Origin of the sequence: Streptomyces sp. NPDC060198 (genome assembly GCF_042728415.1) — a bacterium.
Classification (GTDB): domain Bacteria; phylum Actinomycetota; class Actinomycetes; order Streptomycetales; family Streptomycetaceae; genus Streptomyces.
Map to the genome: position 1 here is coordinate 57672 of NZ_JBHWZJ010000002.1, position 55806 is coordinate 113477.

At 72.0% G+C, this 55806-nt stretch carries 47 protein-coding genes and 3 pseudogenes (1 of these 50 cut by a window edge); 26 read left to right on the plus strand and 24 right to left on the minus strand.

The genetic code is table 11. The features are described from left to right. Nucleotides 1-14: pseudogene (locus ACFWEP_RS00605) on the minus strand (IS5 family transposase); it reaches 984 nt to the left of the window's first position. 192 nt (nucleotides 15-206) lie between these two features. Continuing rightward, complete coding sequence (locus ACFWEP_RS00610) at nucleotides 207-3977, minus strand: CHAT domain-containing protein (RefSeq protein ID WP_387363272.1); 3771 nt, start codon at nucleotides 3975-3977, stop codon at nucleotides 207-209. 610 nt (nucleotides 3978-4587) lie between these two features. Between ACFWEP_RS00610 and ACFWEP_RS00615 the strand changes: the two genes are divergently transcribed. Together ACFWEP_RS00615 and ACFWEP_RS00620 are read left to right on the plus strand one after the other, a co-directional pair. Beyond that, the gene (locus tag ACFWEP_RS00615) at nucleotides 4588-5499 is read left to right on the plus strand and encodes a hypothetical protein (protein WP_387363275.1); all 912 of its coding nucleotides are present in this window, start codon (nucleotides 4588-4590) and stop codon (nucleotides 5497-5499) included. 238 nt (nucleotides 5500-5737) lie between these two features. Then, the gene (locus ACFWEP_RS00620) at nucleotides 5738-6457 is read left to right on the plus strand and encodes a class I SAM-dependent methyltransferase (RefSeq protein WP_387363278.1); all 720 of its coding nucleotides are present in this window, start codon (nucleotides 5738-5740) and stop codon (nucleotides 6455-6457) included. Nucleotides 6458-6710: 253 nt separating this feature from the next. On the opposite strand, the gene ACFWEP_RS00625 is transcribed toward ACFWEP_RS00620, so the two are convergent. The 4 genes and pseudogenes from ACFWEP_RS00625 to ACFWEP_RS00640 form a co-directional block, all read right to left on the minus strand. After that, nucleotides 6711-7499 (minus strand): hypothetical protein, encoded by a 789-nt coding sequence (locus ACFWEP_RS00625; protein ID WP_387363281.1) that lies wholly within the window; start codon nucleotides 7497-7499, stop codon nucleotides 6711-6713. 488 nt (nucleotides 7500-7987) lie between these two features. Then, nucleotides 7988-9880, minus strand: coding sequence for an ABC transporter ATP-binding protein (locus ACFWEP_RS00630; RefSeq protein WP_387363284.1), 1893 nt, complete (start codon nucleotides 9878-9880; stop codon nucleotides 7988-7990). 438 nt (nucleotides 9881-10318) lie between these two features. After that, nucleotides 10319-10596: pseudogene (locus ACFWEP_RS00635) on the minus strand (SUMF1/EgtB/PvdO family nonheme iron enzyme). Nucleotides 10597-10681: 85 nt separating this feature from the next. Beyond that, on the minus strand, nucleotides 10682-11308 hold the full coding sequence (locus tag ACFWEP_RS00640) for a class I SAM-dependent methyltransferase (protein ID WP_387363287.1): 627 nt from the start codon (nucleotides 11306-11308) through the stop codon (nucleotides 10682-10684). 451 nt (nucleotides 11309-11759) lie between these two features. Between ACFWEP_RS00640 and ACFWEP_RS00645 the strand changes: the two genes are divergently transcribed. Next, nucleotides 11760-13121: a cation:proton antiporter gene (locus ACFWEP_RS00645; RefSeq protein WP_387363290.1), complete on the plus strand. Its 1362-nt coding sequence runs from the start codon at nucleotides 11760-11762 to the stop codon at nucleotides 13119-13121. Nucleotides 13122-13411: 290 nt separating this feature from the next. Here the strand turns inward: ACFWEP_RS00645 and ACFWEP_RS00650 are convergent, their stop codons facing one another. Then, nucleotides 13412-13909, minus strand: a complete 498-nt coding sequence (locus tag ACFWEP_RS00650; protein ID WP_387363293.1) for a hypothetical protein — start codon at nucleotides 13907-13909, stop codon at nucleotides 13412-13414. A gap of 126 nt (nucleotides 13910-14035) precedes the next feature. Here ACFWEP_RS00650 and ACFWEP_RS00655 point away from each other — a divergent pair, with 126 nt between their 5' ends. Both ACFWEP_RS00655 and ACFWEP_RS00660 read left to right on the plus strand, forming a co-directional pair. Then, nucleotides 14036-14242, plus strand: a complete 207-nt coding sequence (locus ACFWEP_RS00655) for a DUF6221 family protein (protein WP_387363409.1) — start codon at nucleotides 14036-14038, stop codon at nucleotides 14240-14242. 10 nt (nucleotides 14243-14252) lie between these two features. After that, nucleotides 14253-14720, plus strand: a complete 468-nt coding sequence (locus ACFWEP_RS00660; RefSeq protein WP_387363296.1) for a pyridoxamine 5'-phosphate oxidase family protein — start codon at nucleotides 14253-14255, stop codon at nucleotides 14718-14720. A gap of 33 nt (nucleotides 14721-14753) precedes the next feature. On the opposite strand, the gene ACFWEP_RS00665 is transcribed toward ACFWEP_RS00660, so the two are convergent. Further along, on the minus strand, nucleotides 14754-14939 hold the full coding sequence (locus ACFWEP_RS00665) for a DUF397 domain-containing protein (RefSeq protein ID WP_387363299.1): 186 nt from the start codon (nucleotides 14937-14939) through the stop codon (nucleotides 14754-14756). Further along, entirely contained in the window at nucleotides 14936-15826 is an 891-nt protein-coding gene (locus ACFWEP_RS00670; RefSeq protein WP_387363412.1) for a helix-turn-helix domain-containing protein, read from the minus strand. The genes ACFWEP_RS00665 and ACFWEP_RS00670 overlap by 4 nt, the downstream gene beginning before the upstream one ends. 590 nt (nucleotides 15827-16416) lie before the next feature. Between ACFWEP_RS00670 and ACFWEP_RS00675 the strand changes: the two genes are divergently transcribed. From ACFWEP_RS00675 to ACFWEP_RS00685, 3 genes and pseudogenes are all read left to right on the plus strand, one after another. Continuing rightward, entirely contained in the window at nucleotides 16417-17529 is a 1113-nt protein-coding gene (locus tag ACFWEP_RS00675; protein WP_387363302.1) for a MarR family transcriptional regulator, read from the plus strand. Between the two features lie 96 nt (nucleotides 17530-17625). Next, nucleotides 17626-17769, plus strand: a complete 144-nt coding sequence (locus tag ACFWEP_RS00680) for a transposase (protein ID WP_387363305.1) — start codon at nucleotides 17626-17628, stop codon at nucleotides 17767-17769. Further along, nucleotides 17748-17903: pseudogene (locus ACFWEP_RS00685) on the plus strand (transposase); the annotation flags it as partial. The gene ACFWEP_RS00680 and the pseudogene ACFWEP_RS00685, both read left to right, overlap by 22 nt. On the opposite strand, the gene ACFWEP_RS00690 reads toward ACFWEP_RS00685, so the two are convergent. Further along, complete coding sequence (locus ACFWEP_RS00690) at nucleotides 17900-18205, minus strand: hypothetical protein (protein ID WP_387363308.1); 306 nt, start codon at nucleotides 18203-18205, stop codon at nucleotides 17900-17902. The pseudogene ACFWEP_RS00685 and the gene ACFWEP_RS00690 overlap by 4 nt on opposite strands. Nucleotides 18206-18424: 219 nt before the next feature. Here ACFWEP_RS00690 and ACFWEP_RS00695 point away from each other — a divergent pair, with 219 nt between their 5' ends. The 3 genes from ACFWEP_RS00695 to ACFWEP_RS00705 are packed head-to-tail and all read left to right on the plus strand — an operon-like array spanning nucleotide 18425 to nucleotide 19773. After that, nucleotides 18425-18853: a DUF1648 domain-containing protein gene (locus ACFWEP_RS00695; protein WP_387363311.1), complete on the plus strand. Its 429-nt coding sequence runs from the start codon at nucleotides 18425-18427 to the stop codon at nucleotides 18851-18853. Nucleotides 18854-18866: 13 nt separating this feature from the next. Next, on the plus strand, nucleotides 18867-19409 hold the full coding sequence (locus tag ACFWEP_RS00700) for a hypothetical protein (RefSeq protein WP_387363314.1): 543 nt from the start codon (nucleotides 18867-18869) through the stop codon (nucleotides 19407-19409). Next, a complete protein-coding gene (locus tag ACFWEP_RS00705) occupies nucleotides 19393-19773 on the plus strand; it encodes a GntR family transcriptional regulator (RefSeq protein WP_387363415.1) in 381 nt (126 codons plus the stop codon). The genes ACFWEP_RS00700 and ACFWEP_RS00705 overlap by 17 nt, the downstream gene beginning before the upstream one ends. A gap of 162 nt (nucleotides 19774-19935) precedes the next feature. Here ACFWEP_RS00705 and ACFWEP_RS00710 read toward each other — a convergent pair whose 3' ends face one another. From ACFWEP_RS00710 to ACFWEP_RS00725, 4 genes are all read right to left on the minus strand, one after another. After that, nucleotides 19936-20916 (minus strand): sporulation-delaying protein SdpB family protein, encoded by a 981-nt coding sequence (locus ACFWEP_RS00710; protein ID WP_387363317.1) that lies wholly within the window; start codon nucleotides 20914-20916, stop codon nucleotides 19936-19938. Continuing rightward, nucleotides 20913-21509, minus strand: a complete 597-nt coding sequence (locus ACFWEP_RS00715; protein ID WP_387363320.1) for an SdpA family antimicrobial peptide system protein — start codon at nucleotides 21507-21509, stop codon at nucleotides 20913-20915. Before ACFWEP_RS00715 ends, ACFWEP_RS00710 begins: the two co-directional genes overlap by 4 nt. 79 nt (nucleotides 21510-21588) lie before the next feature. Next, nucleotides 21589-22242: a hypothetical protein gene (locus ACFWEP_RS00720; protein WP_387363322.1), complete on the minus strand. Its 654-nt coding sequence runs from the start codon at nucleotides 22240-22242 to the stop codon at nucleotides 21589-21591. A gap of 471 nt (nucleotides 22243-22713) precedes the next feature. Beyond that, the gene (locus tag ACFWEP_RS00725) at nucleotides 22714-23307 is read right to left on the minus strand and encodes a hypothetical protein (RefSeq protein WP_387363325.1); all 594 of its coding nucleotides are present in this window, start codon (nucleotides 23305-23307) and stop codon (nucleotides 22714-22716) included. Between the two features lie 148 nt (nucleotides 23308-23455). On the opposite strand from ACFWEP_RS00725, the gene ACFWEP_RS00730 reads away from it, so the two are divergent. The 10 genes from ACFWEP_RS00730 to ACFWEP_RS00775 all read left to right on the plus strand — a co-directional run bounded on the left by ACFWEP_RS00730 (nucleotide 23456) and on the right by ACFWEP_RS00775 (nucleotide 37068). Continuing rightward, nucleotides 23456-23956 carry an ATP-binding protein gene (locus tag ACFWEP_RS00730; protein WP_387363328.1) on the plus strand — a complete coding sequence of 167 codons (501 nt, stop codon included), beginning with the start codon at nucleotides 23456-23458 and terminating at the stop codon, nucleotides 23954-23956. Nucleotides 23957-24307: 351 nt separating this feature from the next. Beyond that, nucleotides 24308-24589, plus strand: coding sequence for a chorismate mutase family protein (locus tag ACFWEP_RS00735; RefSeq protein ID WP_387363331.1), 282 nt, complete (start codon nucleotides 24308-24310; stop codon nucleotides 24587-24589). Next, on the plus strand, nucleotides 24586-26724 hold the full coding sequence (gene pabB, locus ACFWEP_RS00740; protein WP_387363334.1) for an aminodeoxychorismate synthase component I: 2139 nt from the start codon (nucleotides 24586-24588) through the stop codon (nucleotides 26722-26724). Before ACFWEP_RS00735 ends, pabB begins: the two co-directional genes overlap by 4 nt. Continuing rightward, nucleotides 26721-27596, plus strand: a complete 876-nt coding sequence (locus ACFWEP_RS00745) for a prephenate dehydrogenase/arogenate dehydrogenase family protein (RefSeq protein ID WP_387363337.1) — start codon at nucleotides 26721-26723, stop codon at nucleotides 27594-27596. Before pabB ends, ACFWEP_RS00745 begins: the two co-directional genes overlap by 4 nt. A 180-nt stretch (nucleotides 27597-27776) precedes the next feature. Beyond that, nucleotides 27777-29456, plus strand: a complete 1680-nt coding sequence (locus tag ACFWEP_RS00750; RefSeq protein WP_387363340.1) for a class I adenylate-forming enzyme family protein — start codon at nucleotides 27777-27779, stop codon at nucleotides 29454-29456. Beyond that, nucleotides 29453-30109 carry a DsbA family protein gene (locus ACFWEP_RS00755; RefSeq protein ID WP_387363343.1) on the plus strand — a complete coding sequence of 219 codons (657 nt, stop codon included), beginning with the start codon at nucleotides 29453-29455 and terminating at the stop codon, nucleotides 30107-30109. The genes ACFWEP_RS00750 and ACFWEP_RS00755 overlap by 4 nt, the downstream gene beginning before the upstream one ends. Nucleotides 30110-30320: 211 nt before the next feature. Continuing rightward, nucleotides 30321-32933 carry an ATP-grasp domain-containing protein gene (locus ACFWEP_RS00760; RefSeq protein ID WP_387363346.1) on the plus strand — a complete coding sequence of 871 codons (2613 nt, stop codon included), beginning with the start codon at nucleotides 30321-30323 and terminating at the stop codon, nucleotides 32931-32933. After that, a complete protein-coding gene (locus ACFWEP_RS00765; protein ID WP_387363349.1) occupies nucleotides 32930-34312 on the plus strand; it encodes an MFS transporter in 1383 nt (460 codons plus the stop codon). The genes ACFWEP_RS00760 and ACFWEP_RS00765 overlap by 4 nt, the downstream gene beginning before the upstream one ends. Next, nucleotides 34309-35523: an ATP-grasp domain-containing protein gene (locus ACFWEP_RS00770; RefSeq protein ID WP_387363352.1), complete on the plus strand. Its 1215-nt coding sequence runs from the start codon at nucleotides 34309-34311 to the stop codon at nucleotides 35521-35523. The genes ACFWEP_RS00765 and ACFWEP_RS00770 overlap by 4 nt, the downstream gene beginning before the upstream one ends. 231 nt (nucleotides 35524-35754) lie before the next feature. Next, nucleotides 35755-37068 (plus strand): MFS transporter, encoded by a 1314-nt coding sequence (locus ACFWEP_RS00775; protein ID WP_387363355.1) that lies wholly within the window; start codon nucleotides 35755-35757, stop codon nucleotides 37066-37068. Nucleotides 37069-37083: 15 nt separating this feature from the next. On the opposite strand, the gene ACFWEP_RS00780 is transcribed toward ACFWEP_RS00775, so the two are convergent. Both ACFWEP_RS00780 and ACFWEP_RS00785 read right to left on the minus strand, forming a co-directional pair. Continuing rightward, the gene (locus ACFWEP_RS00780) at nucleotides 37084-38172 is read right to left on the minus strand and encodes a histidinol-phosphate transaminase (RefSeq protein ID WP_387363358.1); all 1089 of its coding nucleotides are present in this window, start codon (nucleotides 38170-38172) and stop codon (nucleotides 37084-37086) included. Between the two features lie 31 nt (nucleotides 38173-38203). Then, nucleotides 38204-39220, minus strand: coding sequence for a hypothetical protein (locus tag ACFWEP_RS00785; RefSeq protein WP_387363361.1), 1017 nt, complete (start codon nucleotides 39218-39220; stop codon nucleotides 38204-38206). 496 nt (nucleotides 39221-39716) lie between these two features. On the opposite strand from ACFWEP_RS00785, the gene ACFWEP_RS00790 reads away from it, so the two are divergent. From ACFWEP_RS00790 to ACFWEP_RS00805, 4 genes are all read left to right on the plus strand, one after another. Continuing rightward, on the plus strand, nucleotides 39717-41513 hold the full coding sequence (locus ACFWEP_RS00790) for an AMP-dependent synthetase (protein WP_387363364.1): 1797 nt from the start codon (nucleotides 39717-39719) through the stop codon (nucleotides 41511-41513). Between the two features lies 1 nt (nucleotide 41514). Continuing rightward, on the plus strand, nucleotides 41515-43473 hold the full coding sequence (locus tag ACFWEP_RS00795) for an FAD/NAD(P)-binding protein (protein WP_387363367.1): 1959 nt from the start codon (nucleotides 41515-41517) through the stop codon (nucleotides 43471-43473). Next, the gene (locus ACFWEP_RS00800; protein WP_387363370.1) at nucleotides 43470-44876 is read left to right on the plus strand and encodes a lyase family protein; all 1407 of its coding nucleotides are present in this window, start codon (nucleotides 43470-43472) and stop codon (nucleotides 44874-44876) included. Before ACFWEP_RS00795 ends, ACFWEP_RS00800 begins: the two co-directional genes overlap by 4 nt. Before the next feature lie 94 nt (nucleotides 44877-44970). Then, nucleotides 44971-45708, plus strand: a complete 738-nt coding sequence (locus ACFWEP_RS00805; protein ID WP_387363373.1) for an isocitrate lyase/phosphoenolpyruvate mutase family protein — start codon at nucleotides 44971-44973, stop codon at nucleotides 45706-45708. A 42-nt stretch (nucleotides 45709-45750) separates the two neighbouring features. Here ACFWEP_RS00805 and ACFWEP_RS00810 read toward each other — a convergent pair whose 3' ends face one another. The 4 genes from ACFWEP_RS00810 to ACFWEP_RS00825 form a co-directional block, all read right to left on the minus strand. Further along, the gene (locus ACFWEP_RS00810; protein WP_387363376.1) at nucleotides 45751-46722 is read right to left on the minus strand and encodes an aldo/keto reductase; all 972 of its coding nucleotides are present in this window, start codon (nucleotides 46720-46722) and stop codon (nucleotides 45751-45753) included. A gap of 87 nt (nucleotides 46723-46809) precedes the next feature. Beyond that, nucleotides 46810-47670: an SDR family oxidoreductase gene (locus ACFWEP_RS00815; protein ID WP_387363379.1), complete on the minus strand. Its 861-nt coding sequence runs from the start codon at nucleotides 47668-47670 to the stop codon at nucleotides 46810-46812. 203 nt (nucleotides 47671-47873) lie between these two features. Then, complete coding sequence (locus tag ACFWEP_RS00820; RefSeq protein WP_387363382.1) at nucleotides 47874-48926, minus strand: hypothetical protein; 1053 nt, start codon at nucleotides 48924-48926, stop codon at nucleotides 47874-47876. 510 nt (nucleotides 48927-49436) lie between these two features. Next, nucleotides 49437-49802, minus strand: a complete 366-nt coding sequence (locus ACFWEP_RS00825; protein WP_387363385.1) for a YybH family protein — start codon at nucleotides 49800-49802, stop codon at nucleotides 49437-49439. A 100-nt stretch (nucleotides 49803-49902) separates the two neighbouring features. Between ACFWEP_RS00825 and ACFWEP_RS00830 the strand changes: the two genes are divergently transcribed. Then, entirely contained in the window at nucleotides 49903-50820 is a 918-nt protein-coding gene (locus ACFWEP_RS00830) for a LysR family transcriptional regulator (RefSeq protein WP_387363388.1), read from the plus strand. 76 nt (nucleotides 50821-50896) lie between these two features. Here the strand turns inward: ACFWEP_RS00830 and ACFWEP_RS00835 are convergent, their stop codons facing one another. From ACFWEP_RS00835 to ACFWEP_RS00850, 4 genes are all read right to left on the minus strand, one after another. Further along, on the minus strand, nucleotides 50897-52462 hold the full coding sequence (locus ACFWEP_RS00835) for an MFS transporter (protein ID WP_387363391.1): 1566 nt from the start codon (nucleotides 52460-52462) through the stop codon (nucleotides 50897-50899). 75 nt (nucleotides 52463-52537) lie between these two features. Beyond that, nucleotides 52538-53944 carry an FAD-binding oxidoreductase gene (locus ACFWEP_RS00840; protein ID WP_387363394.1) on the minus strand — a complete coding sequence of 469 codons (1407 nt, stop codon included), beginning with the start codon at nucleotides 53942-53944 and terminating at the stop codon, nucleotides 52538-52540. A 131-nt stretch (nucleotides 53945-54075) separates the two neighbouring features. Continuing rightward, nucleotides 54076-54744, minus strand: a complete 669-nt coding sequence (locus ACFWEP_RS00845; protein ID WP_387363397.1) for a 4'-phosphopantetheinyl transferase superfamily protein — start codon at nucleotides 54742-54744, stop codon at nucleotides 54076-54078. Then, complete coding sequence (locus ACFWEP_RS00850; RefSeq protein WP_387363400.1) at nucleotides 54737-55588, minus strand: alpha/beta fold hydrolase; 852 nt, start codon at nucleotides 55586-55588, stop codon at nucleotides 54737-54739. Before ACFWEP_RS00850 ends, ACFWEP_RS00845 begins: the two co-directional genes overlap by 8 nt. Nucleotides 55589-55806 lie beyond the last annotated feature (218 nt).

Below are 55806 nucleotides of genomic sequence, written 5' to 3' on the forward strand. Positions count from 1 at the left end.
TGCACTCGCGTCACGTGCGACGGTCTACCGGACCAGAACGTGCCACGAAGGCACATCACGCAGATTGATCACGACTCGATACGCGCCATAGAGCCCGCCGCCGAGGACGAACCGAAGTCCCCGTCCGTGTCGGTACGCCGTGCCTGGGGAGGCCCTCTCCCGCAGTGCGGCGCCCACCCCGGCCGAGGCGGTGGCGGTGCCCCTCGTCAGGGTCCCGCGTGCACCTGGCACGCCCACAGGCTGGGCGTCCGGGGATAGGTGTCGCGCAGGGCGCGTACGGCGTGGTGCAGGGCCTCGGCCGTGCGGGCGACGTCGAGGATGCCGTCGCCCCTGTTCAGGGTGGAGTACACGCTGAGCGCGACGTCCGCCCCGATCGCGTCGTCGACGTGCCACAACGAGCCGACGACGTGGGGGAAGCCGGCGATCTGGAAAGCGCTGACGATGTGGACGGCCTCGTCGGCGAGTTCGGGGCTGGATCGCAGGGTGTCGCACGCCGACAGGTAGGCGAGCCGGACCGCCGGAAGTCGCAGTCGAGCCAGGTCCCGCACGGTCAGAGGGCGTTCGTCGTGGTCGTGCAGGACGAGCCGGCTGTCGGAGGCGTGTTCCAGGTCGCCCGAGGCGTGGCAGGCGAAGTGCGCGTAGGCGTGGTCGTGCAGCGCCGAGACGACCGCGGAGTGGGTGGCGGAGTCGTCGCGAAGCAGGGTGGCCCGGGGGATCAGGCGGGCCAGGTGTTGGGCCTCGCGGAGTGCGCCCGGGAGTGGGGCCTGCCCGGGGGCCCGCGCGACGCTGACGACGAGGGTCCCGGTGCCCGCCGGGCGGGTGGTGCGCAGACGGGCGTGGTGCAGGGCCCGCAGGGTCGGCGTGTACGAGGAGACCACCCGGTCCAGCGCCCCGGGAGCGGCGTCCGAGGGTGCCGCCGCGTGCAGCGGCAGAGTGCCGAGGAGACCCCCGGGCGACCACCACACCCGGGTGGCACCGGGGAGCCGGTCGAGGACCGGGCCGGTGACCGCCCGCCACAGCCAGGCGAGGGTGTCGCGAACGTCCTGCTGCGCGCGCTGCGACTGCTTGCGCGAGGTTCCGGGTCGGTCGATCCGGACCAGCGCGTTCTCGAAGGTGCGCCGCCGTTCGGCCGTCGTACGCGGGTCGAGGTCGGGGAGCGGTACGGCCTCGATGGTGTGCTCGGTGACGACCAGGGCGTCACTGCCGTACGGGGAGACGTTGACCAGGACCACCGGGCCCGCGGCGGCCGTGGTGCGCAGCTCGCCCTCGTCCCGGTCCCGCACCGGCCGCAGTAGCCCCAGCTCGGGGTGCTCGGCGCGGATCGTGGCGGTGAGATCCTGCCATGCGGTGGCCAGAAGCTGCCGCTCGTCGGCCCGGGTGTCGACGGGACCGGACGCTTCCTCCGGCAGGAACCCGTCGCTGCCCGTCGCCCTGTCGAGGGCCGCCCGAAGTTCCTCGAAGCGGTCGGCGAGGTCCGGGGCGGTCTCCCGGAGCCGGGTCAGATCGCTGTCCGCGTCGAAGGTGTGGGAGAGCATCACGCCCCTCGCCTGCTCGAGCAACCCGACCGCGAGTCCGGGCCGACCACAGCGCACCGCGCAGGCGGCGGCGGCGGAGCCCAGTCCGACGGTCCGACTCAGCAGGAACTCCTGATCGTCGCGGACGAGATGGCGGGGTGCGACCGAGTGCAGCAGGTCGACCGCCACGACGTAACCCTCCAGAGCGCCGGCCCAGTCACCCAGCTCCGCTCGCACTTCGCCCCAGGCCTGCGCGGCGCCCAGGCGTGGGGCAGGTGGGCACTGCTGTTCAAGAGCCGCCTGCCGGAAGTGCTCGGCGGCTTCGGCCAGTGCACCGTGTTCGGGGCGACGCCGGGGGCCCGTGAGCCGCAGGGCGTTGCCCAGATTCGTCAGGCGCCGGGTACGCGTGGGGTGGCCGGGGGCGGTTGCGCCGAGGGCCCGGCGTAAGAGCGCGACCACCTCCGCCCTGGCCTTCGACGACACAAGGGTGAGGGGGTTCAGAAGCCGGGCGTTCGCGGCCACCGTGAGGGCGCCTGCCAGGTGGGGGGAGTCCGGGGAAAGTGCTGCGACCACCGCGTCCGCCAACGCGCGGGCCTCACGCGCCTCGGCCGCTTCGTCCTGCCGCACGCCGTGCGAGATGCGGTGCAGCAGGGCCACGGCGAGGTTGAGGCGGCGCCGGGGCAGCATCGGGTCGCCCTCCGGGGTGAGAGCCAGTCCTTGTCTCAGGAGCCGTACCGCCTCGTCGAGCCTGTCGGCCGGCCCGGGGAGCCGTTCGAAGCCCGACACGAGACCGATCCCGAGCGAGCTCAACGTGCTTGCCCGGTGCGCGACGCTCGTGCCGGGGAGTTCGGCGGCCCGTCGCCGGCACTCCTGGACCTCCCGAAGGTCGGCGCCGTCCTCGGTCAGTTGGTGCCGCAGGCTCAGCGCGCCACTGAGGTTGAGCAGCCGCGGCCCCAGCGACCCGTGTCCTTCGCGGGTGAGTGCCACCGACTCACGGTGCGCTGTCACGGCCTCGTTCAACTCCGCCGGATCTCCCGATTGCTGATGGCAGGCGATCAGTACGAGGCCGAGATCGTCGAGTGCCGTGGGGCGGTCCGGGTGCCCGGTCGGCATGAGGGCCACGGCCAGCCGCAACCGGCGCAGAGCCTCGTCCAGATCGGCCCTGTTCGTCCTCGGGTCACGCAGATAGCGGTTGTAGAGGGCCATCGCGGGTGTGAGGAGCGGCAGTCGTGGACCTTCCGGTCCCTCCGCCGAGGAGAGGGGGCGTTCGATGAGGCTGAGCGCCGCGTCCAGATCCGCGTGGGAGCCGGTCGCGACGGACCGGGCGCGCAGGGCGTTGCTCAACGAGACGCGCAGGACTCCGGCCGACTCGGGACTCTCCGCTGCCCGCAGTGCCCCGGAGAACAAGGCGATCGCCTCGTCCAGATCCTCCGCACGACCGACGTGCTGCGCCCGGAGAACGAGCGCCGTGCCCAAATCGTGGTCCGCTTCGGCGGGCCGCTCCGGACGGGCGCCGACCACCCGGCGGCACAAGGCCACCGCCTGGTCGCACTCCTCGGGCGTCGCGCCCTCCACTCGGAGCATCAGGATCAGTCCCTTTGCCAGAGCGCCGAGACAGCTGGACAGGCGCGGGCTGCCGAGGGGAAGTTGGGCCAGTACGTCCCGCGCGATGCCCACCGACTCGTGCAGGTCCTCAGGATCGTACGAGTCCGTGTAGCGGTCCAGGAGCCGGCGGCCCAAGCCGTCGAGGGCGAGGAGCCGTTCGGGGGAATCGGCGGGGATTCTTCTGAGGGCACTGTGGACGAACCGGACCGGATCTCCGTCCGCCAGATCTCCGAAGGGCCAGGTCGCCCCCGCGACGGTGACCGTGTCGGTCGCCGCTCGGAGCCGTCCCTGGAACGCGGGGTCGTACTCCGGTGTCGCGAGGACGGCGAGACTGCCGAGTCCGACGGCGGTGGCAGCCCGGATCTCGGGCGAGGGGAGAGCCGCCGTCAGCAGGACGGCCAACTCGTGCAGATTGCGGACGCTTTCGGAGGCTCCCGGCGGGGAATGGTGCTGTCGTCCCTCCGCCGCGATCTTGAAGGCGGCGGCCGAGGCGGTCCACTCGTCGGGGCCGTCGGCATTCTCCGGGTCGGGGTGCGTGGCCGGATCGGCGGAGGCGTAGCCGGCCGCCAACCCGGCCGGCACCAAGTCCGGATCGCTTACCCACACCGGGAAGAGGAGGGTGCCGGCCATGCACCCGTGTACGACGCCGAGGTCCCCGGGGTCGGTGAACGCCCGGGCGGCACAGAGCCAACCGGCCGCGTGTCGGGCCTCCATGTCGGTCCTCGTGTCGCAGGTCCGCAGCAGACCCCGCAACTCGGCATCCGCGGCGGGGCCGAACACCGCATCCGTCCGCCCGTCCGCGGCCAGGTCCACGCGCGTGCGGACAGCCTGGAGGAACCAGTCCCGGTCGTATCTCACCTGTCGCTCCTCCGGCGCTCGCCGCGGGAAGTCGCCCGTCTTCGTCGTTCGATCCGTTCGTATCGCCACCGCTGTCCGGGCAGTCGGCAACGCGACTCCAACTCCGCACCCATCATGCACACTTGTCCCATGACCGGATCTGCCGACCTCCCTGAAGCCGGCCGGTGGGCCGCAGCAGCGCTGTGCGTACTGCTCGGCTCGCCCGGTGACCTGGCGCAGCCGGGCGTCCGGGAACCGGCCGAGCGGGCACGGGACCTGCTGCGATCGGGAGCGGACGCCGGTGTGGGCACGGAGACAGGCTCGGGACCGGACGGCCGTGCGGGCTCCGGCGCCGACGAAGCGGGCTCCGGCGCCGACGAACTCGCCGCCTGTTACGCCGCCCTGGACACGGCCCTGCGCCGGGCGGGAGATGCTAGGGGCCTGGTCAGCGGGGCCCGGAGCGCGAGGATCTCGGGCATCGCTCGTGACGTCAAGGTCGCGGTGTGCCCCGGGCCGGCCCACTGTACCCGGGTCGAACGGGCGCGCGACCTGCTCCCGGCTCCGGCCTGCGCCGTCAACGGCACCCGTATGAGCAGGCGCCGCCTCGGTCCCGGCCAGTGACCCCGCCGGCATGAACCCTCTCCTCGCCACACTGGGTGGCAAACTCGCCGAGCGCTGGCTCAACATGCTGGTTCTCCCCGGTGCTCTCTTCCTCGCCACCGCAGCCGTCGGCACCACCCTGGGCCACCGCCACTGGCACGACATCGAACGGCTGCGCACCGCACTGGACGATCTCGCGACCCGCCCCGCCCTCGACCGCGCCGGTACCGCCGCGCTTCTGGTCGCCCTCCTCCTGCTGGCCGCGAGCGCGGCCTCACTTGCCGCGCAGTTCCTCGCCGGCGCGATCGAGCGGTACTGGCTCCGGTTCGGGCGCGACCCGCTGTCCCGTGCCCTGACCGCCCGCCGTGCCCGCAAGTGGCGCGAGCTGGACACGCGGTACGAGGAGGCGTACGGCGACATCTCGGTGACCGAGGGCCGGCCGTGGGCTCCGCCGGAGGTGCTGGCGCGCATCGAGAACCTCGCCGAGGCCCGCGACCGGGTCGCGCTCCACACGCCCGCCCGCCCCACCTGGTACGGCGACCGTGTCGGGGCTGCCAGGGAACGTGTCCACACCGCCTACGGCGTGGACCTCGCCGCGGTCTGGCCACGGCTGTGGCTGATCCTTCCCGAGCAGGCTGTACGCCAGATCCACTCCGCCCGTGACTCCTTCGCGGCCGCCGCCCGCATCGGCGCCTGGGCCGTGGGCTACGCCCTGCTCGCCTGTTGGTGGTGGCCGGCCGCCCTGGTGGCCGTCTGCTGCGCGGCCGTCGCCCGTTCCCGCGCCCACGACGCCCTGGACCTGTTCGCCGAGCTCATCGAGGCCGCCGTCGACGTCCACGGCCGGGAGCTGGCCGAACGCGTCGGCCTGACCGGGGCAGGCTCGGTGGTGCTGGCCGACGAGGTGGGGGAACGGATGTCGGAGCTGTTCCGGAAGAGCGGGTGACCGGGGCCGTCCGAGCAGGGGCTGAACCGTCGGCGTATCGGCCCGGGCGGCTCTCCTGGCAGCGGCGCCGGTGGACAGGATGGTTGGGTAGCCATCAGGGACGCCGACCCGCGCAGCACCGGTCGGCCCGTACCTGATCCGTCCGCACTGATCCGTCCACACCTGATCCGTCCACACCTGATCCGTCCACACCTGATCCGTCCGCACCCGATCCGTCCGCACACCGCGAGGAGACTCCATGACCGTGTCCGACCGCTACCGCACCGCCTGGGAAGGCTTCTGGGAGGAGAGTTCCGGCGACCAGGGAGAGCCCTTCTGGGACGCGGATCCGGCCCTGACGGCGCGGCGCGACCTCGAACACCTCACCCCGTACGCCGACCACTCCCTTCCGGTCGCCGACCTCGGGTGCGGCAACGGCACCCAGACCCGCTTCCTCGCCACCCGCTTCACGCGTGCGGTCGGCGTCGACCTCTCCGCCGCTGCCGTCGCCCACGCGCGCCGGACCGACGCGAGCGGAGCCGCGACGTACGAGCAGCTCAACCTCGCCGACCCGAAGGAGACCGCCGCGCTGCACGAGCGCCTCGGCGACACCAACGTCTACATGCGGGCCGTCCTGCACCAGAGCGACCCCGAGGACCGCCCCGCGGTGGCCGCCTCCGTCGCCCGGTTGGTCGGCGCGCACGGCAGGGCCCTGGTCCTGGAGCCGACCGGTCGGGCCAAGGAGGTCATCGCCGCCGTCGCCGCCCAGCCCGGCGGCCCTTCCCTCAAACTGCGCCGTGTCAAGGAACACGACCTGCGCCCCGGCGAAGTCGCCGAGGGTGAAGTCGCCGCCCTGCTGCGGGCGGCGGGGCTCACTGTCCTGGGCGAAGGCGTCACCGCCCTCGCCATGAGCGAGACGCGCCCCGACGGCTCCAGGGTGGAACTCCCCGCCCGCTGGTTCGTCGCCGGCCGCCCCTGACCCGGAATCCGTACGGCGGACCCTCGGACGCGAAAGCCGTGCGGGCGGCATGGGGCGACAGGCCGATGCCGTGGAGGTAGTAGGAGCCGCCTGACGGCCCGACAGGTCTGCCGCGATCCGGGGGCGATCCCCGGGCGGGGTGCGGTGTCTCCCCGGCGCCTGGGAAACCGCCCGAGCGTGCCTTGTCGGTCGCGGCGTTGGCGTGTGCACCGAGATGCCCGTACCTCCGGCCGCCCAGGTGGTGAGGCCGTGGTCAGTGAGGCAGCGACTTGACGTTGATGACGGGGGGTCCGGCGGGGGGCATGACGGGCGCCAGGATGATGCGGCGCTCGTCATCGGCGTAGTCGAGCCGTGCGGCGTAGGAGAGGGGAGAGTGGCTTCCGTTGGAGTCCCGCAGCCCGCTCTGATCGGCCAGCTGTGTGGCGCGGGTCTTGAGGTGCTGGGCCCACACCCGGGGGTCCGTGAGGGAACCGGATGGGACGAGATAGCCCATGCCGGCGCCGACAAGCTGTTCGGCGAGGGCTGCGAGGGCGTCGCCGGCGCAGCCGTACCCACTCGTCGGCAGCCTCTCGGCGAAGAGGCCCACGGTCAGAACCCAGGCCAGGGCGAAGTCCTGCAAGTGTTCGCGCTCTTGGGCCCGGACGATCGCCTGGAATTCCGGGGTGATCTCCAGGCACAGTTGGTGCGGCGCGAGGTCGGGACCGGGTGCGGTCGCCCAGGTGATCGGCGGGGAACCGACGAGCAGGTACGCGCCGTCCGAGCCCCACGTGCCGTTCGCGCGGGTGACCATGCTCACCGGGGAGATGCCGACCTGGGCGATCTGAATGACGACGTCACTCAGGTCGAACTGATGGTTGGCGGCCACGAGCCCCCCGTCGACGAATTCGAGCGCGAAGGAGTCCGGCAGCCTGTAGCCGGTGACGCCGAAGACGAGCCGCCGTCCGTGGATGCCCAGCGACGAGAGGGGAACCCTCTGGACCGTCGGCGATTTGACGGTGTACTTCTGCATCAGGGCAAGTAGCGGGTTCGCTTGTTCTGTCATGCGGTGTCTCCCCCCTGACCCGGGGTCCCGCGCGAGGGGACACCGTCGGTCAGCTCCACTCCGTGAGGGCCGGTCGGCCGTGCTCCATCATCGGCCGCACACCCTCTCTCCATCGGCTCTTCGCGACAAGCGGATGGCCCCGGTTCCGCTTCGTGCCGTGTCATGGGCCGACGTTGCGGCGAGGCCGTTCGCGGGTTGTCCGGCATCGTGCCCGGACGGGGCAGACGGAGGCGGGCCTCCGGCCGGCGATGTATCGCCACCCGGATCGGTTTCCGCCCGGCCTTCCTGGTGCGCGGGCCTCTGCCCGGCTGCAAGGAGCGGTCGCTGTCGTGCGTGGCACGTGGATCTCCGAGTGAGTGAGGACTGCAGGCCCGGACGGCGGGTGGGGTGTGCGGGTCGCGACCGCACACCCCACCCGGCCGGAGAAGGCCAACCGGGCGTGGTGGCGCTCCCTTTCGGCCGGCGGGCGTCAGAGGCCCGTGGTCACGTCACCGGTCCTGGGAGAGTGCGAGGAGTTCGGCGAAGGTGCCCCCGGCGTGGACGAGGTCTTCGTAGCGGCCCTGTTCGGTGATGCGGCCCTCCTCCATGACGATGATGTGGTCGGCGATTTTCGTGTTCTCCAAACGGTGGGTGACCACGATGGTGATGCGGTCGGCGGCGATGGCCTTGATCCGCTCGAAGATCTGGTGCTCGCCGCGCGGGTCCATCTGGGAGGTGGGCTCGTCCAGGATCAGCAGTCCGGGTTGGCGGTACAGGGCCCTGGCGCAGGCCACGCGCTGCCACTGGCCGCCGGAGAGTTCGGAGCCGCCGAAGACCTCGCGGGAGAGCAGGGTGTCCAGTCCGGCGGGGAGGCCGTCGACCGCCTCGCGCAGGCCGGCCGCGTCGATGGCGGACCAGACGGGGGCGTCGTCGGCGGTACGGGGCTGGCCGAGGGTGACGTTCTCGCGGACCGGCATCGGCCACTGGGCGAAGATCTGCGGCACCAGACCGGTCCGCGCCCAGACCGTGGCGGGGTCCACCTCGGCCAGGTCGGCGCCGTTCCAGGTGACCCGGCCCTTGTCCGGCAGGTAGATGCCGGTGAGGAGGCGGGTGAGCGTGGACTTCCCCGAGCCGTTCGTTCCGACGATCGCGAGGATCTGGCCGCGTTCCAGGGTGAGGGAGACACCGTCGACGGCGGGCCGGTCCTTGCCGGGGTACTGGTAGACGACTTCCTCCAGTTCGATGCGCTCGGTCGCCCCGCCGTGCCTGCCGGGGCCGCGCTCGGGTGTACGGGCTGCCGCGTCGTCGAGGAAGGTCTGCATGTCGCCCAGGTAGAGGCTGGTGTGGAAGACGGCGGCGCCGTTGGTGACGACCTGGGAGAGCGAGGCGAGCGCGGTCTGTACGGCGAGGACGGCCGTGGCAGCGACCGCGAGTTCGATCCGCCCGGAGACCGCCAGCCACGCGAGGACGCCCCAGGCGGCGAGGAGGAAGGTACCGCCGACCGCGGCGGAGGCCAGGGCGATGCGCAGGGTCTGTGGGGCGGCGGCCAGGGTGCGTCGGTCGCAGCGGTCGGACAGGGCCCGGAACCAGTGGACGAGGTAGTCGGCCATCGAGTTCGCGCGGACCTCGTCGCCGTATTTCGAAGTGGTCGCCCACCAGCGCATCATGCCGCGCACGTTGCGGTCGGCGATGTTGGCGTAGTGGATCTCGTAGTCGACCCGGGCGGTCAGGACCGCCCCCACACCGGCCGGCAGTACGGCGAGCAGGAGCAGCGGAAGCATCAGCGGATTCAGCGCCGACAGCACGCTGCCCGCCGTGACCATGCGGATCAGCGCCGACAGGAACCGCTGGGCGTCGGTGACCATCACCTGGGTACGCATCACCCCCATCTCGGCCGCCTCGTACCGGTCCGAGAAGCCCTCCTCCGCGTACGCGGACGCTTCGACCCGGCACACCGCCTCGACCAGCGCGGTGTCCGTCTCCGTAGTCAGCCGCGGGGTGATCCTCCGTGCCGCGTACGTGGCCACGGCCGCCGCACCCCGGCCCAGCGCGGCGGCGAGCGCGACCACCACCAGGGCGGGAAAGGCTCCGTGCAGCCGGTCACCCGCCGAGCCTTCGCCCAGGACGGGGCGCATGGCGTGGGCGGTGGCCGTCAGCAGGACGGCCGCCGAGACGCCCGTGATCACCTGACAGCCGACCAGCAGCTGTACGGCCAGGCGGTCGGTCCGCCAGGACAGCCGGGCGATCCGGCCCAGGACGGACGGGATCTGCGCGCACATCCGCCGGAAGGAGACCTCGGCGAGGGGATTGACGGAGTACTGCCCGCTGTACGTGATCTCCGCAGGTGGCGGCGGAGGAGGGGGAGAGGCGGCCTGCTGCTCGTTGGCGGTGGTCGAGGTCAACGTGGTTCCCCTTGACGGTCGTCCGGCACGGTCGTGGGGATCAACGACCTGGTTGGGATATCGAACACACGTGTTTCGGTCGGTCCCGGAAGCCCGGGATGGAGCGGGCGGCGGCGTGTGCGTGATGCATCGACCCGCTGCCCGCAACAGGAGTGCCGTGCACGGGGGTTGGCCGAATCGCCGAGGATCGCGCTTGGCGCGGCGGGAGGGGGTGTCGGTCGGGTGGGGGTGTGCTTGCGGGGTGCTGGGGCGTACCGAGGGAGTGCTTCGAGGCGTCCGGCCGGGGGCGGCGTGAGGACGGTGAAGGTCGCCAGGTTCGACGGAGCGGACGCGCCCTGGTTCAGCTCCCGGATGCTGAAGGAGGGACGATCGAGATCGGCCGGGTTCGGGGGCCCCGGAGACGTCCGCCGGCATGCGATGCCGGCACGGTGTCCGGTTCTACGCGGCCGGTGCCGCCAGGCGGAAGCCCACTCCGATCGCTTCGAGATCCGGCTCGTAAGCGCCGTGTTGTCGGGCGCACCGGGCCAGGTCCCGGCCGTGGCGGAACGCGCCACCCCGGGTGAGGTGCCGGTCGAAGGCCCAGTCCTCGGTGCTCGGCACCCCGGCAGGCGCGCCGGGGTAGGGGCGTGGACGGTAGAGGTCCACTCGTCGGCGTTCCCCGCCATGTCCAGCACCCCGAAAGGGCCGGCGCCGCCGGGGAGTGATCCGACCGGCATCGTGGTGCCGATACCGAGGTCCACCAGACTTGGAACCAGGGCATCGGGGGCCGGTGGAACCGTGCGGCGCGGCTCCGGGAGCGATTCACGCGGCAGGGAGGGAGTGCACGCTGACCGCGTAGCCGCAGCCCGGCTCGTAGGGGTCGCCGCTCCATGTGGCGTAGCGCTGCCGCAGGACCAAGCCGGCCTGGACGCACCAGTCGTCGAACTCCGCAAGGGTCAACGGCGCTTCTGGCAACGGGAGATGTGCCGCGTCCAGGCCCATGCCGGTGACCAGCAGGCCGCCGGGGCGCAGCGCGGCAGTCAGCTGCCGGACGACGGCCGGCTCGGTGCCGGGGGCCAGCAGGGGGATGACGTTTCCGGCGGCGAGCGCCAGGTCGAAGCCCGGCTCAAGGCCGAGGGTGTCCAGTCGGGCCAGGTCGCCGAGGAGCCACTCCTGCGTGGGGGCCTCGCGCAGGGCGACGGCGAGCATCGAGGCGTCGACGTCCACGCCGGTGCAGTGATGGCCCATCTCGGCGAGCCGGATCGCGATCCGGCCGGTGCCGCACCCCGCGTCGAGTACCCGGGCACGCGGCTTCAACAGAGCGGCGCAGAAGTTCGCTTCACCGTGGACGTCGTGGCCGGTCTCGGCGAGCCGCGCGAAGCGCCGGGCGTACTCCTCGCCCGCTTGTCCGCCGGTCAGTTCCGCCCAGCGGTCGTCTTGCCCAGTCATGTTCGGTGCGCCTTCCGGTCGGCTCGTCCCGCAGGGGTGAGGCGGGTGTCCTGCCGGCATTTTCGCAGGTCGGCTCCTGGGAGCAGGTCGTGTGCCCCGGATAGGCGGGGCGTCTGCCCGCTGAGAACTCCTGACGAAACGGGTGTCGGGGAACGTTGCGGGACGGCCCGTGAGCCCGGTGGCCATGAGCCGGAGCGGTTCGTGAGCGGCAGCATTCGCCCGGGACGTCCGTGGAAGCGGAGTGGTCCGGTCTGTGCGCGATGACAGCCCGCCGTACGGGATGCACGGCCACGACTGGCCGGCGGGTTCGGACCGTTCCTCAAGCTCCCCACTTGCCGGGCAGCCGCGGTCTGTTCCGCCCTGAAACGCCCGCACCCGGGCCGTGATGGCTGCTCCATGCCGGGGTAGACGGCGTTGACCAGCCCGATCTACAGGACGGAGCGGCCGGAACGTGGCCATCACTACCACTGGTGCGGTGTACGGGTGCCTGGGCTTGGGGGCGCTCCTCGCGGCGGTGCTCCCCCGTCTGCTGTCGCGGCGGCCGGTCTCACCGCCCATGGTGTTCCTCGCGTCCGGGCTTCTCGTGTACGCGCTGCCGCTGCCCCTCCCCCTGCCGAGGGTGGACCCGACGGAGCATACGGCGTGGGCGGAGCACCTCACCGAACTCTGCGTGATCGCCTCCCTGATGGGCGCGGGTCTCGCCATCAATCGTCCGTTCGGACGGCGCTCCTGGCGCACCACCTGGCGTCTGCTCGGCGTGGCGATGCCACTCGCCATCGCTGCCACCGCGTTGGTGGCCTGGTGGCTGCTGGACTGGCCGCCGTACGTCGCGCTCCTGCTCGCGGCGGTGCTCGCGCCCACGGACCCGGTGCTCGCCTCCGAGGTGCGGGTGGGGGAGCCGTCGGACCACGAGTACGACGAGGACGAGGTGCGCTTCGCGCTGACGAGCGAGGCCGGCCTCAACGACGGGCTGGCCTTCCCGTTCGTCCTGGGCGCCCTCGCGCTCGCCGCGGCGGGCGGCGGCCTGTCGACCGGCTGGATCGTGCACTGGGCGTGGAGCGACGTACTTCTCAGGCTCGCGGTCGGGGTGGCGGTGGGAGTGGGAACGGGCCTGCTGCTGGGCCGTGTCCTCTTCCACGCCGCTGCCAGGCCGCTGAGGCTCGCGGAGCACGGCGAGGGCTTCGTCGCGCTGGCGGTGACCCTCACCTCCTACGGCATCGCCGAATCACTGCACGGTTACGGGTTCCTGGCCGTTTTCGCGGCGGCCTGCACGCTGCGCAGCCGGGAACGGGGCCATGAGTACCACCGGGTGCTGCACGAGTTCATCGAGCAGATGGAGCGGCTGCTGATGGCGGTGCTCCTCTTCGCGACGGGCGCCTTCATAGCGACGGGCGCCCTGGCCCATCTCACGTGGCAGGGTGCGGCGACGGGTTTGCTGCTGCACCTGCTGATACGGCCGCTGACCTCCTGGGCCGCCCTCCTGCGGGGCCCTGGCTCGCGGAAGGAACGGCTGGTCACCTCGTTCCTCGGCATCCGCGGCATCGGCTCGTTCTTCTATCTCGCCTACGCCTGCGGCCGGGGGGATTTCGGCGCCTGGGAGGACGAGTTGTGGGCGGTCGTGGTCTTCACCGTGCTCGTCTCCGTCGTACTCCACGGAGCTGCGGCCACTCCGATCACCGCGCACCTGGACCGGAAGAACGGTGAGGAGAGCGGCGAGGAGAGCGGTGAGGGGACCAGTGCCCCGAGCGCCGCCCCCGAGGCCCGGTGCGACCGCCTCGACAGGGACGACGACGCGCCCCGCGAACGAGTCTGAAGCACCCGCACACGTGGAAGTACGAGCGGCGCGCCCACGACGTCCACCCCTCAGCCGACTTGGCCGAGGGCAACGGTGCGGGATCCTGAAGCGAAGCCGTCGAAGGACTGCGGTTCTGCGCCGACGGATGCACCCATGCCTGGCACCAGTTGGCGGCCGGAACCGACCCGGGAGCGGCCACCGCGTGATCATCAGAGGTTCTGTGGACTTCTGAAGTTGGTGCTATGGCCGTGGGCCATAGCGTGGACCCGGCCCGCCGGCGGGCGATGTTCGACCAGGCCGACGACGACTCACCGGGTGCTCAGACATCCCTTACGGGTGGTGAGCCGTGCATCACGCTGCACCTCTTCCCCATAGTGGGCGGCGGTTGTGACGATCGCTTGAAAGTCGTGCAGCGACGTGACCGCGACGCGGGGCGTGGGCGTCCCCAAGGGCGGTTCGGCGAGCTCGCCGAGCACGATCGCGTTCGTGCCGTGGACATACCCGTGGACGAGCCAACCGTCGAGGGACTCGGCGGCCCCCAGCAGCGACGGATCATTCAGGGCGGCATCGGAGCGCAACACGGAAAGCGTCGCGGCCGGGTCAGCGTCGGGCTGGGCCAGACGCGGGTCCTCAAGTCTGGCCATGTTCTGCAGTGTCAGCATCATCGAGCCGAGGATGCAGGGCTCCGAGTCGCCCATGACGATCGAGTCCACGATGAGCTGGAAACGAAAGAAGCGCGCATCCCAGGGGTCACCTGCTGGGGTCAGGATCAGCCCGAATCGGCCGTCGTCGGTTGAGATGCGCATGCCTATGACCTCCCGTGGTGTTCCTCGGCTTTGATGCTAGAAGCTGCTGAGCGACTTCGCCGTAGCGGATGACGGTCTTCTCCGGTCGACTTCTGCCAGGTCGATCCCGCTGGCTTCCGTCCCACGATCGCTCAGCATGCAGCTCTGCACGACCCGGCCCGCGCTCTGCGTGAGATCGGGACCAAGCGGCGCACCCTGGCCCGTCACGCCCCGCCCCCTGGCCGAACCACGATCTACGCGACCTCGCCTCCCCCTGGCACTGCCCACCCGGACGAGCAGAGTGCCCTGCAAGGATGCAGGCGAGAAACGAGGCTCTCCCTGGAGATCATTTAGGGTCGGCACCATGGAGACCACGGGTACAGACCGGCGTCGGACGGCCGAGCGCGTGCGCGACACCCTGGCGCGGCTCGTCGCCGAGCGGGACGTGTGGGTGTCGACGGCTCACCCCGAACACGGGCCGCACCAGTTGCCACTGTGGTTCCTGTGGGACGGGCGAGCCGTGTGGATGTGCACCGGTGCGGACTCCGTGACCGCGCGCAACCTTCGTACGGAGCCGCGTGTACGCCTGTCACTGCCGGACACCTTCGACGTGGTGCTCCTTCAGGGGGAGGCGGAGTGCTTCCCCGACCTGGAGGTACCCGAAGGGGCGGCGAAGGCCTTCGCCGACAAGTTCGGGTGGGACCCGCGCGCGGAGGAGGGGCCCTACCTGTACGTACGCGTGGTCCCGAGCACCGTACGCGCCTGGCGGGGCGTGCCGGAGCTGCGCGGGCGAGTCGTCATGCGGGACGGGGAATGGGTTGCGGGGGCGTAGCCGACCCCCCACGGCTCGCGGCGGACGTTCGGGTCAGTTCTCTGCGGCGTACGAGGTGAAGTCCCGCCAAGCGGTGGGGGAGAGGGTGAGTTCGGGGCTCAGTGCGTCCTTGGAGTCCCGGACGTGGATTGACTGCGGCCCCTGAGCCACTTCGACGCAGTCGTCACCCTGCGAGCCGCTGTAACTGCTCTTGATCCAGGTCAGTTCGGACGTGCTCATAGCGTTCCTCGCAATCGCTTCAACAGGCGCAGGGAGTCCGCAGGGGGCAGAGCCTGTGACCGCAGTTTCGCATATCGCTGCTGGAGCAGGCTGATCTCTTTCGGGCTGGCGATCAGCCTTCCGTTCTGCTGCCCTTCGGAGTAGGCGAACCACTGGTTGTCCGGAGTCTCGGCCAGTCGCATCGGCCCGTCCAGGCCCGCGTGTGACGGCTGACGCAGCGGCATCAGCTGAAACTCCACGTTCCAGTTCCGTTCGATCAACTCCAGCAGTACGTCGAACTGTTCGCGCGTCACGGCTTCCCCGCCGGTCCACCGTTCCAGTACAGCCTGCTCGACGATGAAACTGAAGGCCGTGGGCGGCTTCCGGGTCACCGCCAGCAGCTCCTGCCGGGCGATCCGTGCGGAGATCCGCTCCTCCAGCTCGTTCACATCGGGCAGCGGCGGCACGTCCATCGACACCGCTCGCGCGTACGCCTCCGTCTGCAACAGGCCCGGCAGCACCCGGCACTCGTAGGTGTACAGGCTGATCGCCGTCATCTCCACACGTGCCCACTGCCGGAACCAACTCGCCAGTCCTGCCTGCCGCGACAGGTGCGGCGCGGCTTTGCGCAGTGCCCCGGTCCCTCCGAGAACCGGCTCCGCGCGTTCCACGAAGTCGCGGTCCGGCATCCGGCGGCCCTGTTCGATCGAGGCGACCGTGTGTTTGGAGAAGCCGACCCTGTCGGCGAACTCCTCGCGGGAGAGGCCGGCGTGCTCGCGCAGGGCCTGGAGGAACGCGCCGAACGTGCGCAGGCTGTCCGACACTCCTGGCTCGGCGCCCGTTCCCGAACCGCCCGGTCCTCCCGCGGCCAGTCCTCCCGACGCCGGTTCCGCAGCGCCGCCGTCCATGCTGTCGTAGCCCACCGTTGGCCACCTTTCGCGCGTACCCGCCCCGCCGTGCCGCACCCACGCGCCGCGTCGCCACCGAGCGTGCGCGTGTGACCTCACAGCGTACGGGTGGTGAGGGTGATGCGTGGTGGCGTTCGTGGGAAGCGGGCCTGGGGGAGTGCGGGGCCCGCCGTGTTCCGGGTTCGAAGCTTGGGTCTTGGGTCTTGGGTCTTGGGTCTTGGGTCTTGGGTCTCGGGGTTCTGGCTTCGGCTTTCGAGATTTGGGATTCGAGCGTCGATGTCGGGCCTCTCACTCGTACGAGGGATCTGCAGAGGTGCTCGGCCCGACGCTTGAGCTTCGGGATTCGGGGGCCGGGATGCGAGATCCGGGGTTCGAGCGGTGTTGTTCATCCGGGAGGTAGGTAGGGGGGTTTGAGGAAACCTCCCCTCCCTCCCACCCCCGTCACGGACAGCAAGTATGACTAATGGTGAGCGAGTTGCGGCGGAGAGTCACGCATGCTTACGGTGCCCTCAACGAATCGACCCCGACGCGGTGTTACAGCACCAGGCCGGGGTCTCACCAAAGATCGCACCCAAAAGAAAGACGATCTCGTGGCTACCCAGCACTTTAGTCCCGCCCTGCCCGCGCCCGCAGCTTCGCGGCCGTACCGCCGGGCCAACACCGGCTACGGCAAGCAGTCCGTCTCCGGCCAAGTCGCACCCGGACCCGGGGACTTCGCGTTCCTGCCGGAGCGTGAGCGGTACGTCGCCGCCTATGTCGACCACTTGCCCGACGGCGCGGCGATGGACATCAAGTCGCTGGCCAAGGACTTGCCCCTGTACGGGCAGATGGCCATCGGTACGGCCCTTCGGGCGCTCGGTGTGGCCGGGCACCTGCGGCGCGTGCGCAGGCGGACGGGGGGAGACGGCCCGTGCCGGTGGGTGACGCTGACCTTCTGGTCCCGCACCGCGCGGGACAGCGAGTGGTGGATCACCAGGCTCGAAGCGGAGTCCACCGAACCCGAGGAGTCACCCGCGCCCCCTGCCGAACCGTGTCCCGGGCCGGTGATTCCCCAGCAGCGCACTGCGGAGGGAGCCCCGGAACGGCCCGCGCTCCCGGACGCACCTCAGTCGGCCGATGTGCCTTCGGAAGCTGACGCCCCGGCCGAATCCGCTTCTCCGGCCGCCGATGCTCCTCCGGTTGCCGTCGCTTCACCGGCTGTCGCGGGCCCTTCGCCCGCCTACGTCGCCCTGGCCGAACTGGGCCACCGTGATCCTCGCTTGACGCTCTCCGCTGCGGACTGCGAGGTGCTGGAGCCGCTCGCTGCCGCCTGGTTCGCGCGGGGTGTCAGCGCCGGGTACCTGACGTCGGCGCTCACCGCCGGACTTCCCGAGCAGGTCGGCTCACCCGTCGGGCTGGTGCGCCGCCGCCTCACCGACAAGATGCCGCCCCGACTGTCCCCGACCCCCACCCCGCCACAGGTCCCGGCCCAGGGCGGCGCTCCCGGCGCCCGAGTGCGCGGGCTCCTGGTCGAGTGCACCGACTGCGGGCGCCCCGCCCGCGCCGAAGCACTCCCGGACGGCCTCTGCGCCCCCTGCCGCACCGCACACCAGGCCCCGCAGCCCGCCGCCCCGGACGCCGCCCCGGTGGTTGCCCCGGCCCAGGTCGAACGCGACGTCCCGGCCCTCGTCGCCGGTCTCCGCAATTTGATGCGCACCCCCTGAGCCCGCCCCGCCGCCCGCGCCTGGCCAACACAGCACGGCCTCCTGTTGCTTGTCGCGGTCGCCTAAGGGCTGTCCCGGAGGTGCGACGATCGCGCGGTGCCGGCCGCGATCATCTTCGTCGCTACTTCGGGCTGCACCTGGCGGCAAGTGCCACCGGTCTTCGGGGCCTCCTGGCAGACGATCCACCGTCGCTTCACCGACTGGTCCAGTGCCCGGGTCTGGGTCGGCACCGCTGGGTAGTCGAACGCACAGTGTCCTGGCTGAACGGCTGTCGCCGTCTGCACCGACGCTATGAGCGGAAGGCCGAGCACTTCCTCGCCTTCGTCGGCATCGCCTGCACCCTCATCTGCTACCGCAGAGCGGTGCAGGTCTAGGACTTGGCCCAATAGATCATGCGCTCGTGAGGCTGTCCGGTGGTCACGTCCGGTACACCTACCATGACGCGCGGCTCGATCAGCGGAATCTGTGGATGGAGAAGCGCCTCCAGGTCGCCAACGGCATCGTCAATGTCTTCGTCGATCTCGGCGGTATGGCGACGTACCCAGAAGGAGAGCAGCACTCTTTCCTCTTCGACCGCAATTGCTACCGCTACCACATCGGACGAGATCAGCCCTAGCAGAGCCTGCACCGCAGTGAGGGCGATGTCGTTGACGCGCTGAACCTCTGGGTCTGCCATGCAGATGGATCCTGCCCGATCACTACGCGATCGCACCAACAAAACGCTCACTAAGGCGCCTCGGCACCGCTGTCACGGGGCAACTACTCACTCGCTTCGGGGCGTTGCTCATGATGGATGATTGTTCTAGCCTGATGCAAACAATCCGAAAGGAGGGTCGCCTTGTCCTCGAACACCACGCCCGCGCGGGGCAGATCCCGTCTCCCTGCCTTACAACTCGTGGCGCTAGGTGCTCCGTTCGCCCTGGGCGCCGTTGTCTACGCGGTCGTCTTCGTCGTGAAGCACTCGACACTTCCGGATCCGGTCGGCATCCACTGGGACGCGTCGGGGTCCGCCGACGGTGTCACCTCCTCCCCGATGGGGCTGCTCGGTCTGGTCATGGGCGTCTTCGTCTTCGAGCTCGTCGGATTCGGTGCTTCCCTCTGGCAGGTGCGGTCGACCCCGGGCAGCCGTCTCGCACTGTCGGTACTGGCCTGGGCCACCGCCGCGTTCACCTGCGCGTTCTGCACCACGTCGCTCCTGGCCAGCGCGGGAGCGGCCGAGTACACCGACGCCACTTTCCCCACCCTGTCCCACTGGCTGGTCGCCGCGGGTGTGACCGTGGCGGGCGCGGGGGCGGGATTCCTCCTGTTCCGCAGAGAACGCTGAGCGAGGGAGCCCGGTGAAGCACGAGCGCGTCCCGGAGGAGATCGTCCTGTCAGCGGGTGAGCGGGTCGCCTGGGCGGGGGTGGCGGTATCCCGTTGGTCGTGGGTGTCCGGGGCGGTGGTCGCCGCGGTCGGCACCACGGGAGGCCTGACCGCCGCCGCGCCGTACGCGAGCAGTTTCTGGTGCCTCTGGGTCGTCGCGGCGATCCTGCTGAGTACCGCGGCGGTCCGGGTGAGCATCAACGACAGGGGCGTCACCGTGTCGTCCGTCGTCCTGCCGTTCGTCCGGAGGACGTTCACCGTCGCACGCATCGCCGGCGCTTCGGGGCGCTGGACGGACGCCCTGGCCGATCTGGGCGGCTGGGGTCCCTACCGCGTCATGCCCGGCCGGCACAGTGTCTCCTTGCGGACGGGCGACTCCCTCTGGCTCGACCTGGACGGTGGGCGGGAGTTCGTCGTGACCGTGGACGGTGCGGAGGAGGCCGCGGCCCTCGTCAACGCACTGATCACTCGCTCGGGACGGCACGCGGGGGGCGGCAGTGGTGCTGGTCAGGATTGATCCCGCCTCGTCCGTCCCCCTGTCCGACCAGATCGCCGCCTCAGTACGTCGGTCCATGGCTTCGGGGAACCTCCGGATCGGCGACCGACTGCCGTCGGCGCGCGCACTCGCGGCCTCCTTGAGCGTCAACGTCCATACGGTCCTCCGCGGATACCAAGCCCTGAAGACCGAAGGGCTGATCGAACTGCGCCCCGGGCGTGGAGCTGTCGTCACGGCCTTCGCGCCCGAGTCGCGGGCCTTGTTGATCGAACACTGCAGGCAAGCGGCTCGCCTCGCGCACCAGTGCGGCCTCAGCGACGAGGAGACACTCGCGGTCCTGCGCGCGTGCCTGGCGAACCCGTCATCCGGCACGCCGGTTTCCTGAGGGTTGTCCCGCAATTCCTGGCGGGTACGCGACGACAGCTACGGCACCTCCCCGCGTTGTCGGAACGTCCTGCTGCATCCAGTGCGCGGACGCTCCTCCGCCTTGCGATGCACCGCATCCGGCGCCGCGACCTGTCCGGTCCTGATCCGCCGGATTACACCCTCAGGGCGTGGCGTCAGCCGTCGCAATCCGGGGCCGTGCCGCGGTGCCGGCGAGGTCCTCGGTGGCCTCCGCTTCCTGTCGCTCCGAAACGCCGGGCGCGTCGACGTCCGCACTCCGGTCGTCCTTCCGGCGGTGCACGGAGGAGCCCGCCGGGAGGCACAGGACGACGATGCCTCCCGCCATGGCCAGGCTGAAACTCCACAGCCCCATCATCATGGCGATGGAGAGATGGAACATCACGCCTGCTGCCCCGACCCACAGCCTCGCCCGGGGGCGCAGCAGTAGACAGGCGGCCAGGGAGATCTCGATGAACAGTGGGGTCCAGGTCATGAGGGCAACACCCCAGGGCACGGAGACCAGTGCGCCGACCAGAGGCTCCAACCAGCCGGGAGCGCCGAAGGACGGGTTGTGGCTCCAGTACCACATCGCCGTGCCGTCGGCCCATTCCGCGTGCGGCAGTTTGGCGACCGACGCCTGGAAGTAGACCAAGGACATCTGGAGCCGGACGACCACCAACGACCCGGCGCCGACGAGCGCCCATGCCGGGCGTGCCGTGGCCGACGGGTCCTGCCAGTGCCATCGGCGCGGGTCACCGAGGGACGGCAGCACGAAGAGCAGGGCGAGAATCAACGAGATCTGGTCACCGCCGTCGCCGATCGCGATCCCGGTGACGACGCTGTAGTGCACATAGAGGTGCGGCAGGCAGGTCCAGCGTGGCCGCCAGCCGGAGGCGACGACCAACAGCACCGCGACGCATGCCCACATCAGCCACGTCAGGCCCGTGTAACTGTCCGGGGCGAGGCAGAACACGGACAGGCTTCCGGCGCCTTCGCACAACGGATAGTCACCGATGGTCGCGACCGGTCGGAACAGCGTCTCCGCGCTGGAGAACAGCAGGGTGCCCAGGGTGCCGAGGGCCACCAGGGTCCGGGCGAGACCGAAGACGTTCGTCCACGGAACGGCCACGCGTGTATCGCTCACCTGCACTCCACCTCCCACACGGCGGCACGGAGGGCGGTGTGCGTGCCGGACTGCAGATCCCGCCATGCCCAGGGAACCGGTTCCAGTTGGACGACGGCGACGCGACCGCACAGGGTGGGCTCGGGAGAAGCGTTCGTGGTGTGGACACCTGTCGGTACGGCCGCCAGGCACGCCTCGGCCCTACGGGCGTTGCCGCACTCCACCCAACGAGTACCGGGGGATCTCGTCAACAAGGCCACCTCGATTCCCTGGGAGCGGGAGGCCCGGTCGAAGCCGAAGGCGTTGGACGCCTTCGCGTGCGGAGCCAGAGCCGCGTGGTGCCAGCCGTTCCGGTCAAAGGCGAACGGGGCGTACTCCGTATCCCTGGCGGACTTGGTGAAGAAGGCCCAGCCCTGCGGGGCAACGGCCGTGAGTACGGGCTTGGCTTCCTCCTGCATCGGCAGACGCACGGCATTGGGGGGCAGCGCGGCCTGCGCGACGTACAACGCGAGCACCACCCAGCCGGCGACAAGGTACCTTGTCCAGGCACGTGGAACACGGATCCGCACGGTGGCCGGCCGGACGGTCAGGGGAATGCGGTCGGTAGGTTTCACAGCTGCTCTCCGCACCACGCCGCCCGGGACTCCGATCGGTTCGTCCCGGGCGGCGCCGCGCCATGTCGGTCCGGATCCGCTACACGGCCAGACGGCTGGTCAGGTCGGCGACCGCCTGCTCGGCGGCGATCGGGTCGGCTTCCGCGTCCTCAGGCGCGACACCGAACCAGAAGTTGACCTTCGTGAGGACGTTGGCCGCGACCACCACGTTCACCGCGGCGCCGAGGTTCACGGCCGCGACGGAGTTGACCGCAGCGACGGCGATCGCCACGAGACACCGTCCCTGGCCTGCGCCGGTGACCGGGACATCGCCCTCGTCCGTGCTCACCGCTCCGCGCAGAGCTTCACCCGCCGCGTTGAGCCCCGCCTCGACCCTCTGCGGAACCCCCGATCTCAGCTCTGTCGAGAAGGAGGCGAAGAAGTCCGCGTCCGTGGTGGCGATGGAGTCGAGCAACTGCTCGGTGGCAGCTCGGGCTTCGGGCGATTCGTTGTTCTGCAGCTCACCGCTCGGATCCGAGAAGTACGGAGACTCCTCCAGGGCGTCGCCGACCTCTCCTTGAAGGAAGAACAGCCCCGCGAAGAGGGCGCGTCCGTCCTCGGCCGATCCGACCGCACTCGACACCGCGATCGCCGAGACCGAGCTGGGTGCCGCACTCGCCTGCTGTGCGGTGAGCGCGGCTCCTCCGAGAGCGGCGATGGTCGCGAGGGTGGCTATGGCGCGTTGATACTTCACACGGACTCCTTGATTCGTCGAAAGATTGCGTGCGCGTACCGCTTTCGCCCATGTCTCTGCCGTGGCCGATGGCAGAAATGGGCGCGCAAAAGCGTGGCGGCGGGCTGCGTACACCCGTCACGACGCCCGTGGTGAATGCATTCAACCCGAGTGATCTTTGCCGTTCCTTGGCGTGTTCGTACACCTGTCTTTAAGCCAATCGTGTGGCTGGGAACGAGGGGCGAGCTGCCGTCGGCGGAAGGCAAATCCCGTGCCGGCAGGGTCCGTTCCGATCGGCGGTCCCGTCGCGGAAAGTCGATCAGGTCGGCAACCGCCACCCTCTTGCCCCCACCGGTGGCGATCTCCCTCATGTCGCCGACCCGGGCGAGGCCGGGATCCTCAGTCGTGAAGTCGCGCTTCACATGATCCGGGGCAGCGGACCGCGCGGAGCAGCCGGTCGAGTGACGCGCGAGGATGAGCGCCGAGCTCGGCTCAGTAGTCGGCGAAGTTCCAGAACATGCCCACCTCGGTGTCCGTGACGACGATGAGGCCGTAGTCCTCCGTGTAGGCGGTCAGTGGGCTGTACCCCCAGTCCGGCGTCGTGAAGTCGAGCCTGCCGGGCATGCGTTCGGGTCCGGGCCTGGTGACGTTGGTGTGGTACGAGGCCCCGTCCCCGTAGCGCGCGAGGACCGTCCCGACCATCGCCCGCAGCTCCTCCTCGCTCTCCGAGAAGCGGCTCAGGCTGGAGAGGCGGCAACCGTCGTCGGTGAGAGCGAGGAGCAGGTTCTCCGCGCTGATCCGGTCGATCTCGTGCAGCCGCGCCGCGACGTACTCCGGCGGGTGGGCGAGGAAGGGGTACACGGGGAACGCCTGGCGCTCCGGGGCTCCGGCGTCGTCGAGACCGGCCCAGCCACGGGGGTCCGGCACACGTGCCATCAGCGTGAGGACGTCGAGGACCCAGTCGGGGTGACGGCGCGGGCCCGTGGCGTCGTAGGGGTTCGCGTCCTCGTACAGGTGGCGTACCGCGGCTTCCCAGGACGTCTTGTCGGCTGTCGTACGGTCGACAGGCGTGCGGTCGGCGGACATGTGGTTCCGGCCCTTCTGCCGCGGCGGCGTCGCGCGGCTGCCGCGTACCGATCAGCCGCGTACCGACCATCCGGGGCGAGCGTACGCTGATCCGGCGTACGAGCGTCGCCGCTGGTGAGAGGGGGTGACGCGCCGCCATCGTGGGCGCATGACACCTTCGTCCGCTTCGTCCGCCTCCCCCTCCGCGACCGGCCGAGCGCTTCCTCCGGTGGACGGGTTCGTCCAGCGCTTCAGTTCCACCCCGCGTGGCGCTCGCCTCGCGCGCAGGCTCCTGCTGCACCAACTCGCCGCCTGGGGTGTGCCGTACGGCAGCGCGGATTCCGACACCGCCGGCCAGATCGTCGCCGAACTCGCCGCCAACGCCGTCACCCACGGCCGGGTACCCGGCCGGGACTTCGAGGTCACCGCCGAGATCCTCGACGGAACCCTGCACCTCGCGGTCTCCGACGCCCGGGGAGAGCTCCGGCCACCCGCACCGGGTGCGCCGCGCCCCGCGACGCCGCCGCTGGCGGAGAGCGGCCGGGGGATGCTCCTGGTGGACTCGCTCGCCGACCGGTGGGACGTCCTCGACCGGCCGCACATCGGCAAGACCGTCGTGGCCGAGCTGGACCTGCGGCCCGGACGGCGCGGACGGCGCGGACGGCGCTGACGGCCCGGACGGCCCGGACGGCCCGGACGGCCCGGACGGTCCGAACGGTCCGGACGCCCCGAACGCCCCGGACGGTCGGAGCGACCCGTACGCCCCCCCCCACAGTCCCAGCCGTTCTCCGCACGACCCGACTCCCTCGCGGCAGGCCGAGCCGCGCCGGGCCGTGCGGCAGGGCTCCGCCCCGCCGACCTGCTCCGGCTGACGTGTATGTCCCTTTATGGATCCCCCCAGTAAGTGCACTGCGTCGATCCGAGCTATCGGACGGCTGGCAGGCCCCGCACGGGCCCCGGCACAGTTCGGGCTGTGGACAAGGCGGAAGGGGAAACCGTGAGGCGTGAGCCGGGAACCGGTGTGACCATTGAGGGCCTCAGGGCCGAGCTCGACGCGATCGACGAGCGGTTCCTGGAAGAGCTGCGCGCCCGCATCGAGAAGTGTGTGGAGATCGGCTACTTCAAACGGGACAACGACGTCCCCATGATGCAGCCGCACCGCATCGGCATCGTCCAGGAGCGTGCCGCCCGCTTCGGCGCGCTTCACGGCATCGACCAGGACTTCCTGCGCCGGCTGTACGACCTGATCATCGAGGAGACGTGCCGCGTCGAGGACCTGGTGATCGGGGGGACGACGGCGTGAGGACCCTGCTGATCGACAACTACGACTCGTTCACCTACAACCTGTACCAGTTGCTCGGTGAGGTGAACGGCGATCCGCCGGTCGTCGTCAAGAACGGCGCCGACTGGGCCCGGATCCACATCGAGGACTTCGACGCCGTCGTCATCTCACCCGGCCCCGGACGCCCCGACCGCGAGCGCGACTTCGGGATCAGCGCCCGCGCGATCACCGAGAGCGGACTGCCCACCCTCGGTGTGTGCCTCGGTCACCAGGGCATCACCCACCTGTTCGGCGGCACGGTGGGGCTCGCGCCCGAACCCATGCACGGACGGGTCTCCCCGGTGAGCCACACCGGCGCCGACATCTTCGCCGGCATCCCCAGCCCCTACGACGTGGTGCGCTACCACTCCCTCGCCGCGACCCGGCTGCCCGACGAACTCGAGGCCATAGCCTGGTCCGACGACGGCGTCGTCATGGGCGTGCGCCACACCTCCCTGCCGATCTGGGGCGTGCAGTTCCACCCCGAGTCGATCAGCAGCGAGCACGGCCGTGACCTGCTGCGCAACTTCCGCCGCCTCGCTCTCGACTTCCACGCGACCCGACGGCCGAGCCCTCGCTACGAGGTGCACGTGCGGCGCCTGGAGATCCAGCCGGACACCGAGGCCGCCTACCGCGCCCTGTTCGCCGACGACGACCACGGCTTCTGGCTGGACAGCGGGATCGTCCTCGACGGGCTCTCCCGCTTCTCCTTCCTCGGCGACGGAAGCGGCCCCCTCGCCGAGCACGTCGCCCACCGGGTGGCGGACGGCCACGTCACGGTCCGCGCCCCCGGCCGGTCCGACGCCGAGGGCGAGATCGTCGCCCAGGGCTTCTTCGACTACCTCGACGAGCAGCTGAAGCTGCGCGCCGTCCCCGTCCCGGAGGGCGTGCCCTTCGAGTTCAACCTCGGTTACGTCGGTTACCTCGGCTACGAGCTGAAGGCCGAGACCGGCGGGCAGGCGGTGCACAAGTCCGTCACGCCCGACGCCGAGATGCTCTTCGCCGACCGCATGATGGCCGTGGACCACGCGGAGGGCACGACCTATCTGCTGGCGCTGTCGGCGGACGGGGACGATCTCGACGCCCTGCGCTGGCTGGAGCGCACCGAGGAGGCACTGCGGGGCCTGCCCCCGCACGACGGGACGGCGCGATCGCGGGAGGCAGGCCCGCTCCCCGCCATCGGCATGAACGACCCGGCCGCCGACGGCACGGTGCGCCTGCGCCACGACCGGGACGCCTACCTCGACCGGATTGCCGAGAGCCTGGAGCAGATCCGGCTGGGGGAGACGTACGAGGTCTGCCTGACCAACATGGTCGAGCTGGATGCCGTGATCGACCCGCTCACGACCTACGCGCGACTGCGCCGGATCAGCCCGGTGCCGTACGGCGCCCTGCTCGACTTCCCCGGAGCGGCGGTGCTCAGCGCCTCGCCCGAGCGGTTCCTGACGATCGGCACCGACCGGATCGCGGAATCCAAGCCGATCAAGGGCACCCGGCCGCGCGGCGCGACCCCCGCCGAGGACGAGGCACTCCGTCAGGACCTGCTCACCCAGGAGAAGGACCGGGCCGAGAACCTGATGATCGTGGACCTGATCCGCAACGACCTCAACGTCGTCTGCGAGGTCGGTTCGGTGCACGTGCCCAGCCTCTTCCACGTGGAGACCTACGCCCCCGTGCACCAGCTGGTCTCCACGATCCGCGGCACACTGCGCGCGGACGAGACGGCGGTCTCCTGCGTCCGCGCCGCCTTCCCCGGCGGCTCGATGACCGGCGCGCCCAAACTGCGCACCATGGAGATCATCGACCGGCTGGAGGAGGGGCCGCGGGGCGTCTACTCCGGCTGCCTGGGCTGGTTCTCCCTCAGCGGTGCGGCCGACCTGAGCATCGTCATCCGCACCCTGGTGGCCGCGGGTGACCGGCTCTCCTTCGGCGTCGGCGGTGCCATCGTGGCGCTGTCCGACCCCGAGGACGAGTTCGAGGAGACCGTCGTGAAGTCCCGCGCCGTCGTCACGGCGGTGCTCGGCACCATGACCGGTACCCGGGGCGTCGAAGAGACCGCGGAGCCGGAAGCTCCGGACACGGACGCCGCGAACGGCCCTTCCGGGAGCGGCTGGTGACCGGCGGCAGGGCCCTGGTGGCCGGAGGCGCCGGAGCCGTGGGCGCGCTCTTCGCCGAGCGGCTGCTTGGCTCGGGGTACGAGGTGACCGTGGCCGACCCGGCGGGGAGCGCGGGACCGCCCGGCGCACGCCGTACGGCCGGCGACATCACCGCGGTCGACGACGCGCTCGGCGCCGAACTGGCCGCCGCCGAACTGGTCGTGCTGGCCGTGCCGGAGACGGTCGCGCTCGCCGCCCTGCCGGGTCTCGCCCCCCACCTGCGCGTAGACGCGGTGCTGGTGGACACGCTGTCCGTGAAGCAGCCCGTCACCCGGGCCGTACGGACCCATGCACCCGGAATCCAGGCGGTCGGGCTCAACCCGATGTTCGCTCCCTCGCTGGGCTTCGAGGGCAGGCCGGTCGCCGCCGTCGTGGTCAACGGCGGAACGGGTGCCGAGAACGTGCTCCGGCTGGTCGCCGAGTGGGGCGCGTCCGTGGTCCGCGTGGACGCGACCGAGCACGACCGACTGGCCGGCGCCACCCAGGCGCTGACCCACGCCGCGGTCCTGGGATTCGGCCTCGCCCTGAGTGAACTCGGCCCGACCGCCGGGGAGCTGCGTCCCATCGCGCCGCCGCCCGCCAACACCCTGCTGGCGCTGCTCGCGCGGATCGTCTCCGGAACGCCGGAGGTGTACTGGGACGTCCAGCACGCCAACCCGGAGGCCGCCGCCGCCCGCAAGGCGCTGGCCGACGGCGTCCGCCGGGTCGCCGACGCGGTGGAGAGCGGCGAGCAGGCCGGCTTCGACGACCTCGTGGACGACCTGCGCGGATACCTCGGCGAGGATCTCGCCCCTCTCGCAGCGTCGTGCGCCCGCCTGTTCGCCCGGCTCTGAGGGGCGCCCCGCCGCCCCTCTGCACGCCGCACCCCGGCCACACCCCCGTTCGGCCACACCGCCCGCAGCGCCTCCCGGCCCGGCCGCCGCCCGTACCGCTCTCCGCCCGTGCCGCCCGCACCGCCCCGGCACCCGCACCGCCGACACCCGTCCCGCCGATCCACATCAGGAAGGTGCTCCATGAACACGTTCGCCCCGACCGTCCTCACGCCGGAACAGCGGTCCGCTCTCGCGGCCGACACCACCGTGGGCGGTGGAAACCTGCTGCGCGCCGCACTCGCCACCAACCCGGACCCCGAGGTGCCCTTCCTGCACTCGGCGCGCCCGATAGCGACCTCGGCGGGGGAGCTGAAGAACGACTTCAGCCTCACGGAGTTCGACGCGCTCGCGCAGAGCTGGTCGGCCTGGTACCTCGCCCAGGGAGTGGGGACCCGCGACCGGGTGGCGGTGTGGCTGGAGGACTCGCTCAGCTACTCGCTGCACTTCTACGCCCTCGCCCAGATCGGCGCCGTGGCCCTGCTGATCAACTCCAACGCCTCGCGGACCATCGTGGAGTCGCTGGTGGAGCAGACCACCCCCGTCGGTCTGTACGCCGACCGGAACCGGCTGGACCTGCTGGGCGACGGCGCCGAGGGCACCAGCCTGCTCTGGATCACCTCCGAGGAGGACCTGCCGGCCCCGCCCGCGGCCGAGCTTCCGGAGTCCGCGTACTGGCAGCACCACGACGACGACCCGGTCGCGCTGCTGCACTCCTCCGGCACCACCGGGCGACCCAAGCCCACCATCCACACCCACAAGTCGATCGTCTCCGGGCCCAAGTTCCGGCTCGTCGACCACACCGAGCACCCCGGCGCGCTGATGATGACCGCGCTGCCCCAGTCCCACCTGGGCTGTGTGGCCTACACCGTGTACGCGGTCCTCGGCGGCACGCCGATCGTGGCGCTCAACGACCGCAGCGGCGCCGCGCTCGCCGCGTCCGTCGGGACGTACCGGCCGACCTCGGTGATGTCCTTCGCGCACGCCTACGCCGAACTCGCCCACGCCGAAACGGAGCCCGGCGCGCTCGACTCCGTACAGGTGTGGGTGTCCATCGGGGACGCCGTGCACCAGGCGCACATCACCAGGGTGCTGTCGATGCGCAGCCCCGGTCTCCAGCCCGCCGCCTTCTTCGACCGGCTGGGAACCACCGAGCTCGGCTGGGGTGTCCTGCTCAAGGCGCGCACCCTGGACAGCGAGCGCAACGACCGCTGCGCCGGAAAGCCGGTCGGCGTCGCCGAGGTCACCGTCCTGCGCAAGGACGGCAGCCGGGCGGACGACGGCGAGGTCGGTTTCCTGGCGGCCAAGGGGCCCGCCATCACGCCGGGTTACTGGGGTGATTCCGACACCACCTACCGCTACCAGCTGTCGGGCTTCTGGCTTCCGGGCGACATGGCCTACCGTGACGCCGAGGGCGAGTTCTTCCTCGTGGACCGGGCCGCCGACGCCATCGAGACCGAACAGGGCACCGGATACTCCGTGTTCATGGAGGAAGTCGTCCTCAACGAAGTCCCGGAGGTCGGTGACGTCGCCGTCGTCGCAGGCCGCCGCGCGGGGACGACCGTCCCGGTCGCCGTCGTCACGGTCGCACGGGCGGTGGCCGACCCGGAGAAGTTGCTGGCCCGTGCCAACGAGGCGCTGAAGGCAACGGGACACCCCCCGCTCGGGCTGCTGGAGGTCGTCGACGACGAGACGGGCATCCCGGTGGGAGTCACCGGGAAGGTCCTCAAGCGGCAGCTCCGGGAGCAGTACGCCGATCTCGACAGCTACGTGAAGCAGGCACAGGGCCGCGCCCTGGCCGTGCAGGAGGAGCTCACCGCATGACTGGCACCACCGCAGCAGACACGCACCCCGAGGCGTCCGCCGACGCCGCCGGCATCGCCAAGGTCGATTTCTACTTCGACCCGGCCTGCCCCTTCGCCTGGATCACCTCCCGCTGGATCCTGGAGGTGGAGCAGCACCGCACCATCGACCTGAGGTTCCGCCTCATGAGCCTGTACGTGCTCAACGAGGAACGTGAACTTCCGGACTGGTACCGCACCCTGGTCGACAACTCGCTGGCGCTGAACCGGATCTGCGCCGCCGCGGCGCAGGCGCACGGCGAAGAGGTCCTCGGGCGCCTCTACACCGAGATGGGCACCCGCATCCACAACGGCGGCAACAAGGACTACCTGGCCGTCGCCGCGGAGGCCCTGGAGGCCTCCGGGCTGCCGGCCGGCCTGCTGGAGGCGGCCGACACCGAGGCGCACGACGCGTGGCTGCGCAAGAGCCACCACGAGGGCGCGGACGCCGTGGGCGACGACGTGGGCACGCCCACCATCCACATCGACGACGTCGCGTTCTTCGGCCCGGTCCTCCAGTCGATCCCCCGGGGCGAGGAGGCAGCGCGCCTCTTCGACGGCGCGCGGGCACTGGCCGCGTTCCCGGACTTCTTCGAACTGAAGAGGACCCGGTCCGGCAAGCTCCGCTTCGACTGAACCGCCCCTCCCGGGGACCGGCCCGCGACCACGTCGTGCGCGCGGCCGGCCCCCGGTGACTCCCCGTCCGTACCGGGGGCCGCACCGGCTCCCTACGGGCGGGGACGCCCGCGCGGCCCGCACCGCGGGCAGCGCACCCCGGTCCGTCACGGGCCGGCCACCCACCGCCGGGCGCCGCCCGCGGCGAGTCACCCAGCCGGGGGAGAAAGACATGGACGAGTCACTGCCGGTCCAAGAACGGCCGGAAGGCTTCGTGCTCGCGGGGTCGTTCCTGGTCGTGTGCCGTTCGCCCGCCTACCTGGCGGAACTGACCGGGCGCGGCCTGAAGATCCTGCTCGTGACGCCCGCCGGAGGCCGCGAGGAAGCGCTGGCGAAGGCGGCCGATCCGGACCATCCCGCCTCCGCCATCACCGAGTTCGCCTTCGTCGACGGTGATCCCGGGCGGGACAACTCCTACCTGCCCGCCGTGATCTCCGCCGCCCGCCGGTGGCGTGAGAAGTACCGCCTGGTGGGCGCCTGCGCGGTGGGGGAGACCCAGGTCGAACCGACCGGCCTGCTCGCCGACGCCCTCGGCGTGCCGACGCCCGGACTGCGGGCCACCCGGGCGTGCCGCAGCAAGTACCTCCAGCGCTGGTACCTGCCGGAGTTCAGCCCGGGCGTGCGGATCGTGCCCCCCGAGGAGCGGGACCGGCTCGACGCCTCGGCCCTGCGCTACCCGGCCGTCCTCAAGCCCACCGGCCGTCACTCCAGCTCCGGCGTGGAGACCGTCGAGAACCCGGCCCGGCTGACCGCGCTGCTGGCCGGGTACCCGGCCCACGAGACCCTCCTGATCGAGGACCGGATATCGGGCCAGGAGTACTCGGTGGAGTCCCTGGTCCAGGGCGGCCGTGCGGTGTTCGCGGGCGTGACCCGCAAGGACACCACCGACTCGCACACCAGCGGTTTCGTCGAGCTCTCGCACACCGTCCCCGGAGACCGTCCCGCGGACGAACAGGTACTGCTCGACGCCAACGCCCGGATGCTGGCGGCCCTGGACTTCAGGGACGGGGTCGCGCACGCCGAGTGGCGGATCGACGCCGACGGCCGCCCCGTTCTGATGGAGGTCGCCGCCAGGACTCCGGGCGACGGGCTGTGCGTCCTGTACGAACTGGCCACCGGGGCCTCGCTGGAACGCCAGATCATCCGTATCGCCCTGGGCGTGCCGGCCCACTACCCCGCGCCCCGGCGCACGGCCCGCCAGGTCTACCTGGAGCACACCCCGGGCGTGCTGCGGGACGTCACCGTGGACGGCTTCGGCGTCACCCCGACCTGGGTCGGCGAGCGGGGACTGTGGCCCCGCGTCGAACCCGGCGCCGCCGGTGACCCGCCGACCCTGCGCGCCGTACTCGTCCACCACGACCGGGGCACCGAGCTGGGTGAGTTGCGCAGTTCGGAGGACCGCGCGGTCTCCTTCCTCATCGACGCGGACGGCCCCGAGGCCCTCGACGCGCTGGAGGCCCGGGTCCGGGCCGCCGTCACCGTCCACACCGGTCCGGACGCCCGGCCCGACCCGGCCGGCGTCACCCACGTCCTGGTCGGCTACAGCCCCGTCATGCTGGGCAAGCTGGACGCGATGCTCCCGGCCGGTTCGGTGTGGGTGCTGGAGGAACCCGACGTCATCGCGGCCCGCGGGCTCGACGGCCTCGCCGACCGGCACGCCTGTGTGGCGGCCCTGCTGCCGGCGCCCACCCAGGACGAGACCCGGCCGGAGAGTCTCGCCCGCGCGGTGCCCCGTCCGCCGGGGGTCCGCGCGGTCGTCCCGGTGGTCGAGTACGCCGTCGCGACGGCCGCCGCGCTCGCCGAGGAGTGGGGCCTGCCGGGAGCGGGCTCCAAGGCGGCGCTGACCCTGCGCGACAAGGGCATGCTGCGCGCGGCCCTGGAGGGCACCGACATCGCCCAGCCCGCCTGGAGACAGGTCACCGGCCCCGCGGAGGTGGCGGAGTTCCGCGCCGCCCACCACGGGGAAGCCGTCCTCAAGCCCGCCAACCGCCAGGCCAGTCTGGGCGTGCGGCTGCTCGGGCCCGACGACGACGTCACCGAGGCGTGGGAGACGACCCGCGCCGCCGACGAGCCCGCCCTGCGCGCCCGGCACGCCGGTACCGCCCGCTACCTGGCCGAACAGCGCCTGCACGGACCGGAGGTGAGCGTCGAGGCGCTCGTCCACGGAGGCACCCTGGGACTCGTCAACATCACCGCCAAGACGGTGCAGTCCTCCCACCACCCCGTCGAGACCGGCCACACGGTGCCGGCCGCCCTGCCCGCGGGCACCGAGACGGCGCTGCGCCGCTCGCTCGGCCGCCTCGCGGAGACCATCGGCTTCGCCTCGGGCATCCTGCACTCCGAGTGGATCCTCGCCGAGCCGGACGGCCGCCCGCACCTGATCGAGTGCGCCGGCCGGATGCCCGGAGGCGGCATCACCGCCCTCATCGACCTGGCCTACGACACCGACATCCTGCGCTGCCTGCTGGACGTCCTGGAGGGCCGCGCCCCCGAGGTGCCGGCCCCGCGCCGAGGCGCGGCCGTGCGGTTCCTGACACCCCCGCCCGGTCGCGTCGAGTCGGTGACGGGCGCGGAGAGCGCCCTCGGCGCGCCCGGCGTGCGCGAGGTCCACCTCGGCATCGGGGCGGGCGCCGTGGTGCTGCCCGTGACCAGTTCCTGGGAGCGCAGCGGGTACGTCATCGCCGACGGCGCCGACCACGCCGAAGCGGCCCGCAACGCGGAGCACGCCGCCGCCCTGATCCGGGTGACCACGGTCGCCGTCCCGAACGCGGGGGAGGGGAGTTGAGCCGCTCCTTCTGGCGCGGGTACGTCCCCGCCACCCCCGAGGGCCGCTCCTTCGCGGTCATCTCCCTGGTCAACGCCGTCGGCACCGGGCTCTACCTGGCCGCGTCCGCCGTCTTCTTCGTCCGGTCCATCGGCCTGACGGCGGGGGAGGTCGGAGCAGGCCTCGCGATCTCCGGAGTGGTGGGCTTCCTCACCACCGTGCCGATCGGTGCGGCCGGGGACCGCTTCGGCGCCCGGCGCACCCTGATCGCCCTCCAACTGTGGCGGGCCGGCGGGTTCGCCGCGCTCTGCTTCGTCCACGACGTGGTGGGCTTCACCCTCGTCTCCTGCGCACTGGCCGCCGCCGAGGCCGCCACCCAGCCGATGACGCAGGCGGTGGCCTCCGCCACGGTGCGGGGCGCCGACCGCACCCGCACCATGGCGATCATCCGCACGGTGCGCAACGCCGGCTTCTCCCTGGGCGCCCTGCTCGCCGCACCCCTGCTGACGGCGGACACGGAGTGGACCTACCGGGGCATCGTCCTCGCCACCGCCTGCGCGTTCGTCACCTCGGCCCTGATGCTCACCCGGCTGCGGCTGGACGGCGCCGACGAAGTACACCGCAAGACGGGCCCGTTCACCGCCGTACGGCAGTTCCGCGACTGGCGGTACGGACTGCTGACCGGGCTCAACGGGGTGCTCAACCTGCACGTGACCATCCTGTCGGTGGGCATCCCGCTGTGGGCCCTGCAAGCGACCGGGATGCCCGCCGGGCTGCTGCCCGTCCTGGTACTCGTCAACACCGTGCTGGCGATCCTGCTCCAGGTGCCCGTGGCCCGGGGCGCCGAACGCGCGGGCGGCGCGGCGCGGGCCCTGCGCCTCGGCGGCGTGGCCATGACGCTGTGCTGCGCCGGACTCGCGGCGGCCGGACACGCCTCCTCCGCGTGGGCCGCCACCGGAATCCTCCTCGCGGCCTGCACGGCCCTGACGTTCGGTGAGATGTGGCAGGCCACCGGCGGCTGGGAGCTGAGTTACGCGCACGCGCCCGAGGACCGCAGAAGCGTCTACCTCGCGGTGTTCAGCCTCGGCGGTACAGGCCAGCGCATCGTGGGGCCCGCACTGGTCACCTCCGTGGTCATCGCCGCCGGGACCGCCGGGTGGCTCGCGCTCGCCGCCGTCTTCGCCCTGGCCGCCGTGCTGGTCGGCCCGGTGGTACGCACCCTCCCGCCGCCCACGCCGGAGGCGGACCCGCAGACGGGTCCACAGACGGTTCCGGCACACGCCGGCGCGGCCGGCGGCAGCGCCGACACGGCCGCGGTCCCCGGACCCACCCCGCCCGGGGAAGCCGCCGCCGCCGACCCGGGACCCACCGCCGACGCAGGAAGAGGTGACCGCACATGACGATGCCGGACGAGGCCGGGGCCACGCCCCCGGACCTGCTGCTGGTCGGGGTGGGCACGATGGGCCGCCCCTATCTCACGGCAGCCGCCCGGCTGGGCCTGCGGGTGCGGGCCATCGAGTCCGACGCCGCCTGGGACAGCCGCCCGACCCAACTGGCCGAGCGCTTCTACCGGGTCGGCGGGCACCACGAGGAGGCGTGGGCGCGGACCGTGGCCGAGGCGGTCGCCGACCGGCGCCCGGACGGGATCGTCGGTTTCGCCGAACCCCAGGTCATCGGGGCGGCGCTGGCACAGGAGCTGTCCGGCCTGCCCGGACCCTCGCTGCACGCCGCCGTGATCTCCCGCAACAAGGCTCTCCAGCGCGCCCTCTTCGGCGCACACGGGCTCCCGCAGCCGGAGTATCTGCACGTCGGCCGGATCGCCGAGGCCCGGGAGTGGATGACCGCGCGTCTGCCCGTCGTCGTCAAACCGCTCACCCTGGCCGGCAGCGAAGGGGTGGAGCTGGTCCGTGGGCCCGCCGACGTCGAGGAGATCCTCGTCCGGCGTGCCGCGGAGGGCCCCCTGCTCGTCGAGGAGGCGATCGAGGGGCCGGAGTACAGCTGGGAGGCCCTGGTCCGGGACGGCGAGGTGCTCTTCGAGAACGTCACCCGCAAGGAGACGACCCGACCTCCCTACTTCGTCGAACTCGCGCACTACTGCGGCCACGTGTTCGATGAACCGGCGGCCGGGCAGGTACACGCCGTGACCCGGGGCGTGCTGCGGGCCGTCGGCATGCGGACCGGACTCGTCCACCTGGAGTTCCGGATGGCGGACCGGGGCCCGGTGCTCATGGAGGTCGCCGTCCGCACCCCCGGCGACTACCTGCCCGACGCCATCGGGCTGAGCTACGGATTCGACCTGTACGAGGCGGTGGTGCGGCTGTCCCTCGGCCGGACCCCGCCGGAACTTCCCCATGAGCCGGTGTCCTGGGCCGCCACGGTCTTCCCCACGGCCCCGCCCGGCACCATCCGAGCGATCACCGGCGTCCGCGAGACCGAGGACCACCCGGCGGTGGTCCGGGTCCGGCTGCGCAAGGGCCCGGGCGACCGGGTGCTCCCGCTCACCGCCTCCGCGCACCGCATGGGCCACGTGCTGATCGACGCCCCCACCCCGGCCGAGCGCGAGGACGCGGTGAAGTTCGTGCGGGAGACCCTGCGGATCTCGGTGACCTGAGCCGACGGCGTACGGGGGCGGCATCCGGCCAACCCGGGGGGGCGACAACGCGTCGTTCAGCACGTCCCTTCGCCCCTGTACGTCCGGCTTCCACGGCATTTCGATCATCGCGGTGTTCATCCGAGGAAGCCGAGGAACGTGTCATTCCACGGGCCGGCGGCGCACACTCTCCCGGTTGCCGTGCGGGGCGTCCGCGCGGTGCACGAACTGGCCGGAGAGGAAGCGCATCGCATGAGCCGGATCATTCCCCCTCGGGGAGCGCCGAGGAAGCTGGCGCTGGCCCAGCTGACCAACTCGGTCGGCGACGGCGCGTACTACGTGACGTCGGCGCTCTTCTTCAGCCACGTCGTCGGACTCTCCCCGACCCGGATCGGTGCCGCGCTCACCCTGGGGTGGGCTCTCGGCGCGGTGATCGGGGTGCCCCTGGGCCACCTCGCCGACCGGCGCGGACCGCGCGGAGTCGCGGTGCTGATGTCGGCCACCACCGGAGTGGCCGTGGCCTCGTTCCTCTTCGTCCGCTCCTACCCCGCCTTCCTGGTGGCGGTGTGCGTGTACGCCTGCGCCCAGTGCGGCCTCGCGGCGGCCAGGCAGGCGCTCCTGGCCGCCATGGTCGAGCCCGAGCGGCGTACCGAGACACGCGCGCACCTCCAGTCGACGGTCAACGCCGGACTGGCGCTGGGCGCCGCACTCGGCGGAATCGCCCTCCAACTCGACACCGAGAACGCCTATCTGACGGCACTGGCACTGGACGCGCTCAGCTTCGTGCTGGCGGCCTGGATGCTGCGCCGGCTGCCGCTGCCGACGGGAGGGGCGAACGCGGAGCCGCCGGTCCGGGGCGAGCCGCGCATGGCGGTGCTGCGCGACCGGCCGTACGCGGTGGTCACCCTGCTCAACACGGTCATGCTCCTCTACATGCCGCTGCTCAGCGTGGCGTTGCCCCTGTGGGTCGTCCAGCGCACCGAGGCCCCGGGCTGGACCGTCTCGGCGCTCCTGGTCCTCAACACCGTGAGCGTGGTCCTCTTCCAGGTGCGCGTCGCGGGCCGGGTGTCCGGCCTGCGGTCGGCGTCCAGGGCGGTCCGGCAGGCGGGCTTCCTGCTCCTGCTGGCCTGCGCGGTCTTCGCCTGCTCGTCCCTGGGCTCCTCGGCGTGGTCGGCCGTCGCCCTGCTGCTGGCGGCGGCCTGCGTCCAGGTGCTCGGGGAGATGCTGCTCGGCGCGGGTTCCTGGGAGATCGGCTTCGGACTGGCCCCGGCCGACAAGCAGGGGCAGTACCAGGGCTTCTACGGCGCGGGCACCGCGGTCGCCCGGCTCGTGGGACCGCTGCTGCTCACCGCGCTGATCCTCTCCTGGGGTACGCCCGGGTGGGTGCTTCTGGGCGGTCTGTTCGTGGCCGCCGGTTCGGCGATGGGACCCGCCGTACGCCGGGCCGCAGCCGGACGAACCCCGGCCGGTGCGTCGTTCGACCCGGGCACCCGGTCGCCCTCGGCCAGGCAGGAAGGCCCGCGGCGTCCGTCACCGGACACCGCGGGCGGCCACCCGGGGAACTGAGCGCCGGGGCGGCGCCTACGAGGCGGTGGTGGCCGCGAACTCCTCGGCCACCCGCAGCACGAGGTCGTTCGCCGAGGGCTCGCCGACCGTCACCCTGGCGCCCTCGGGAAACGCGCGCACCACCGCCCCCGCGACGGCGCAGGCTTCCGCGAAGGCGGCGGTGCGCTCGCCGAGCGGCAGCCAGACGAAGTTGGCCTGGCTCGCGGCAGCCGGCGCCACCAGCCCCAGCGCGCACAGCCCGCGCGTGAGCCGGTCGCGTTCCGCCACGATCAGGCCGACCCGCTCGCGCAACTGCTCCTCCACCCGCAGGGAGACCACCGCGGCCTGCTGTGCGAGGGTGCTGACGCCGAACGGAACCGCCGCATCGCGGACACGGGCCGCGATCTCCTCGTGCGCGACCGCGTATCCGACGCGCAGCCCGGCCAGCCCGTGCGCCTTGGAGAACGTCCGCAGGACCACCACGTCAGGGCGGTCGTGGCTCAGACCGAGGCCGTCCGGGACCGCGGGATCGGTGACGAACTCGCGGTACGCCTCGTCGAGCAGGACCACCACGCCGGCCGGTACCGCGTCCAGGAACGCCTTCAGCTCCGCGCCGCCGACCGCGGTCCCGGTGGGGTTGTTCGGATTGCAGACGATCACCACCCTGGTGCGGTCCGTCACGGCGTCCGCCATTGCCGCCAGGTCGTGGCGCTCGTCGCGCAGGGGAACCCGGACCGAGGTGCCCCCGCACACCTCGGTCAGGTGGGGGTACGCCTCGAAGGACGGCCAGGCGTACACCACTTCCCCGCCGTCGCGGAGCAGGGCCTGCAGGAGATGCTGCGTCACCCCGACGGATCCCGCGCCGGTCGCGATCCGCTCGGCGGGAACCCCCAGCCGCTCGGCGAGCGCCCCGGCCAGCTCCGTCGCACCGCGATCGGGATACCGGTTGACCGTGCCGAGGAAATCCCGCAGGTATTCCTGGACGGCGGGGAGAGGCGGGTAGGGATTCTCGTTCGCGGCCAGAGCGTGCGGGGCCTGAATCCGCGCGTCCGGCGGATTCGGTGAAGTCGGCAGGGCCTGTTGAGTCGTCAGAGCCTCTGATGTCGGCGGGGCCTGTGGGGTCATGGACGGTTCCTCTTCCGAATTCCCGATGTCTTCACGGCGCGCTCAGCCGAACCGTCGCGTTGCCGGGGCCTTTGGCCGGATGCGCCGGCACACCCGGAAGGTGCGCCGGGCGCACGACGTGCGACGCATGACGCTGTTCTTGTTCGCGTCGCCCCACCAGATATCCCAATTGCAGTCGGTGCAGGGCGCCGTGTTCTTCCTTGAGTCGTGCCACATGGGCCTGCAGAGAACGCAGGCTCAACCCGAGGCGGCGGGTGATCTCCCGATCCGAACGTCCCTCCAGCAGTAGTTTCAGAATGCTCGTTCGCATGTCCGGGACCACTTCCGTGGCTGCTTCGGCGGCACGCACCGGGATGAAGGGAAAGGGCTCGGCCCGGTCCCACTGCCTGGCGAAGACGTCCGCCAGGAATGCCACCACGGCCGGCTCCCGGACGAGCACCGCCGTCGTGCGGTCACGGTTCCCCGGGATGAAGGCCACGGCCCGGTCGATCATGATGAGCCGGTCGAAGAACTCCGGCAGGGTCCGGACCTGCGCCCCCAGCGCCGTCACCGCCCTGACGTACTTCTTCGTCGGTTCGTCGAACCGGGTGCTGTGCTGGTACAGCGTCCGCATGGCCACGCCGGACGCCAGCCGGTGGCGCACCGAGTCCAGCGCCCCGCGCAGGACGGCCTCCGGGCGGGATCCGTCCGGCTGGGCGGTGAGGATCTCCTGGCGGGCGCCGTCCAGTTCATTCTGGATGGACCGGTTGATCTCCGGAAGGCCGTTCAGGTAGTGGAAAGCGGAATCATCCTTGTCACTTTCCATGACCCGGTCCGCCACGTCCGGAGCCGTACGGGACGGGGGCGTCCAATCGGCACGCTCGGCGACGGCACGCGACAGGCCGCTCAATGCCTCGGCCACGTCACGCATCGTGGCGCGATAGTCGGACGCACCGCCCGGAATCGTTTCCGGGTTCCGCTCGATCCCGGCCCGAATCGGTTCGGCGGCGGTGTGCACGTTTTTGGTTCGCCCTTTCACGGTGTCCGTTTTCTGTCGAGCTGCATTCATTTGAATCCCTCGTTTCACGGCATTGCACCGACCCGAAGCATGTGAGGTCTTCTCAGTTCTGTCCGAGGCCGCGACGGTTGATCCGTGGAGCTGCCGTACGGGCGCTGCCACGCGACGGAATTTCCGCAGGCGCGGCATTCTTTCAGCATCTCTCCCGGAGAGGGAAAACAGTGGACGGGAAATGCTCATACACGGTTCACTCCGGCCGGTACCTCCCCGGGCGGGCGGCGGGCACCGGCCCGGCCACGCACCCGGGCAACGACGACGTCGGCTGGAACCGGCGAGGGCGCTCCGGCCACCGGCCGGCCGCCCCCCTCGCTTGACCCGACGTCACCGCGACGACGTTCCGGCACCCGCCGCGAGCCCGGCCGGACGCCCCACCGCCCTGGTCCCCGTCCGCGGGACACACCTCTCAGCACCGGCCGGAGATCTTCGATGCGCCCCAGCCAGGATCCGAGCCAGCCGCGCTCGCGGAACCGACCCCGGGAACCACGCCGTGCGGGCCGTTGAGGCCGTCCTGCACCGCTGCGCCGAAGACCCGGACCGGCCCCTGGTGGAGGTGGCGGGTGCGACCGGCCGGCCGGCCGTGTCGCACCCCTACCGCGAGATCACCCGGGCCGCCCGGGGCCTCGGCGACCGCCTCGCGGCCGGCCGGGGCGGCGCAGGGCACCGGGCTCTGCGGATCGGCGTGTTCTGCGGGGACACCCCGGAGTTCGCGGTGACCGAACTCGCCCTGCTCGCCCTGCGCGCGACCGGCTGCCCGGTGCCGCCCGGCGCGTCCGCACGGACCGCCGCCGCCCTGCTCGCCGGGGTGGACGCCGTGGTGGCGGACGCACCGGGCCGCGCCCGACTGGACGCGTGGGGAGACTCGCGCGTGGTGCCCCCCGGCTGCCCGGTGACCGCCCTCGACACGGCGGAGCTCGCCGCGTCCGCGACGGGGCCGTACCGGGTGGCCGCCGATCCCCGGGACTGGATCTGCAAGATCCTCGCCGCCCCCGGGGCGGACGGACCGGGCAGCGGGGCCAGGGCGGGCGTCCGCGGCCACGCGGTGGCCACGCTCCTCGACTCGCTGCGCGCCGAGGTACCACCCGCCACCTTCAGCCGGTGTGCCGTCACCCTGCCGCTGTCGGCACCGGTCCAGACCGTGGCGGCCGTCCCGCTCACGGTCCTCGACCGCGGCTGCCTGGTCCTGCCGCCCGGACCCGGATCGACCGCGCCGCTCTGGACCGCCTCCGCGCGGCCCACGGCCCTCGCCGTCACCCCCGCGCTGGCGGTGGCGTTCGTGTGCGCCGCCCGTGTCGCCCGACGCGAGGGACGTCCGGTCGCCTCCGCCCTCTTCGGTACCGACCAGGTCCCGCTGCTGTGGTGCGGCGCCGAAGTGCCGGACAGCCTGATACGCGAACTCGACAGTCTCCGACTGCCCGTCCACGCGGGTTTGGTGCTGCCGGAGAACGCCTGCCTGGTCAGCTGGAACACCCCCGCCGCCCGGCGGGCCGGCACCGTCGGCCGCCCACTGGCGCACGTGCGTGCCGGTCTCGGCACCGACGGCGAACTCCTGCTCTCCGGGACGGAGGAGACGGCGGACCCGATTCCCGGGAAGGGCGACCCCGGCCGGGCCGTCGTCGACGGCTGGCTGCACACCGGCCTCCGGGCCGCCATCGACGCGGACGGCTTCATCCACCTCGTCGGCCCCGCACGCCCGGAAGCACCCGGCGAACCCGCCGGGCCGGAGATCGGCCGGCTGCTGTACTCGCTGGTGCGCTCCATGCGCCCGCAGTCCGTCGTCGGGTTCGGCGGCGGCATCGCCGACGCGCTGGACCAACTCGCGGCAGGGGCACGCGCCAACGGCACCGGACAGGTCACGGGCTTCCTGCCCGACCCCCGGCGCGCCGCTGCCGCCCGGGCCAGGCTGACCGCGCTGGCGCTCACCCGGTGGGCCGCCGTCCGCGAGGCGGGCGTCCACGGACTGGGCCTGCCCCCGGCGGACGGACCTGCGGCGGTGGACCTCGCGCTGCTGGACTGCCGTGCCGATCTCGCCCTGCCCGCGCTCACCGTGCTGGAGCCCAGACTGCGGCCGGGGTCCATCGTCATCGCCGTCGGCAGCGCCGCCACCGGCCCTTACCTCGACCGGGTCCGGGACGGCGAGGAGTACCTCTCGATCGCCCTGCCCGTCGGGCCGGGGCTGGAGGTCTCCACCCGTCTCACCCCGGGCCCCGGCCCCGATTCCTTCCACGGCGGCACCCGACCCGGCGTCGGGCCCGCCGCCCCCACACGACAGCCGAGCGGAGAGTGACATGACCGGCAGACGTTCGGAGATCGGCCTCGTGGGGGCAGGCCCCCGCGGGCTCTCCGTCCTGGAACGCTTGTTCGCACAGGAGCGGAAGTCCCCCCGGCGGGACCGGCTCACCGTCCACGTGATCGATCCGTCCCCGCCCGGCCCCGGCCGGGTCTGGCGGACGGCCCAGTCGCCGCACCTGCTGATGAACACCGTGGCCTCACAGGTCACCCTGTTCACCGACAGCAGCGTGCGGGTCGAAGGGCCGGTCGAGGACGGCCCGAGCCTTCACGAGTGGGCACGGGAACTGGCCCGCCAAGGCGCGTCCGCCGTACCCCCGCCCGAGGCGGGAACCCTCGCCGAGGCGCGCGGGCTCGGCCCCGACTCCTACCCCACCCGCGCCTTCTACGGCCACTACCTGCGGTGGGTGTACCACCGGCTCGTCGCGACCGCGCCCTCCCACGTCGCCGTCCGCGCGCACGCGGCACGGGCCGTCGCCCTCCGCGAGCCGTCCGGACCGGACGGCCCGCAGACCCTGGTGCTGGACGACGGCACCGAACTCGCCGGCCTGGAGGCCGTGGTACTGGCCCAGGGCCACCTGCCCGTACTCCCGACCGAACCGGAAAGCCGGCTCGCCGACTTCGCCTCCCGGCACGGCCTGGTCCACCTGCTCCCGGGCAACCCCGCCGACGTGGACCTCGACCGCGTCGAGGCGGGCCGCCCGGTGCTGCTGCGCGGGCTCGGGCTGAACTTCTTCGACCACATGGCGCTGCTCACCACCGGTCGCGGCGGGCGCTTCGTCCGCACCGGTGACCGGCTCGTCTACCACGCCTCCGGCCGCGAACCCCGCCTCTACGCCGGCTCCCGGCGGGGGGTGCCGTACCACGCCCGTGGCGAGAACGAGAAGGGTTCCCACGGGCGGTACGAGCCGCTGCTGCTGACGCCCCGCGTGGTGGAGGAGCTGAGGGAACGGGCGCGCGCCGGCGACTGGCTGTACTTCGGCACGGATCTGTGGCCGCTCATCGACGCCGAGGTCAGAGGCGTCTACTACGCCGCTCTGCTCACCGCGCGTGGCCGGGACACCGCGTCCTTCGCACGTGCCTGGGCGGCGGCTCCCGAAGACACCGCGCGCGAGGCGCTCCTGACCGCCGAGGGTATCGAGGCCGCCGAACGCTGGGACTGGGAGCGGATCGCGCGTCCCTACGGCGACCGCGTCTTTCCCACCGCCGCCGCCTACCGCGAGTGGCTGCTGCCCCATCTGCGCCGCGACGTGGCCGAGGCACGCGCGGGCAACGTCACCGGGCCCCTCAAGGCGGCCCTGGACGTGCTGCGCGACCTGCGCAACGAGCTCCGCCTGGTCGTCGACCACGGGGGGCTGGAAGGCAACTCCCACCGCGACGACCTGTACGGCTGGTACACCCCGCTGAACGCCTTCCTGTCCATCGGGCCGCCCGCCTCACGCATCGAGGAACTCTGCGCGCTGATCGAAGGCGGAATCGTGGAGATCCTGCCGCCCGGGCTGAAGATCGCCGCCGTCGAGGACGGGCCGCACGGACCCGCGTTCGTGGCCTCCACCCGGGAGGCGGCCGACATCGCACCCCCGTGCACGGTCCTCATCGAGGCGCGGCTGCCCGAACCGGACCTCCTCCGCACCGCCGACCCGCTGCTGCGGCAGCTGCTCGACACCGGCCAGTGCCGCCCGTACCGGGTCGCGGGCACCTGCGGTACCCACCACGAGACGGGCGGACTCACCGTCACCGAGCGGCCCTACCGGGTCGTCGACGCGGACGGCCGACCCCACCCGCGCCGCTTCGCCTACGGTGTCCCCACCGAGTCCGTGCACTGGGTCACCGCCGCCGGGATACGACCGGGCGTCGGCTCGGTCACGCTGGAGGACTCCGACGCCATCGCCCGGGCAGTACTGGCGCTCCCGCGCATCGGCACGGGGGACCCCACACCCGAGGAGGCCCTCGCATGACCCTGCCCGAACCGTCGCTGGACTGCGGTCTGCTGTCGCCCGTGCGGGCCGGGACCCCGGTGGAGGCGGCGACCGGCGACACCGCGTGGCTGCGCGCCATGCTGGACGCCGAGGCCGCACTCGCGCGGGCGCAGGCCAGGCTCGGTGCCGTACCCGCCTTCGCCGCCGAGGCCATCACCCGGGCCGCGGCCAAGGGGCTCTCCGACCCGAGGGCCCTGGCCCTCGCGGCCCGGGAGACCGCCAACCCGGTGGTCGGACTCGTCCGCGCGTTCACCGCCACCGTCGCGACTCTCGACCCCGCCGCCGCCGAATACGTGCACCGGGGGTCGACCAGCCAGGACATCATGGACACCGGTGCCATGCTGGTCGCCGACCGGGCGCTCGGGATCGTCGTCGGCGATCTGCGCGCCACCGCCGACGCCCTCGCCGCGCTCGCCGAGCGCCACCGCGACACCGTCATGGCGGGCCGCACCCTCGCCCTCCAGGCCGTCCCCACCACCTTCGGACTCAAGGCGGCCGGCTGGCGCTCCCTCGTCCTGGACGGTGTCGAACAGCTCGACCGTGTAAGGGCGCACGGGCTGCCGGTCGCCCTCGGCGGAGCCGCCGGCACCCTGGCCGGCTACCTGGAGTACGCGCGCGTCGACGGGGTCACCGACGGCGCGGACGGCGGAGCCGACTACGCCGACCGGCTGGTGACGGCGTTCGCCGAGGAGACCGGACTGGCCCGCCCGACGCTGCCCTGGCACGCCCTGCGCACTCCGGTGGCGGCCCTGGGCACCGCACTCGCCCACGCCTGCGCCGGACTCGGCAAGATGGCCACGGACGTCCAGGTGCTGTCCCGTACGGAGATCGGCGAGGTCGCCGAGCCGGCACCCGCCGGGCGGGGCGCCTCGTCCGCCATGCCGCACAAGCGCAATCCCGTGCTCGCCACCCTGATCCGCTCGGCAGCCCTCCAAGTGCCCCTGCTCGCGGCAGGGCTGACGCAGTGCCTGGCGGTCACCGAGGACGAACGCTCCGCCGGAGCCTGGCAGGCCGAGTGGACGCTGCTGCGCGAATCCCTGCGGCTCACCGGCGGCGCCGCCCACACCGCGGTCGAACTCGCCGGAGGACTGACCGCCCACGCGGACCGCATGCGGACCAACCTCGACCTGACCTCCGGCCAGATCGTCTCCGAGCGGTTCGCCGCGGTCCTCACTCCCCGGCTGGGCCGGGTACGGGCGCGGGACCTGCTGACCCGCGCCGCCGGACACGCCGCCAGGGAAGGAGTGCCGCTCACCGAGGCGCTGGCGCTGCTGCCCGAGGCGGCCGGCGTACTGGGGCCCGAGGAGGCGGCGGCGCTGGCCGATCCCGCCGGCTACACCGGCGTCGCCGGGGCGCTGGTGGACCGCGCCCTGAAAAGATGAGCCGCCGCCGCACAGCCGTGCCCGCGCGGCTCGCGAGGGCCGGCGGCTCCACCCCGGAAGAATCCCCGCGCAGACGAACCACGGAGGAACGACGATGACGTCCCGCACCCCGGCCGAGACCTTCCGCGCCCTGCACGACCGGCCCGACCGGGCCGACCCGCTGGTGCTTCCCAACGTGTGGGACGCGGTGAGCGCCCGCGCCTTCGCGGCGGCCGGGTTCCCCGCCCTCGCGACCACCAGCTCCGCGGTCGCCGCGGTGCTGGGCCACGACGACGGCGGACACACCCCGGCCGACGAGATGTTCGCCGCCGTCACGCGCATCATCCGCTCGGTGGACGTCCCGGTCACCGTGGACATCGAGTCCGGCTACGGGCTGCCGCCCGCCGAGATCGCGGAGCGGCTGCTCGCCGCGGGAGCGGTCGGCTGCAACCTGGAGGACACCGACCACGCCGCCGGGAAGCTCCGCGACGCCCACGAACAGGCCGCTTTCCTCGCCGAGTTCACCGAAGCGGCGGACGGACGGCTGGTGCTGAACGCGCGGATCGACACCTTCCTGCACGGGGACCGTGACACGGGCGCGGCGGTCGAGCGGGCCCGCCTCTACGTCGAGGCCGGCGCGCACGTCGTCTATCCGATCCTGGCACCCGCCGAGCTGCTCCCCGAACTCGCCGGCGCGGTCGCCGTCCCGCTGAACGCCCTCCACCGGCCGGGCGGCCCCACTCCCGCCGAACTCGGAAGGCTCGGGGCCGCGCGTGTCACGTTCGGCGGAGGACTCCACGACCGGGCGACGGCCGCGCTGGCCGACATCGTCCACTCGATCGCTCGTCCCTGACCCCGCCGCCGGGCGCGGTACGGACGAGGGTGTGGTCCCGGCTCACCACGCGTAGGCCTCCGGCGCGGGCCGGTGCCCGGGGAAGATCTCGTCGAGCCGGGTCAGCGCCTTGGGCTCCAGCCGCACCTCCAGCGCCGCGACCGCGTCGTGCAGTTGGTCGAGGGTGCGGGGGCCCACCACGGGCGCGGTGACCGCGGGTTGTGCCAGCAGCCAGGCGAGCGCGACGTGACCCGGCTCCCGGCCCAGCTCGGCGGCGAAGTCCTCGTACTCCTGGATCTGTGAACGCCGGGTCTCCAGCGCGGCGGCGGCGCGGTTGGCCGTGCGCCGGACACCGTCGCGCTCCTGGCGCAGAACCCCGCCCAGCAGCCCGCTGTGCAGGGGCGACCAGGGCATCAGCCCGATGCCGTAGTGCTGGGCGGCGGGCAGCACTTCGAGCTCGACGGTGCGCTCCAGCAGGTTGTAGACGGACTGCTCGCTGACCGGACCGAGCAGACCCCGCGCACGGGCGGACTCCTGGGCCGCCGCGAGGTGCCAGCCGGCGAAGTTGCTGGAACCGAGGTAGGTGATCTTCCCCTGGGTCACCAGGACGTCCATCGCCTGCCAGATCTCCTCCCAGCGGACCGACCGGTCGACGTGGTGCATCTGGTAGAGGTCGATGTGGTCGGTGCGCAGCCGCCGCAGGCTCGCTTCCACGGCCCGGCGGATGTGCAGCGCGGACAGCCCGCCGTCATGGGGCAGATCGTTCGTGCCCGAGTAGACCTTGGTGGCGAGTACGGTCCGCTCGCGCCGGCCGCCGCCCTGGGCCAGCCAGTCGCCGATGATGGTCTCCGTGCGGCCCGGCTGCTCCGGCCAGCCGTACAGATCGGCCGTGTCGACGATGTTGATGCCGAGGTCGAGGGCGGTGTCGAGGATGCGATGGGCCTCAGCCTCCTCGGTGTGCACGCCGAAGTTCATGGTGCCGAGGACGAGCCGGGAGATCTTGAGGCCGCTTCGGCCGAGCTGGGTGTACTCCATGGTGAGCCTCCATCAAGCCGGCCGGCGGTGCGGAGCGATGCCCGACCACCGGCTTCAGGTGGTCGGGCGGGGTGTGCCGAGCGGCGCTCACGCACCGGCGAAGTCGGCGGCGTGGTCCTCGGCCCACCGCGTGAACGTGCGCGCGGGCCGCCCGGTGATCTCGGTGACGGTCGGCAGTACCGGGAGCGCGGTGGAGGGGTCCTTCTCGGTCTCGGCCCACTCGCGCAGCAGGTCCCCGGCGATCCCCGGCCGCAGGAAGCGTTCCGCGTCGGCCCGCCACTGTTCAGGGGGTATCCGTTCCACGCGCAGGGGGCGCCCGACGGCCTTGCCGATCGCCGCCACCTGTTCGGCCTGCGTGACGAGCGCCGGGCCGGTGAGCGTATGACGGGCGCCGTGGTGCCCGTCGTCCAGGAGGGTGCGCACCACCGCGGCGGCGATGTCCGCCTCGTGGATCACGGGGCAGACCGCGTCCGGGTGGGGGAGTCCGACCACGCCCCGGTCGCGGAGAGCCGAGGCCCACCACAGGGCGTTGGTCGCGAACGGCGCGGGGCGCAGCACGGTCCACTCGGCCGGTCCGTTCGTGGCCAGGGCGTCTTCCGCCTCCCGGTAGCGCGGGAGGACCCACGAACCGAGGTCGCGCTCGGTGTGCCCGGCTGCCCAAGCCCCGGTGAACAGGACGACTCTGCGCACTCCCGCGCGCTCGGCCGCTCCGGCGAACGCGCCGATGGCGGGGAGAACCGGGAAGAGGAACGCCCTCTCCACGCCGTCCAGCGCCGCGGAGAGGCTGTCCGACGACGTCAGGTCTCCCTCGATCACCGTCAGCCCCGGGCGTGGTTCGACCTGCTCAGGGCGGCGCGTCAGTACGCGTACGTCCTTTTCGGTGGCGAGCAATTCCCGAACGATGTGACGGCCGGTTTTCCCGGTCGCCCCGGTCACCAGAATCGACATGGCGGAAGCATAGAAAGATCCACACGTTTTTTCGAGGGAGTCCATTTTTCCCGTGGACCCTCCGACGTGCGGGATCCTTTTTGGCCGGGCCCTTCGGGCCGCACCACCCTCTTCTCCGCACGGTTCCGCGCGCCGGCGGCACGAGGGGTGACGGAAGGGGCCGCTGCCGGGCCCGGTAGCCCGGCAGCGGTGTCGGGGCGGTGTCAGGCGGCGGAGTCCATGGGGGCGGGGGGCCGGGCCTCCTCGACGGTGCGGGCCCGTTCCTCCAGCTGCTGAGCGGCGTGCCGCCAGGCAGCGGCGCACTCGCGGGCGGCCGAGGCGACCTGCCCGACCCAGTGCGGCGGTATCTGGTCCACCAGTTCGCCCCACCGGTTGGTGGCCACCGCGTTGGTGTCCAGCAGCCGCAGCAGGAAACGGCCGTGATCGGTGAGGCGCACCGACGGGTCCCGCTTCAGCGTGTGGAGCGTCTCTGCCATCGCGAAGGAGGTGACGGCGGCCTCGTGGTCGCACGGGTCCTGCGCGGCGCGGGCGCTGACGCCGCGACGGGCCGGAAGCAGCGGACTGGTTCCCTTCTGTACCCTCTTGCGCACATCGCGGGCGGTTGCCAGCGACAGGCCGCTCTCCTTGGCGATCTCCCGGAGACTGGCTTCGGGATGGGACAGGGCGTACTCGCCGGCGAGCCTGCGCCGTTCCGCGGTGTCCAGGACGCGGGACTTGCCGTCCCGCCCGATGCGGACGTTCAACTGGAGAAGCGCGTCACCCGAACGCCTGCGGATGGCGCCGACCGTCTTCGGGGAGAGCCCGGCGACGGTGGCGATCATCCGGTCGGACCACTCCGGATGCGACCGCATGATGCGCAGTGCCGCGGCGTTGCGGTCGGAACGGGTCAGCGGCAGGCCGTGGTTGGCGTTGCGGTTGACAGCGAGCAGGAAAGCTTCGGCGGCGGTGCCGTCGAAGTACTGCACGTCGATGTGTGTCCGGCCGTTGATCCTGGCCGCCCGAATCCGGTGTATGCCGTCGACTACCCGTGACGTCGCGCGGTGGACGATGATCGGGGGCAACGGCGAGACGCACTGGGCGAGTTGCTGGACGTGTTCCTCGCTCTCACCCGCGAGGCGGGGCGAGTCGTCGGTCACCAGCGCGTCGAGTGCCACGCTGGTGACGGGAAGACTGTCTGCCTGGGCGTCCCATAGTTCGGCCGACTCACAGGTGGGGGGCACCGGTGGGGCGGCCTCCCTGGATTCGGTCAGAGCCATTCTCATTCTCCTTTTTCAACGGTCCGTTGTACTGGGGTGAACAGGCTGGGAGGGACGCGCAGGCCGGAAGACGGTACGGAGTCATGAGCCTCGGTACCGTCCGACCCGATGTGGGTTCGTGGGGGGTGCCGCCTATCCGCTCTGCCCGGGTGCGTGGTTGCACCGACAGAGCGAGGGCACGCCGAACCCCGGCCGCCCGGGAGGTGCAGAGGCGATGCCACTGCGAAGGGCGGGCGTGCCGGGGCGAGGTGGAGCGATCCGCGGACCGGGGCATGACGCATGACGGATTCGCGGTATGCGTGTCATGTGTCGATCAGCCCCCGTCTGGCTTTCGATCCTTTGCGCACGATATCCGTCCATGATGCTCCGTCAAGACCCGCTCTCGGCCGGATCACCGGCTCGACGGAAGCGGCGCCGGAGGCAGCACCGATACCAGACACGTCGTCAAGGGTCTTTTCCGGAAGGCCTGTTGACGGACCACGATCGCGAATGTCCGAAAGTGGACGTTCGTCAGCTCGTGGGTGGCCGGAACTCCGGCTGGTCGATGATGCGCTGCCAGCTTCCGTCGGCCTGGCGGCGGACCACCTGTGCGCGGGCCCCCGAACCGTCCTTCGGAGGCGTGGCCGTCAGCGCGATGTCGCCGAAGACGAGGGTCGGAAGGGGCTCCTCCTCCTCGAAGTGGGGCGCGTGGGAGAGCACCTTCTCCCACAGCTCGCGAATGGCTTCCCGGCCCACCGTCGTGCTCCCGGGCGGGTACGCCATCACCGCCTCCTCCTCGTACAGTGCGGCCAGGCCGGCGGCGTCTCCGGCGTTGGCGCGTTCCACGAAGAGACGGGTGATGTCCTCCGGCTTGAGAGCCTTTTCGTTCTCGGGCACGATCTTCCTTTCGGGTGGCCGAATTCCGGCTCCTCCATGTTCCAACGTGGCTGGGATCACGTCCAATCAATCGTCTGGATCGCCTCTATAATCAGGGGTTATGGAGCTCAGGCAGCTGAAATATTTTCTGGCCGTGGCCGAAGAATCCAACTTCACGAGAGCGGCCGAGCGCGTGCACGTCAGCCAGCCCGGGATCAGTGCCCAGATCCGGCAGCTGGAGAACGATCTGGGCACCACGCTCATCGACCGGTCGGGCCGCAGCGCCGGGCTGACCGCCGTGGGCGAAGTGGCCTTCGACCACGCACGCGCGGTGCTCGCGGCCGTGGAGGCACTGCGGCACGCGGTCGACGAGATGAACGGGCTGGTCCGCGGCCGGCTGGTCGTGGGCATGGTGACGGCGTGCACGGTCACCCCGCTGTTCGAAGCGCTGTCCAGCTTCCACCTGGCCCACCCCGGAGTCGAGATCAGCCTGATGGAGGACGACTCCGTGAAGCTGGTCGAGTACGTCCGTGAGGGCACGGTCGACCTGGCCCTGATCGGGGCCGCGGGCCGGGCGCCGGAGGACCTGGACGGCCAGCAGGTGATCAGCGAGGCGATCGTCGCGGCGGTCCCGCAGGGACACCCACTCGCGGCGGAGAGCGGTGTGACGCTCGCCGAGCTGAGCGCCTACCCGGTCATCTGCCTCCCCAAGGGCACCGGCATCCGGGCCGTGCTGGACCAGGCCTCGGCCGCCCGGGGGCTGACCCCCACCGTGGCCCTGCAGGCGAGCGCGCCAGGAGCGGTGGTCCATCTGGCCGAACGCGGCCTGGGAGTGGCGGTACTGTCCGAATCCATGGTCGCCCAGCACCCGCAGCTGACGACCGTCCCCATCACCGACGCCGACATCGCGGCGGTGCTGGCGCTGATCTCCGCGCCCACGAAGAGCCCGGCGCTGCGGGAACTGCTCGTGCACTGCCGGGAATCCTTCGGAGCGCCCGAGCCCAAGGCGCTGGTACGGGCCGGCAAGGCAGCCGGATGACGACGCCCGGCCCGTACCCCTCCGCGTGGAGGAGCACGGGCCGACGTCACGCCGTGCGTACCGGCGCGCGCGGAGGTCAGCCCTCCGCGGCGACCGCCGACGGGGCGGTGGTGTCGGGTGCCGGAGCCTTGGGGGCCTGCGCGGCCTGGAAGTCCTTGGCACGGATCAGTACCAGCGACAACAGGCCACCCAGCAGGGCGAGGCCGGCCGAGATGGTCAGCAGGGTGTTCAGACCGTCGACGTAACCCTCCACGGCGAGCCGCTCCACGGTCTCCCGCTGGGCCGGCGGCACCAGGGCTGCCGCCTGCTCGATCTCCCCTCCGCGTACCAGCGCGGCGAGGCGGTCGCCCTGGCCGGCGACGCCCTCCACACCCGCCAGACCGTCGCGGAGGCGGTCGCCGATGATCACGGCGAAGGTGGACCCGAGAATGGCGACACCGGCGCTCACGCCGAGCTGCCGGAAGGTGCCGCTGACGCCCGACGCCATCCCGGAGCGGGAGAAGTCCACGACGCCCACGGCGGTGGAGGCGAGCGGCGGGTTCACCAGGCCCGCACCGATCCCGCCCAGCACCAGGCCGGGGATGAAGTGCTCCCAGCCGGTGTTCTCGTCGATCCGGCTCATCAGCAGCAGGGCGACGCCGACGAGGATCAGGCCGACGCCGATCAGGATGCGGGCCGGGATCTTCGCGCTGACGCGGCCCGCGATCAGCGAGGCCACCAGCATCGACAGGGACGCGGCCAGCAGGCGCACACCGGTCTCCAGCGAGGAGTACTGCAGCACCTCCTGGAAGTAGATGGCCAGGAAGAGGAACATCGCGAAGAGCGAGCCGTTCATCGCGAACGCCGCGACGGAACCGCCGACGAAGGTCGGGATGCGGAAGAGCTTCAGGTCGAACATCGGCTGCTCCACCCGCGACTCGACGACGAGGAAGGCGAGCAGCAGCACACCGCCGACGATGAGGAACGTCACCGCGCCGGAGTCGCTCCAGCCCTCCTCACCCGCACGGATCAGGCCGTAGATGAGGGTGGCCAGGCCCGAGGTCAGCAGGACGAAGCCAGGCCAGTCCAGACGGCGCGCGAACGGCGACTTCGCCTCGTCCACCCGCAACGCGATGATCAGCGCGACGACGATGCCGACCGGCACGTTGATCAGGAAGATGCCGCGCCAGCTGATGCCGCTGGAGATCAGGCCGCCCGCGACCGGACCGATGGCGGACGCGAGGCCGGTGACCATGCCCCAGATGCCGAACGCCGTGCCGCGCTCCTTGCCCTCGAAGCTGCCGGCGAGCAGGGCCAGGCCGGTCGCGAACATCACCGAGCCGCCGACCCCCTGGAGGATCCGGGCGAGCACCAGCATCAGGGGCGACTGGGCGAGACCGCAGAGCAGGGAGGCGAACGTGAACAGGACGACGCCGATGGAGTAGAGCCGCCTGCGCCCGAACCGGTCCGCGATCGTCCCGCTCGTGAGCAGCAGCGCGGCCAGCGCCAGCGCGTACCCGTCGATCACCCACTGGAGATCGGCGAAGCTGGCCTCCAGGTCCGCCTGCACGTCCGGCATGACGACGTAGACGATGGTGGTGTCAAGCAGGAGCATGAACGTCCCGCCGCACACCCCCAACAACGTCCACCATTTCTTATGCATCTTCGTTCCTTCTGCTTGTCGAGCGGATCCGACGGGACCGGGGCCCGTCGGAGCGGGGAGGGGCCGGGGCGGCGTTCAGGCCGGGTCCGGCGGGATGTTGTGGTTGAGGCGCAACAGGTTCTGGGGGTCCCACACCGACTTCAGCCGCCGCAGCCGCCGGTAGTCGTCGGGGGCGTAGGCCAGGGCCACCTGATCGGGTGTGGCGTTCGAGCCGTAGAGGAAGTTGAGGGACCGTCCGGTGGTGAGCGGCGCCAGGGCGCCGGTCAGCCGTGAGTGGGCGGCGGCTACCTCGCCGGCCGTGTCCGGCGTGACCCGGTCGAGCACCGCGAGCAGGTAGGCGGCGTCCCGGTTGCCGACGCTGTTCGCCGGCCGGGGCGCCCGGCCGAGGGCGCCGCCGAGGTGGCGCAGCTCGACGATGCTGTTGACCGGCGCACCGGGCCCCGTCATGGCGAGGATCTGGTGTACACGGTCCTCGTCCAGGCCGCTGAGCATCGCGTTCGTGCCGGTGTACGCCGCGGGTGGGACCGGGTCGTTGTGGATGCTGCCCGACTCGGTGTACGGCAGCACGCGCACCGTGTCCGCCAGCCGCGGGCCCAGCGCGCGCAGCGGCGCGATCAGGCGCTCGCCCTCCGCGGCCTCGCCCAGGAAGGAGATCCGCACGTGGACGACGTACCGGCCCCGCAGCGGCGGGGGAAGCGCGGGCACGTCGGGCAGCGGGACCAGGGCGAGCGAGGAGGTCATGTCCTCGGGGACACCGGCGGTCCAGCGCAGCCAGGTGTTCACCGCCTCCTCGGCCAGGGAACCGTCGAAGTAGAGGGCGCCGCCGTACAGCCGCTCGACCGGCACCAGGCCGACTTCCATGGAGGTGACCACGCCGAAGTTGTCCCGGCCGCCGCGCAGCGCCCAGAACAGGTCGCTCTCCCGGTCCGCGTCGATGTCCCGCACCCGGCCGTCCGTGGTGACCGCGCGGATCCGCCGCACGTGGTCGGCGGCGTAGCCGTAGCGCCGGGCCAGCAGCCCCAGCCCGCCGCCGAGGGTGTACGCGACCGCGCCGACGTGCGGGGCACTGCCACTGAGCGGGGCGAGGCCGTGCGGCGCGGCGGCGGTCACCACCTGCTGCCAGCTGACACCGGCGTCCAGGAGCGCGGTACGGGACACCGGGTCGATCCGCACCCCGGACATCCGACGGGTGCTGATCAGCACCCCGCCGTGCGCGGGGAGGGCAGGGCCGTGCCCGGTGGCCTGGACTCCGACCGGCAGGCCGTGGGCGGCACCGAACTCCACCGCGAGCCGCACGTCCTCCTCGTCGACGGCGCCGATCACCACGGACGGGGCGTGCGGCCGGAAGGTCTGGTAGCGGACACGTTCCTCGTCGTAACCGTCGTCGCCTGCGGCCAGGACGGGGCCGCGGACGCTCCCGGCGAGCTTGCGCGCCGCCGCCGGGTCGCCCCACGGGGCGTCGGTCCGGGGTTGAGGAGTCACGGTGGGCGTTCCTTTCGTCGAGGGAACGACCGTGCCGCCGAGGACGGGGGATTCTCGGCGGCACGGTGGTCCGCTGTCTCATGGTCGTGACCGAATGGTCAGAAGTCCAAGACCTAGATTTTTGGGTTGAGCTAACTTCTGCTTATGGCTGGGAGTGGCTCGGCCCGTCCTTCGGAAGGACCCGCCCACGGCCCCGGGGCACCACCGACGGCGACCGCGACCGCGAAGGCGTAACGGGAGGTCGTCCCGTCCCCGACCACCGCGTAGCGGTCCCCGGCCCGGGCCCACAGGCCATCGCCGTGGGGCCGCAGGCGGACACGCCAGAAGAGGCCGCCGTGGCCCTCGTGGCACTCCGTCAGCGCCTTGAACGCGGCCTCCTTCGCGGCGAACAGCCGCCGCAGCCGCTCCCGGTCGCCGTCCGGCCACAGCAGCGCGCGCTCGGTGTCGTCGAGCAGGAACCGGTGCAGCCGTGCCTCCGGCAGCCGGAACTCCAGATCGACACCGACGCCCGGAGCACCCGGGGCCACGGCGGCCACTGCCAGGCCGTGGGTGTGGGAGACGGAACCGGCGTAGCCCCGGGGGAAGACCGGGGCACCGCTGCGTCGGCGCCCCACCGAGGTGGTCGCGCACCCCGCGCGCCGCAGCGCCGCGGCAGCCGCCGTGCGGCCGGCCCGGTGCTGCGCGGCGGTGCCGCCCGGCGGGCCGACCGGCACCGTCTCCACCAGCACCCGCTGGGGACGCCCGGAGCCCCCGAGCAGCCATTCGCTCGGGGGCTCCGCGGACGGCTGCCGTTCAGTCACCCGGACCGGCGACCCGCTCGATGAACGCCACGACCTCCCGCTGGAACCACTCCGGCTCCTCCAGGAACGCCAGGTGGCCACCGCGCGGCACGGTCACGGTGGTGGTGTCGGGGAACAGCCGGGTCATCTCCTCCACCGCGCTGGTGGAGAGGGAGAAGTCGTCGCCGCCCACGAACAGCAGAGTGGGCTGCTTCACCCGGGTCATGATCTCCGGGTCCAGCGGCGCCTTCACCGACACCGCCAGACCGGCCCGCAGCGACTCCACCGAATGGATGCCGAGGAAGTTCTGCTTGCGGCCCATGAAGCCGATCGGGCCCGCCTCCTCGACCGCGAGGTCGCCGGAGACCAACGGGTACAGCGTGTCGTAGAGGACCCCCAGCCCGGACGTGTCCAGGGTCTTCAGCCATGCCTTCGTGATCCGGCGCAGACGCTGTGCCCCGTGCGGGCTCATCGCCGGTCCGGCCAGGACCAGCCCGTGCACCCGCTCGGGATACGCCACGGCGAAGTCCCGGCACACCAGGGTGGAGAACGACGTGCCCACGAGCACCGCCTTCTCCAGCCCCAGATCGTCGAAGAGCGCCTTCAGGTCGGTGATGTGGTCCTCCCACACCGGCTCGCCCTCCTGCGGACTCGAATCCCCCTGGCCCCGGAGGTCGTACGAGGTCAGCCGGGCGGTCGACGCCAGATTCGCGGTGTACGACCGCCAGGACTTGCGGTCCATGAAGAAGTTGTTGACGAGGACGACGTCGGGGCCGTTGCCGCGTCGCTCGTAGGTGAGCTGGATGTCGTCGTTCACCCGGACCGTTCCGGTCTCGATGGCGTCGTCGACGGTCGTGTGGGTCATCGGTTCACCTCAGGCGGGGGCAGGTCGGACGGGGGAGCCGGCCGACGGGCGGCCGGACGGGCCGCGATCCCGTGCGGTGGTCGCGGCCGGAAGAGCGGTGGACGTCCGGCGGGTCGGGGGCGGGCCACCAGCCCCCCCCCCCCCGCCCGCGTCCAAGGCGGGTGGTGGTAAGAGCGCCCCCCCCCCCCCGGGGGGGGCCCGCGGGGCCACCACCCCCC

What these genes read in the sequence shown, in the direction of transcription:
- ACFWEP_RS00615 (WP_387363275.1), top strand. Translation starts at nt 4,588, where the DNA reads ATGAACCCTCTCCTCGCCACACTGGGTGGCAAACTCGCCGAGCGCTGG.
- ACFWEP_RS00620 (WP_387363278.1), top strand. Translation starts at nt 5,738, where the DNA reads ATGACCGTGTCCGACCGCTACCGCACCGCCTGGGAAGGCTTCTGGGAG.
- ACFWEP_RS00625 (WP_387363281.1), bottom strand. Translation starts at nt 7,499, where the DNA reads ATGACAGAACAAGCGAACCCGCTACTTGCCCTGATGCAGAAGTACACC.
- ACFWEP_RS00640 (WP_387363287.1), bottom strand. Translation starts at nt 11,308, where the DNA reads ATGACTGGGCAAGACGACCGCTGGGCGGAACTGACCGGCGGACAAGCG.
- ACFWEP_RS00650 (WP_387363293.1), bottom strand. Translation starts at nt 13,909, where the DNA reads ATGCGCATCTCAACCGACGACGGCCGATTCGGGCTGATCCTGACCCCA.
- ACFWEP_RS00660 (WP_387363296.1), top strand. Translation starts at nt 14,253, where the DNA reads ATGGAGACCACGGGTACAGACCGGCGTCGGACGGCCGAGCGCGTGCGC.
- ACFWEP_RS00665 (WP_387363299.1), bottom strand. Translation starts at nt 14,939, where the DNA reads ATGAGCACGTCCGAACTGACCTGGATCAAGAGCAGTTACAGCGGCTCG.
- ACFWEP_RS00670 (WP_387363412.1), bottom strand. Translation starts at nt 15,826, where the DNA reads ATGGACGGCGGCGCTGCGGAACCGGCGTCGGGAGGACTGGCCGCGGGA.
- ACFWEP_RS00690 (WP_387363308.1), bottom strand. Translation starts at nt 18,205, where the DNA reads ATGGCAGACCCAGAGGTTCAGCGCGTCAACGACATCGCCCTCACTGCG.
- ACFWEP_RS00725 (WP_387363325.1), bottom strand. Translation starts at nt 23,307, where the DNA reads ATGTCCGCCGACCGCACGCCTGTCGACCGTACGACAGCCGACAAGACG.
- ACFWEP_RS00730 (WP_387363328.1), top strand. Translation starts at nt 23,456, where the DNA reads ATGACACCTTCGTCCGCTTCGTCCGCCTCCCCCTCCGCGACCGGCCGA.
- ACFWEP_RS00750 (WP_387363340.1), top strand. Translation starts at nt 27,777, where the DNA reads ATGAACACGTTCGCCCCGACCGTCCTCACGCCGGAACAGCGGTCCGCT.
- ACFWEP_RS00755 (WP_387363343.1), top strand. Translation starts at nt 29,453, where the DNA reads ATGACTGGCACCACCGCAGCAGACACGCACCCCGAGGCGTCCGCCGAC.
- ACFWEP_RS00760 (WP_387363346.1), top strand. Translation starts at nt 30,321, where the DNA reads ATGGACGAGTCACTGCCGGTCCAAGAACGGCCGGAAGGCTTCGTGCTC.
- ACFWEP_RS00770 (WP_387363352.1), top strand. Translation starts at nt 34,309, where the DNA reads ATGACGATGCCGGACGAGGCCGGGGCCACGCCCCCGGACCTGCTGCTG.
- ACFWEP_RS00775 (WP_387363355.1), top strand. Translation starts at nt 35,755, where the DNA reads ATGAGCCGGATCATTCCCCCTCGGGGAGCGCCGAGGAAGCTGGCGCTG.
- ACFWEP_RS00780 (WP_387363358.1), bottom strand. Translation starts at nt 38,172, where the DNA reads ATGACCCCACAGGCCCCGCCGACATCAGAGGCTCTGACGACTCAACAG.
- ACFWEP_RS00785 (WP_387363361.1), bottom strand. Translation starts at nt 39,220, where the DNA reads ATGAATGCAGCTCGACAGAAAACGGACACCGTGAAAGGGCGAACCAAA.
- ACFWEP_RS00795 (WP_387363367.1), top strand. Translation starts at nt 41,515, where the DNA reads ATGACCGGCAGACGTTCGGAGATCGGCCTCGTGGGGGCAGGCCCCCGC.
- ACFWEP_RS00800 (WP_387363370.1), top strand. Translation starts at nt 43,470, where the DNA reads ATGACCCTGCCCGAACCGTCGCTGGACTGCGGTCTGCTGTCGCCCGTG.
- ACFWEP_RS00805 (WP_387363373.1), top strand. Translation starts at nt 44,971, where the DNA reads ATGACGTCCCGCACCCCGGCCGAGACCTTCCGCGCCCTGCACGACCGG.
- ACFWEP_RS00810 (WP_387363376.1), bottom strand. Translation starts at nt 46,722, where the DNA reads ATGGAGTACACCCAGCTCGGCCGAAGCGGCCTCAAGATCTCCCGGCTC.
- ACFWEP_RS00815 (WP_387363379.1), bottom strand. Translation starts at nt 47,670, where the DNA reads ATGTCGATTCTGGTGACCGGGGCGACCGGGAAAACCGGCCGTCACATC.
- ACFWEP_RS00820 (WP_387363382.1), bottom strand. Translation starts at nt 48,926, where the DNA reads ATGGCTCTGACCGAATCCAGGGAGGCCGCCCCACCGGTGCCCCCCACC.
- ACFWEP_RS00830 (WP_387363388.1), top strand. Translation starts at nt 49,903, where the DNA reads ATGGAGCTCAGGCAGCTGAAATATTTTCTGGCCGTGGCCGAAGAATCC.
- ACFWEP_RS00835 (WP_387363391.1), bottom strand. Translation starts at nt 52,462, where the DNA reads ATGCATAAGAAATGGTGGACGTTGTTGGGGGTGTGCGGCGGGACGTTC.
- ACFWEP_RS00850 (WP_387363400.1), bottom strand. Translation starts at nt 55,588, where the DNA reads ATGACCCACACGACCGTCGACGACGCCATCGAGACCGGAACGGTCCGG.